The sequence below is a fragment of the Aeromonas sp. S16(2024) genome (assembly GCF_041403065.1).
Taxonomy (GTDB): domain Bacteria; phylum Pseudomonadota; class Gammaproteobacteria; order Enterobacterales; family Aeromonadaceae; genus Aeromonas.
Genome location: NZ_JBGLQX010000010.1, coordinates 1 through 57,054 on the forward strand (window position 1 = coordinate 1; position 57,054 = coordinate 57,054).

50 protein-coding genes and 1 pseudogene are annotated in these 57,054 nt (G+C 62.8%); 13 read left to right on the forward strand and 38 right to left on the reverse strand.

Going from position 1 to position 57,054, the window contains the following annotated elements; genetic code table 11:
- The 3 genes from ACB030_RS09290 to ACB030_RS09300 all read right to left on the reverse strand — a co-directional run.
- Positions 1-294: transposase domain-containing protein (locus tag ACB030_RS09290; protein WP_371159273.1), on the reverse strand; the 294-nt coding region annotated here is incomplete at its 3' end.
- A 125-nt stretch (positions 295-419) separates the two neighbouring features.
- A complete protein-coding gene (locus ACB030_RS09295) occupies positions 420-977 on the reverse strand; it encodes an NUDIX domain-containing protein (RefSeq protein WP_371159275.1) in 558 nt (185 codons plus the stop codon).
- Positions 974-1,777, reverse strand: a complete 804-nt coding sequence (locus tag ACB030_RS09300; RefSeq protein WP_371159276.1) for a DUF2989 domain-containing protein — start codon at positions 1,775-1,777, stop codon at positions 974-976. The genes ACB030_RS09295 and ACB030_RS09300 overlap by 4 nt, the downstream gene beginning before the upstream one ends.
- Before the next feature lie 210 nt (positions 1,778-1,987).
- Between ACB030_RS09300 and ACB030_RS09305 the strand changes: the two genes are divergently transcribed.
- Complete coding sequence (locus tag ACB030_RS09305; protein WP_371159278.1) at positions 1,988-3,421, forward strand: glyceraldehyde-3-phosphate dehydrogenase; 1,434 nt, start codon at positions 1,988-1,990, stop codon at positions 3,419-3,421.
- 79 nt (positions 3,422-3,500) lie between these two features.
- The gene (locus ACB030_RS09310) at positions 3,501-3,779 is read left to right on the forward strand and encodes a YeaC family protein (RefSeq protein WP_139437274.1); all 279 of its coding nucleotides are present in this window, start codon (positions 3,501-3,503) and stop codon (positions 3,777-3,779) included.
- A 424-nt stretch (positions 3,780-4,203) separates the two neighbouring features.
- Here the strand turns inward: ACB030_RS09310 and ansA are convergent, their stop codons facing one another.
- The gene (ansA, locus tag ACB030_RS09315; RefSeq protein WP_042648756.1) at positions 4,204-5,211 is read right to left on the reverse strand and encodes an asparaginase; all 1,008 of its coding nucleotides are present in this window, start codon (positions 5,209-5,211) and stop codon (positions 4,204-4,206) included.
- Positions 5,212-5,643: 432 nt separating this feature from the next.
- Here ansA and gltS point away from each other — a divergent pair, with 432 nt between their 5' ends.
- Positions 5,644-6,843, forward strand: coding sequence for a sodium/glutamate symporter (gene gltS / locus ACB030_RS09320; RefSeq protein WP_371159281.1), 1,200 nt, complete (start codon positions 5,644-5,646; stop codon positions 6,841-6,843).
- A gap of 216 nt (positions 6,844-7,059) precedes the next feature.
- On the opposite strand, the gene ACB030_RS09325 is transcribed toward gltS, so the two are convergent.
- Positions 7,060-8,931, reverse strand: a complete 1,872-nt coding sequence (locus ACB030_RS09325) for a methyl-accepting chemotaxis protein (protein ID WP_371159283.1) — start codon at positions 8,929-8,931, stop codon at positions 7,060-7,062.
- A 255-nt stretch (positions 8,932-9,186) separates the two neighbouring features.
- On the opposite strand from ACB030_RS09325, the gene prfB reads away from it, so the two are divergent.
- Together prfB and lysS are read left to right on the forward strand one after the other, a co-directional pair.
- A protein-coding gene (gene prfB, locus ACB030_RS09330; protein ID WP_371159285.1) for a peptide chain release factor 2 occupies positions 9,187-10,285 on the forward strand; the annotation gives its coding sequence in 2 pieces (ribosomal slippage) (positions 9,187-9,261 and positions 9,263-10,285; 1,098 coding nt in all).
- Positions 10,286-10,305: 20 nt separating this feature from the next.
- On the forward strand, positions 10,306-11,844 hold the full coding sequence (gene lysS / locus ACB030_RS09335) for a lysine--tRNA ligase (RefSeq protein ID WP_371159287.1): 1,539 nt from the start codon (positions 10,306-10,308) through the stop codon (positions 11,842-11,844).
- Between the two features lie 112 nt (positions 11,845-11,956).
- On the opposite strand, the gene ACB030_RS09340 is transcribed toward lysS, so the two are convergent.
- Complete coding sequence (locus ACB030_RS09340) at positions 11,957-12,757, reverse strand: PhzF family phenazine biosynthesis protein (protein WP_371159289.1); 801 nt, start codon at positions 12,755-12,757, stop codon at positions 11,957-11,959.
- Between the two features lie 185 nt (positions 12,758-12,942).
- On the opposite strand from ACB030_RS09340, the gene ACB030_RS09345 reads away from it, so the two are divergent.
- Genes ACB030_RS09345 through ACB030_RS09355 form a run of 3 tightly spaced genes read left to right on the forward strand, consistent with a single transcriptional unit; the run spans position 12,943 to position 17,253 of the window.
- The gene (locus ACB030_RS09345) at positions 12,943-14,733 is read left to right on the forward strand and encodes an assimilatory sulfite reductase (NADPH) flavoprotein subunit (protein ID WP_371159444.1); all 1,791 of its coding nucleotides are present in this window, start codon (positions 12,943-12,945) and stop codon (positions 14,731-14,733) included.
- Entirely contained in the window at positions 14,733-16,457 is a 1,725-nt protein-coding gene (gene cysI, locus ACB030_RS09350) for an assimilatory sulfite reductase (NADPH) hemoprotein subunit (RefSeq protein WP_371159291.1), read from the forward strand. The genes ACB030_RS09345 and cysI overlap by 1 nt, the downstream gene beginning before the upstream one ends.
- The gene (locus ACB030_RS09355) at positions 16,447-17,253 is read left to right on the forward strand and encodes a phosphoadenylyl-sulfate reductase (RefSeq protein ID WP_371159293.1); all 807 of its coding nucleotides are present in this window, start codon (positions 16,447-16,449) and stop codon (positions 17,251-17,253) included. The genes cysI and ACB030_RS09355 overlap by 11 nt, the downstream gene beginning before the upstream one ends.
- 95 nt (positions 17,254-17,348) lie before the next feature.
- Here the strand turns inward: ACB030_RS09355 and proX are convergent, their stop codons facing one another.
- From proX to ACB030_RS09390, 7 genes are all read right to left on the reverse strand, one after another.
- Positions 17,349-18,353 carry a glycine betaine/L-proline ABC transporter substrate-binding protein ProX gene (proX, locus tag ACB030_RS09360; protein ID WP_371159295.1) on the reverse strand — a complete coding sequence of 335 codons (1,005 nt, stop codon included), beginning with the start codon at positions 18,351-18,353 and terminating at the stop codon, positions 17,349-17,351.
- Positions 18,350-19,498, reverse strand: a complete 1,149-nt coding sequence (proW, locus tag ACB030_RS09365; RefSeq protein WP_371159297.1) for a glycine betaine/L-proline ABC transporter permease ProW — start codon at positions 19,496-19,498, stop codon at positions 18,350-18,352. The genes proX and proW overlap by 4 nt, the downstream gene beginning before the upstream one ends.
- Entirely contained in the window at positions 19,495-20,691 is a 1,197-nt protein-coding gene (gene proV, locus ACB030_RS09370) for a glycine betaine/L-proline ABC transporter ATP-binding protein ProV (RefSeq protein WP_371159299.1), read from the reverse strand. The genes proW and proV overlap by 4 nt, the downstream gene beginning before the upstream one ends.
- A 502-nt stretch (positions 20,692-21,193) precedes the next feature.
- Positions 21,194-21,688 carry a type 3 dihydrofolate reductase gene (gene folA / locus ACB030_RS09375; protein WP_371159300.1) on the reverse strand — a complete coding sequence of 165 codons (495 nt, stop codon included), beginning with the start codon at positions 21,686-21,688 and terminating at the stop codon, positions 21,194-21,196.
- Positions 21,689-21,706: 18 nt separating this feature from the next.
- Entirely contained in the window at positions 21,707-22,174 is a 468-nt protein-coding gene (locus tag ACB030_RS09380; protein ID WP_371159302.1) for a threonine/serine exporter family protein, read from the reverse strand.
- Positions 22,171-22,968, reverse strand: coding sequence for a threonine/serine exporter family protein (locus tag ACB030_RS09385; protein WP_371159304.1), 798 nt, complete (start codon positions 22,966-22,968; stop codon positions 22,171-22,173). Before ACB030_RS09385 ends, ACB030_RS09380 begins: the two co-directional genes overlap by 4 nt.
- Before the next feature lie 223 nt (positions 22,969-23,191).
- Entirely contained in the window at positions 23,192-23,530 is a 339-nt protein-coding gene (locus ACB030_RS09390) for a DUF3135 domain-containing protein (protein WP_371159306.1), read from the reverse strand.
- A gap of 403 nt (positions 23,531-23,933) precedes the next feature.
- On the opposite strand from ACB030_RS09390, the gene mog reads away from it, so the two are divergent.
- On the forward strand, positions 23,934-24,464 hold the full coding sequence (mog, locus tag ACB030_RS09395) for a molybdopterin adenylyltransferase (RefSeq protein ID WP_371159308.1): 531 nt from the start codon (positions 23,934-23,936) through the stop codon (positions 24,462-24,464).
- 36 nt (positions 24,465-24,500) lie between these two features.
- Here the strand turns inward: mog and ACB030_RS09400 are convergent, their stop codons facing one another.
- Positions 24,501-24,848, reverse strand: a complete 348-nt coding sequence (locus tag ACB030_RS09400) for a DUF2541 domain-containing protein (protein ID WP_371159446.1) — start codon at positions 24,846-24,848, stop codon at positions 24,501-24,503.
- Positions 24,849-25,457: 609 nt separating this feature from the next.
- Between ACB030_RS09400 and ACB030_RS09405 the strand changes: the two genes are divergently transcribed.
- On the forward strand, positions 25,458-26,183 hold the full coding sequence (locus tag ACB030_RS09405) for a carbonic anhydrase (protein ID WP_371159310.1): 726 nt from the start codon (positions 25,458-25,460) through the stop codon (positions 26,181-26,183).
- Between the two features lie 73 nt (positions 26,184-26,256).
- On the opposite strand, the pseudogene ACB030_RS09410 reads toward ACB030_RS09405, so the two are convergent.
- The 12 genes and pseudogenes from ACB030_RS09410 to ACB030_RS09465 form a co-directional block, all read right to left on the reverse strand.
- Positions 26,257-26,355 (reverse strand): annotated as a pseudogene (locus tag ACB030_RS09410) (pseudouridine-5-phosphate glycosidase); the annotation flags it as partial.
- Positions 26,356-26,364: 9 nt separating this feature from the next.
- Positions 26,365-26,460 (reverse strand): pseudouridine-5'-phosphate glycosidase, encoded by a 96-nt coding sequence (locus ACB030_RS09415; RefSeq protein WP_310508850.1) that lies wholly within the window; start codon positions 26,458-26,460, stop codon positions 26,365-26,367.
- Positions 26,461-26,472: 12 nt separating this feature from the next.
- Positions 26,473-27,381 carry a pseudouridine-5'-phosphate glycosidase gene (locus ACB030_RS09420; protein ID WP_371159312.1) on the reverse strand — a complete coding sequence of 303 codons (909 nt, stop codon included), beginning with the start codon at positions 27,379-27,381 and terminating at the stop codon, positions 26,473-26,475.
- Complete coding sequence (locus tag ACB030_RS09425; protein WP_371159314.1) at positions 27,375-28,466, reverse strand: PfkB family carbohydrate kinase; 1,092 nt, start codon at positions 28,464-28,466, stop codon at positions 27,375-27,377. The genes ACB030_RS09420 and ACB030_RS09425 overlap by 7 nt, the downstream gene beginning before the upstream one ends.
- 145 nt (positions 28,467-28,611) lie before the next feature.
- A complete protein-coding gene (gene nirD, locus ACB030_RS09430) occupies positions 28,612-28,971 on the reverse strand; it encodes a nitrite reductase small subunit NirD (protein WP_371159316.1) in 360 nt (119 codons plus the stop codon).
- 47 nt (positions 28,972-29,018) lie between these two features.
- On the reverse strand, positions 29,019-31,523 hold the full coding sequence (nirB, locus tag ACB030_RS09435) for a nitrite reductase large subunit NirB (protein WP_371159318.1): 2,505 nt from the start codon (positions 31,521-31,523) through the stop codon (positions 29,019-29,021).
- A 26-nt stretch (positions 31,524-31,549) separates the two neighbouring features.
- Complete coding sequence (locus ACB030_RS09440; RefSeq protein WP_234568694.1) at positions 31,550-32,371, reverse strand: ABC transporter ATP-binding protein; 822 nt, start codon at positions 32,369-32,371, stop codon at positions 31,550-31,552.
- Positions 32,372-32,404: 33 nt separating this feature from the next.
- Positions 32,405-33,364: an ABC transporter permease gene (locus ACB030_RS09445; protein WP_371159320.1), complete on the reverse strand. Its 960-nt coding sequence runs from the start codon at positions 33,362-33,364 to the stop codon at positions 32,405-32,407.
- A 14-nt stretch (positions 33,365-33,378) separates the two neighbouring features.
- Positions 33,379-34,737 carry a CmpA/NrtA family ABC transporter substrate-binding protein gene (locus ACB030_RS09450; protein WP_371159322.1) on the reverse strand — a complete coding sequence of 453 codons (1,359 nt, stop codon included), beginning with the start codon at positions 34,735-34,737 and terminating at the stop codon, positions 33,379-33,381.
- 356 nt (positions 34,738-35,093) lie between these two features.
- Positions 35,094-35,675, reverse strand: a complete 582-nt coding sequence (locus ACB030_RS09455; RefSeq protein WP_205642334.1) for an ANTAR domain-containing response regulator — start codon at positions 35,673-35,675, stop codon at positions 35,094-35,096.
- A 125-nt stretch (positions 35,676-35,800) separates the two neighbouring features.
- Positions 35,801-36,559 (reverse strand): uroporphyrinogen-III C-methyltransferase, encoded by a 759-nt coding sequence (cobA, locus tag ACB030_RS09460; protein ID WP_081934461.1) that lies wholly within the window; start codon positions 36,557-36,559, stop codon positions 35,801-35,803.
- A 29-nt stretch (positions 36,560-36,588) separates the two neighbouring features.
- Complete coding sequence (locus tag ACB030_RS09465) at positions 36,589-39,210, reverse strand: molybdopterin-dependent oxidoreductase (RefSeq protein WP_371159324.1); 2,622 nt, start codon at positions 39,208-39,210, stop codon at positions 36,589-36,591.
- Between the two features lie 314 nt (positions 39,211-39,524).
- Here ACB030_RS09465 and ACB030_RS09470 point away from each other — a divergent pair, with 314 nt between their 5' ends.
- Complete coding sequence (locus ACB030_RS09470) at positions 39,525-40,016, forward strand: RNA methyltransferase (protein ID WP_371159326.1); 492 nt, start codon at positions 39,525-39,527, stop codon at positions 40,014-40,016.
- Positions 40,017-40,064: 48 nt separating this feature from the next.
- On the opposite strand, the gene ACB030_RS09475 is transcribed toward ACB030_RS09470, so the two are convergent.
- Positions 40,065-40,817, reverse strand: coding sequence for a hypothetical protein (locus ACB030_RS09475; RefSeq protein WP_371159328.1), 753 nt, complete (start codon positions 40,815-40,817; stop codon positions 40,065-40,067).
- 201 nt (positions 40,818-41,018) lie between these two features.
- On the opposite strand from ACB030_RS09475, the gene ACB030_RS09480 reads away from it, so the two are divergent.
- On the forward strand, positions 41,019-41,450 hold the full coding sequence (locus ACB030_RS09480; RefSeq protein WP_205642337.1) for a universal stress protein: 432 nt from the start codon (positions 41,019-41,021) through the stop codon (positions 41,448-41,450).
- A 57-nt stretch (positions 41,451-41,507) separates the two neighbouring features.
- On the opposite strand, the gene ACB030_RS09485 is transcribed toward ACB030_RS09480, so the two are convergent.
- From ACB030_RS09485 to gpt, 6 genes are all read right to left on the reverse strand, one after another.
- Positions 41,508-42,143 carry a murein L,D-transpeptidase catalytic domain family protein gene (locus ACB030_RS09485; RefSeq protein WP_025325965.1) on the reverse strand — a complete coding sequence of 212 codons (636 nt, stop codon included), beginning with the start codon at positions 42,141-42,143 and terminating at the stop codon, positions 41,508-41,510.
- Between the two features lie 150 nt (positions 42,144-42,293).
- Positions 42,294-43,547, reverse strand: coding sequence for a glutamate-5-semialdehyde dehydrogenase (locus ACB030_RS09490; protein ID WP_371159331.1), 1,254 nt, complete (start codon positions 43,545-43,547; stop codon positions 42,294-42,296).
- Between the two features lie 36 nt (positions 43,548-43,583).
- A complete protein-coding gene (proB, locus tag ACB030_RS09495; RefSeq protein WP_371159333.1) occupies positions 43,584-44,687 on the reverse strand; it encodes a glutamate 5-kinase in 1,104 nt (367 codons plus the stop codon).
- A 134-nt stretch (positions 44,688-44,821) separates the two neighbouring features.
- On the reverse strand, positions 44,822-45,214 hold the full coding sequence (crl, locus tag ACB030_RS09500; protein ID WP_371159335.1) for a sigma factor-binding protein Crl: 393 nt from the start codon (positions 45,212-45,214) through the stop codon (positions 44,822-44,824).
- 62 nt (positions 45,215-45,276) lie between these two features.
- Positions 45,277-46,545 carry an esterase FrsA gene (frsA, locus tag ACB030_RS09505; RefSeq protein WP_371159337.1) on the reverse strand — a complete coding sequence of 423 codons (1,269 nt, stop codon included), beginning with the start codon at positions 46,543-46,545 and terminating at the stop codon, positions 45,277-45,279.
- A gap of 172 nt (positions 46,546-46,717) precedes the next feature.
- Positions 46,718-47,185 carry a xanthine phosphoribosyltransferase gene (gene gpt, locus ACB030_RS09510; RefSeq protein WP_025325960.1) on the reverse strand — a complete coding sequence of 156 codons (468 nt, stop codon included), beginning with the start codon at positions 47,183-47,185 and terminating at the stop codon, positions 46,718-46,720.
- Between the two features lie 939 nt (positions 47,186-48,124).
- Between gpt and ACB030_RS09515 the strand changes: the two genes are divergently transcribed.
- Positions 48,125-49,576, forward strand: coding sequence for an aminoacyl-histidine dipeptidase (locus ACB030_RS09515; RefSeq protein WP_371159339.1), 1,452 nt, complete (start codon positions 48,125-48,127; stop codon positions 49,574-49,576).
- Positions 49,577-50,188: 612 nt separating this feature from the next.
- Here the strand turns inward: ACB030_RS09515 and ACB030_RS09520 are convergent.
- The 5 genes from ACB030_RS09520 to ACB030_RS09540 form a co-directional block, all read right to left on the reverse strand.
- Positions 50,189-51,190: an ABC transporter ATP-binding protein gene (locus ACB030_RS09520; protein WP_371159341.1), complete on the reverse strand. Its 1,002-nt coding sequence runs from the start codon at positions 51,188-51,190 to the stop codon at positions 50,189-50,191.
- 91 nt (positions 51,191-51,281) lie between these two features.
- On the reverse strand, positions 51,282-52,340 hold the full coding sequence (locus tag ACB030_RS09525) for an ABC transporter ATP-binding protein (protein ID WP_371159343.1): 1,059 nt from the start codon (positions 52,338-52,340) through the stop codon (positions 51,282-51,284).
- Positions 52,341-52,353: 13 nt separating this feature from the next.
- The gene (locus ACB030_RS09530; RefSeq protein WP_371159345.1) at positions 52,354-54,171 is read right to left on the reverse strand and encodes an extracellular solute-binding protein; all 1,818 of its coding nucleotides are present in this window, start codon (positions 54,169-54,171) and stop codon (positions 52,354-52,356) included.
- Between the two features lie 82 nt (positions 54,172-54,253).
- Entirely contained in the window at positions 54,254-55,297 is a 1,044-nt protein-coding gene (locus ACB030_RS09535; protein ID WP_371159347.1) for an ABC transporter permease, read from the reverse strand.
- 2 nt (positions 55,298-55,299) lie between these two features.
- The gene (locus ACB030_RS09540) at positions 55,300-56,325 is read right to left on the reverse strand and encodes an ABC transporter permease subunit (RefSeq protein WP_371159349.1); all 1,026 of its coding nucleotides are present in this window, start codon (positions 56,323-56,325) and stop codon (positions 55,300-55,302) included.
- Between the last annotated feature and the right edge of the window lie 729 nt (positions 56,326-57,054).

A 57,054-nucleotide genomic window follows, 5' to 3' on the forward strand; every position in this document is an offset into this window, starting at 1 on the left:
CCCCAGTTTTTGGCGGGCTTGCAGGAAGGCGCTGGGGGCGACAAAGGGGCGGTCACCGGGCAACAGGATATCGAGCTGATTGACCAGCTGGGTCATGGGGACATGGCGGAACATGGCCATGCCGATGATAGCCCAGACCAGGCGCTCCATGGGCATGCGGCGACGGCGCAGGGTCACGACATCCTCTTCGGCGAGCAGAGTCGTGATGAGTTCGGGGGAAATGAGGTCGGAGAGTGACTCAAACTGAGCGGTATTGCTGGCATGGAGGAAGTCGAGAGCCTGTACGATACGCATAAAAAATCCGAAACCAATCAACAGGTTTCGGATTTTTACACATCAGGAGGATCGGTCAATGGATCCTTAACTGATCGGCATTACCGCCGAATGGCGGTTTTTTTATTCTCAGCACTCCATGGCGGTCAGCCCAGCAGGCCCGCATCCACCCAGTGCTGCAGCTCGGCCAGCACCCGGGTCTCCCGCACAGTCCACTGGGGACAAGGGCCGGCCAGCTGGGTCTTGTTGGTCTGCAGGGCCTCTTCCAGTGCAAACCAGCCCGGGGTGAAGCCAAGCCGTATCTCGTAGGGCTGGGGGTGCGGCTCGCTCCAGGCTTCCCCCACCTGGCAGAGGTAATAGAAGGAGCGGATGCAGTAGGCGTCGTAGTCGGCCTCGCGGGCGGCGCGAAACTCCCGGGTCTGCCCGAGCAGCAGACCCACGGCCACCAGCTCGGCGCCGCACTCCTCCCGCAGCTCCCGGGCCAGGGCGGTCTGGTGACACTCCCCCGCCTCTATGCCGCCCCCGGGGAACATGAGATCCCCGTTGACGCTAGAACGCACCAGCAGCAGTTCATCCCCGCGCATCACCACGGCCCTGACCGTGGTCCGCTCGAGCACCCGCCCCTCGCAGGGGACCTGACCATGGACGAGGCGGATGTCGAAGGCATGGTCCCACTCGGGGGCGCCGGATGGCAGCGGTATCATGGGGCCTGGTAGCTCCCGGCTCTGAGCGCGTCGACTATGGCGGCGGCCTGCTCGTCCAGCCTCTCCTGCTGCGCCTTGCCGATGGCGTGGTAGATCCCGAGACGGGTGGACGAGACCTCGGAGGTCTCCTGAAACGACTCGCTCACCTTGCCCCACTGATAGGCCAGATCAAACGCCTTCTGCCCCATGTAGAGGGTGCTGAGGGCGGTGAGGATCCGGCTGTTGACCTTGTCCCCTTCCCCATAGAGGGAGAGAGCATGATGCATCAGGGCGATGGCCTTCTGGGGCTCGCTCTTGGCATAGATGCCCCCCAGGGCCAGTTGCAACTCAGGCTCCTCGAGGGCGGGGGTGCCCTCCAGCGCCAGGAAGCTGGCACGGGCCGCTGGATTGGTGTTGTTGGTCCAGTGCCAGAGCAGCAGATAGGGATCCAGGGAGCCACGGGTCTGCGCATCCAGCTGCTCCAGCTGAGTGCCGGCGGCCAGCATGCCCTCCACCCTGGGGCTCTTCTGCTCGCGGGCCCGCTTGTATTCGATGTTGGTGGAGTGTTCGGCGCACTGGAGGTAGCGCTCCAGGCCACGCATCAACTCGTACCTCTGCCTGTCCGCCCCCTCCTCCTGGAGGTAGTAGCGGGCGCGGATGACATCGCTGCGCTCATGGCGACACCAGCCGTCGTCCACCAGATCCGCACACAGAGCGGGATATTGGGAGCAAATGTTGTGGATCCTGTCGTCGTCGCAGGCCATCAGCGTCAGACAACAGGCGAAGGAAAGCAGTAACGGACGCTGTGAGAATAGGGTCATGGTTCACATCTGGTTGGTAACAATCGCAACCCGCCCTGGCCACCGCCAACTAGCAAACAGGCTACATATCCATTACAATGCGCGCGCCGTATAAGGCCGCGACTGCAGAATAATATAACGAAACCGTCAGCCCTACACTGATCTGCATTCGACGAATTTCAATTTGCCCAGGCAACTTGCTTCAACAACGTGAAATAAAGGATCTGGTTAATGACCCACGAGCACTACTTGCAGGCGTGGCAGGAGAGCCAGGAGCTCGCCGAAGCCATGCAGCCCTTGATTGGTCGCCTCTACCGCCAGCAAGGGATAGAAATCACCCTCTACGGGCGCCCCCTGCAGAACGCCTCCACCATCGACATCCTCAAGGCCCACAGGGTCGTTCGCCGCCACCAGGGCACTCCCCTCCCCATCCAGCAAAGCTTCCCCCTGCTCCAGGCCATGGTCGCCCTGAACCCGACCGCCGCCGAAGTGGACCTCGGCAAGCTGGCGGTGGGTTACTGGCAGGATCATCAGGATGAAGCCGGCATAGACGACTACCTGCGCGCCAAACTGGCACCGGCCCTGAACCGGGGCAGCGTGCCGGCACCGACCGACGTGGTGCTCTACGGCTTTGGCCGCATCGGCCGCCTGCTGGCCCGGCTGCTGATCGAACGCACCGGCGCCGCCAACTCCCTGCGCCTGCGCGCCATCGTCGTGCGCGGCGGTCGCGAGGGCGATCTGGAGAAGCGGGCCAGCCTGCTGCGCCGCGACTCGGTGCACGGCCCCTTCAACGGCTCCATCGAGGTGGATAATGAGCGCAGCGCCATCATCGCCAACGGCACCTTCATCCAGGTGATCTACGCAAACAGCCCGGCCGACATCGACTACACCGCCCATGGCATCGACAATGCGCTGATCGTCGACAACACCGGGGTCTGGCGCGACGAGGCGGGTCTGTCCGAACACCTCAAGGCGCGCGGCGCCGCCCGGGTGCTGCTGACCGCCCCCGGCAAGGGGGAGATGAAGAACGTGGTGTTCGGGGTCAACCACGAAGTGATAGGCCCGGATGACAAGATAGTCTCCGCCGCCTCCTGCACCACCAACGCCATCACCCCCGTGCTCAAGGTGATGCAGGACAAGTACGGCATCCGCCACGGCCACGTGGAGACGGTGCACTCCTACACCAACGATCAGAACCTGATCGACAACTATCACAAGGGGGAGCGGCGCGGTCGCAGCGCGGCCCTCAACATGGTGATGACCAGCACCGGCGCCGCCAAGGCGGTGGCAAAGGCGCTGCCGGAGCTCAAGGGCAAGCTGACCGGCAACGCCATCCGGGTGCCGACCCCCAATGTGTCGCTAGCCATCATCAACCTGTCGCTGAAGCAGGGCACGGATCGGGAGAGCCTCAACGCCTATCTGCAGCAGATGGCACTGAGCTCGGCCCTGCATCGCCAGATCGACTTCAGCGCCAGCACAGAGCTGGTCTCCTCCGACATGGTGGGTTCCCGCTTCGCGGGCATAGTGGACTCCCAGGCCACCATAGCCGAGGGGGATCACTGCGTGCTCTACGTATGGTATGACAACGAGTTCGGGTACAGTTGTCAGGTAGTGCGGGTGATGGAGCAGATGGCCGGCGTAGTCCGCCAGGATCTACCGGCATAGTCCGTCAGGATTTATCGGCATAGTCCGCCAGGATCTGCCCGCCTGATCCCTTCATGGCTCAATTTGCAAGGAGAGGCCGATGTCGTTTCAACAAGTGATAGGGCAGATGCCCAAGGAAGTGTACGAGCGGCTCAAGACCGCGGTCGAGCTGGGCAAATGGCCGGACGGCCAGCCCCTCACCGAGGAGCAGAAGGCCACCTCGCTGCAGGCCGTGATGGCCTGGCAGGCGATGCACCTTGCCGATCCCGAGCACATGAACATAGGCCGCGACGGCGAAATCGTGATGAAGAGCAAGAGCGAGCTCAAGCGCCAGTATCGCGATGAGGAAGAGATAGTCCGCATCGAGATCAACCACTGAGAGCGAGCTCAAGCATCAAAGCACCGCGATGAGATCGCGACGAGGAAGAGATAGTGCGGATCGACCTCAGTCACTAAGCCTTGCCGCGAGCCTTGGTTCGCACGCCATAGCAAAGAGGGGAGCCATCATGGCTCCCCTCTCTTTTTCTTCTCTCTTCTGGGTGACATATCCCCTCATCCCCAGCCCTTCTCCCGCCAGGAGAGAAGGGTGCAGGCCCGCAGTTGGCGGATAGCGAGTGGGCAACCTGCCGGCCATCTCCATGGCAAGCCTCGCTGCCAACAACAGCTCGATCTATCCCCTCTCCCCCTGGGAGAGGGCCAGGGTGAGGGCGGCAATGCTCAGGGGGTCAGCTCCCCGCGCACAGGCAGGTATTGCTGCATCAGCTCGCGGATACACTCGTTGGCATGGCAACAACCCACTGCTCTCAGGGCGTCAGCTCCCCGCGCAGGGACTGCTGCATCAGCTCGCGGATGCGCGGGGCGGGCAGATCCTGGCTCAGCAGGAAGTGCAGCTTGGTGAGCGCCGCCTCGGCTGTCATGTCGAAGCCCGAAATGACCCCGGCCCGGGAGAGGGCGTTGCCGGTGGCATAGCCCCCCATGTTGACCTTGCCGTGCAGGCACTGGCTTAAGTTGACGATGATGACACCACGAGCAGAGGCTTCGGACAAGAGCGCCAGCATGGCCGGGTTCTGGGGCGCATTGCCCACCCCGAAGGAGAGCAGGATCAGCGCCCGCACCGGCTGCTGCAAGATGTTGGCGATCACCTCGGCCGAGATGCCCGGATAGAGGGTCACCACGCCGATGGGCTGGGGGGTGATGTCGTGCAGCACCAGCGGCCGCTCGGACGGCACGCCAAGCTCCCCCGCTTCCAGGGAGATGGCGATGCCGGCATTGAGCAGCGGCGGATAGTTCGGCGAATCGAAGGCGTGGAAGCCGTCCGCGTGCACCTTCTTGCTACGGTTGCCGCGATAGAGCTGATTGTTGAAAAACAGCGTGACCTCGTGGATCGGGTAGTTGGCCGCGATATAGAGGGCATTGAGCAGGTTTTGCTGACCGTCGGAGCGCAGCTCGGCGAGCGGGATCTGGGAGCCGGTGATGATCACCGGCTTGTGCAGATCTTCGAGCATGAAGGAGAGGGCCGAGGCGGTGAACGACATGGTGTCGGTGCCGTGCAGGATCACGAAGCCGTCGTACTGCTCGTAGTTGTCACGAATGTCCTCGGCGATGCGCTGCCAGTCCGCCGGTGTCATGTCGGAGGAGTCGATGAGGGGGGCGTACTCGTGGATATGATAATCCGGCATCTCGGGCCGGTGGAACTCGGGCATCCGGGCCAGACAATCTTCCATGAAACCCGCCATCGGCACATAGCCGTGGTCGGAACGCTGCATCCCTATGGTGCCGCCCGTGTAGGCGATATAGATAGACTTCTTCACACCCTCTCCTCTCTCTGGACTGACAACCGGCAAATAATTAAAGATTCAACCGATTCCTTCGCTTCCTGTTCCGGTTCCGCCCATGGGCGGGAAACTGGCGAATTATAGAGACTGCCGCTGCAAATGACAGCCATCATTGTTGCGGTCCGGAGCACGCCCAGGACATAGTGTTAAATGCTAGGTTAATGCACTGTTTTGAGCATTAATATGATGAACATGGATATAAACGGTGCTTTTTGCTAATATCCGGCAGGTTTTTCATAAATCTCATCTGGATGCCTGATGAAATCGGGCTCGCATCGATCCCATTTTTTCCTGGGACTGGGCCTGTGGCCCCCTCTTGAACTGGCGCCTGCGCCACACTGTTTCATCCCGGCTGACTCTGTGAGTCTTTCTCGCCAAAGACACAGCCGATCAACATGGGAGTACCGCATGATACAACTTGATTCCTACGCCACCCTGGTCGCCGCCACCCTGGTGCTGCTGCTCGGCCGCCTGCTGGTCAACCGGATCACCCCCCTGCGTACCTTCAACATTCCCAAACCGGTAGCCGGTGGCCTGGTGGTCGCCCTGGTGCTGCTGCTGCTGCGCTCCACCATGCAGTTTGAACTGCAATTTGACACCAGCCTGCAAACCTCGCTGATGCTGGTGTTCTTCGCCTCCATCGGCCTCTCCGCCGATCTCGGCAGCCTCAAGCGCGGCGGCAAGGCTGTCGCCACCTTCCTGCTGGTGGTCACCGGCCTGCTGCTGGTGCAAAACAGCCTGGGGGTGGGTCTGGCCACCCTGCTGGGTCTGGACCCCCACATGGGGCTGCTGGCCGGCTCCATCACCCTCTCCGGCGGCCACGGCACCGGCGCGGCCTGGGGTTCCATCTTCTCCGAGAAGTACGGCGTGCAATCCGCCGCCGAGCTCGCCATCGCCTGTGCCACCTTCGGCCTGGTGCTGGGGGGCCTGATCGGGGGACCTGTGGCCCGTCATCTGGTGAAGAAGGTGCAGGTACCCGGTGAAGAACATAACCGGGACAGCGCCCCCCAAGGCTTCGAGATGCCTGACATGGAGCGGCCGCTGACCACCTTCAGCCTGATCGAGACCCTGGCCCTCATCGCCATCAGCCTCAAGGGGGGCGAGATGCTCTCCCTCTACCTCAAGGGCAGCGTCCTGGAGCTCCCCGTCTTCGTCTGCGTGCTGTTCGTCGGCGTACTGCTGCGCAACCTGCTGACCCTGCTCAACTGGCACGAGGTGAGCGATCGGGAAGTCTCCCTGCTCGGCAACGTCAGCCTGTCTCTGTTCCTCGCCATGGCGCTGATGAGCCTCAAGCTGTGGGATCTCGCCAGCCTGGCCCTGCCCATCTTCGTCCTGCTGGCCGCCCAGACGGTGGCGATGGCGCTCTACGCCGTCTTTGTCACCTTCAGGGTCATGGGCAGCAACTATGACGCTGCCGTGCTGGCGGCGGGCCACTGCGGCTTCGGCCTGGGAGCCACTCCCACGGCCATCGCCAACATGCAGGCCATCACCCAGCGCTTCGGCCCCTCCCACCTGGCGTTCCTGGTGGTGCCCATGGTGGGCGCCTTCTTCATCGACATCATCAACGCCGTGGTGATCAAGCTGTTCCTGGCCCTGCCCTTCCTGTAAGCCCTGCGCCAGACTCCATATGAAAGAGCCCACCTTTTGGTGGGCTCTTTGCTTGCTGGCTCGCCATGGAGATCAGGGGCAGCCCACGCCTGCGAAGGCCCGCCAGGGCAGATCCCATCACGCACTGACCGAATGGCAGACAACAAAAAGCCCCGCACTCTCGTGCGGGGCTTTGACATCATAGGGCGCCGGGATGGCGCCGCGTCCAACCCTGCCTTACAGGATGAAGGTCGACACCTGCTGGTTCAGATTGGTGGCACGCCCCTTGAGGTTGTGCGCCTGATCGAGGTCACGCATGGCGGAGGCGGTGATCTCGTCGCTCACATCCTTGATGGCGGTGGTGTTCTGGGTGATCTCGCCGGTCACCTGGGTCTGCTCCTCGGCGGCGGTGGCGATCTGACCCGCCATGTCGGAGATAAGCGAGACGGCCTGAGTGATCTCTTCGAGCGCGGCGGCGGCGGCATCGGCGTCCTTGACGCTGTTGTCGGCCAAGCCCTGACTGGTCTGCATCAGGCTGACCGCGCGGGCCGTGGTCTGCTGCAGCGTCTCTATGGTGGACTGGATCTCCTGGGTGGAGTCCTGGGTACGGCGTGACAGCACCCGCACCTCGTCCGCCACCACGGCGAAACCACGACCCTGTTCACCGGCACGGGCCGCTTCGATGGCCGCGTTCAGCGCCAGCAGGTTGGTCTGCTCGGCGATGCCCTGAATGGTGGAGAGGATGCCGGAGATGGCCTGGGCGTGACGGCTCAGCTCGCCGATGACGCCAGTGGCCTGACCCACCTCCTCGGCCAGGTTGTTGATGGACTGGCGGGTCTGGTTCACCAGCATCTTGCCCTGCTCACTGCTCTGGGCAGATTGCTGGGCGGCGGCGGCGGTGTTCTCGGCGTTGCCGGCGATCTCCATGGTGGCGCTCGCCATCTCGGTGACCGCGGTGGCGACCATGGTCACCTCCTGCTGTTGGCGCTGCAGCTCTTCCACCGCGGCCTGGTTGGTCACCAGGCTGCGCTCCGCATCGGCGTTCAGCTCGTTGGCCAGCTGGCGGATGTTGCCGATCAGCTGATGCTGGCTGCCGACGAAGCGGTTGAAGCTGTTGGCCAGCTGACCCACCTCGTCATTGGCATCGATCTTGATGCGCTGGGTCAGATCGCCATTACCGTCGGCGATGCGGGCCAGGGCCTGGGAGACCTTGCCAAGCGGGCCCAGCAGCAGGCTGACCAGCCAGGAGATGGCGAGGATGCTGCCCACCAGCACCAGCAGGGCCAGGCCGAGCTGGGTCATCAGCAGGGAGGAGAGCGGCGCCTCCAGGGTGGCCTTGTCCAGCACCAGCACCAGCTCCCAGTCGGTGTTCGGGATGTCCGTCGCCCACAGCAGCTTGTCGCGGCCTTCGTTGTCAAAATAGACGGGGACCAGGCTGTTGCTGCTCTTGCTCTGATCGATCAGGGCATTGGAAAGATCGTTGTCGATCTCGCTGCCAGGTTTCATCGCCTTGGCTGCATCCTTGTAGGCGATGACGGTGCCATCCTTGTGCATCAGGATGGCGACACCGTCCGCCGGCAGGGCCATCTTGGTGACATCCTCCACCAGGGAGGCGATGGAGAGGTCGCCGCCGACCACGCCGCCCTGGGCCGGCTGGGCCAGGGTCACCACCATGACGTTGTAGGCCACATCCAGGTAAGGCTTGGTCACTATCATGCCGCCCTTGGCCATGGCTTCCTGATACCAGCCACGAGAGCGAGGATCATAGCCGTCACGGTTGATGGAGGGGTCCGAGTCGTTCATCTTGCCGCTGCCCTCACCGAAATAGGTGAGCTGGAAACGGCCGGACACCTGGGCCTGTTGCAGGGCGTTGAGGGGCTCGGGGCCGGCCTTGTTGCCAAGGGCCTGGATGACATCGCGACGGGCGGCGAGCCAGTCACTGACGCTGGCGGCCTGCTGGCTGCCGAGGCGCTGCACCTGTTCCTGACTGCCTTGCAGCAACAGGGACTTCTGGCTGCTGTAGCTCTGCCAGGAGAGCAGCAGGATCACCAGGGAGAGGGCGATCACTACAGACAACAGTATCTTCTGCTTGAGTGATAGGTTTTTCATCGTGCGTTCTTCTTGTGGGGTCAGGAACAGGATTACTCGAAAAGTGCGCGGCACTCCATGCAATTGTTAGCGGCCAAAGCGCACAGAACTGAAGCGCAGAATGACGCGGCCGGCGATATTTTCCGCAAGAAAGCACAAAATGGCCTCCGAAATCGGCGACAGAAGGCGGCCAGGGCCAGCCAACCCTGTTTATTCCTTCCGCAATTGGCTAGAATATCCCGTTTTTAAATCACATCGACCCCGAGAGTTTTCACGATGTTTGAAGTCAATCCTGTATTAAACAAGCTTAAGGAGCTGTCTGAGAGGACCGAGCTGCTTAGGGGGTACCTTTGACTATGACGCCAAGAAAGAGCGTCTAGAAGAGGTCAATGCCGAGCTGGAACAGCCGGATGTCTGGAACGAGCCGGAGCGCGCACAGGCGCTGGGCAAGGAGCGCGTGTCGCTGGACAACGTGGTCAACACCATAGACGTCTTGACACAAGGTGCTGAGGACGTCGAGATGCTGGTCAGCCTGGCGGTCGAGGGCGAAGACGAGGAGACCTTCAACGAGGCCGTCGCCGAAGCCGATCAGCTGGAAGCCAAGCTGGTGGATCTCGAATTCCGTCGCATGTTCTCCGGTCAGCACGACGGCTCCGACTGCTACATCGACATCCAGTCCGGTTCCGGCGGCACCGAGGCCCAGGACTGGGCCAACATGGTGCTGCGCATGTACCTGCGCTGGGGCGATGCCCATGGCTACAAGCCCGAGCTCATCGAATGCTCGGAGGGCGATGTGGCCGGCATCAAGTCCGCCACCATCAAGTTCACCGGCGAGTATGCCTTCGGCTGGCTGCGCACCGAGACCGGCGTACACCGTCTGGTTCGCAAGTCGCCGTTCGATTCCGGTGGCCGTCGCCACACCTCGTTCTGCTCCGTCTTCGTCTATCCCGAGATCGATGACGACATCGAGATCGAGATCAACCCGGCGGATCTGCGCATCGACGTCTACCGCGCCTCCGGTGCCGGTGGTCAGCACGTCAACCGGACCGAGTCCGCGGTGCGTATCACCCACGTCCCCACTGGTGTGGTGGTGCAGTGCCAGAACGACCGTTCCCAGCACAAGAATAAAGATCAGTGTATGAAGCAGCTGAAGGCCAAGCTCTACGAGCTGGAAATTCAGAAGCAGAACGCTGAGAAGCAAGCCCTCGAAGAGACCAAGTCCGACATCGGCTGGGGCAGCCAGATCCGCTCCTACGTACTGGATGACTCCCGTATCAAGGATCTGCGCACCGGCGTCGAGACCCGCAATACCCAATCGGTACTCGACGGCGACTTGGACAAGTTTATCGAAGCCAGCCTGAAATCAGGCCTGTAAACAGAGCAGCAGGAATCACCATGTCTGAACAAACCACTACTCCGGAAGTCGACCAGACTCTCGAACTGAACAACGAGATGACTGAGCGTCGCTCCAAGCTGGCCGCCTTGCGCGCCCAGGGCAACCCTTTCCCCAACGACTTCCGTCGTGACAGCCTGTCCGGCGATCTGCACGCCGAGTTTGGCGACAAGAGCGCCGACGAGCTGGTGGCCTTGAATAAACGGGTGAAGATTGCCGGTCGTATCATGACCCGCCGGATCATGGGCAAGGCTTCCTTCGCTACCCTGCAGGACATGGCTGGCAAGATCCAGATCTACGTGACCCGTGACGACCTGCCGGAAGGCTTCTACAACGAGCAGTTCAAGAAGTGGGATCTGGGGGACATCGTCGGTGTCGAAGGGACGCTGTTCCGCACCAACACCGGCGAGCTCTCCGTCCATGTGGGCGAAATCCGCCTGCTGACCAAGGCACTGCGTCCGCTGCCCGAGAAGCACAAGGGGCTGACCGACCAGGAAGCCCGCTGCCGCCAGCGTTACCTGGATCTGATCGCCAACGAAGAGTCCCGCAAGACCTTCATGATCCGCACCCAGGTGGTCTCCGGCATCCGCAAGTTCTTCAACGAGAAGCGCTTCATGGAAGTGGAAACCCCCATGATGCAGGTCATCCCGGGTGGTGCCTCCGCGCGTCCGTTCGTTACCCACCACAATGCGCTGGACATCGACATGTACCTGCGTATCGCCCCCGAGCTCTACCTGAAGCGTCTGGTGGTCGGTGGTTTCGAGCGTGTCTACGAGATCAACCGCAACTTCCGTAACGAAGGGATCTCGGTGCGTCACAACCCCGAGTTCACCATGATCGAGTTCTACATGGCCTATGCCGATTACATCGATCTGATGGACCTCACCGAGGAGCTGCTGCGCACCCTGGCCCAGGACATCCTGGGTGACACCAAGATCCGTTACGCCAAAGAGGGCGAAGAGGGTCTGACCATCGACTTCGGTCAGCCGTTCCAGCGCCTCACCATGGTGGACTCCATCCTGAAGTACGCCCCTGGCGTCACCCTGGAAGATCTTGCCACCCTGGAGAGCGCCACCGCCGTCGCCAAGCGCCTGCACATCGAGCTGATGAAGGGTTGGGAGCTGGGCCACGTGATCACCGCCATCTTCGAAGAGACCGTTGAGCACATGCTGCTGCAACCGACCTTCATCACCGAGTACCCGGCTGCCGTCTCCCCGCTGGCCCGCCGCAACGACGTGAACCCGGATGTGACCGATCGCTTCGAATTCTTCATCGGTGGCCGCGAGCTGGCCAACGGCTTCTCCGAGCTGAACGATGCGGAAGATCAGGCCAAGCGCTTCCAGGATCAGGTGAACCAGAAAGAAGCGGGCGACGACGAAGCCATGTTCTACGACGCCGACTTCGTCACCGCGCTGGAACACGGCCTGCCGCCGACTGCCGGTCAGGGCATTGGCATCGATCGTCTGGTGATGCTGTTCACCAACAGCCACACCATCCGCGACGTCATCCTGTTCCCGGCCCTGCGTCCGCAACAGAAATAAGCCTGCCGCTCGGCCAGCCCGAGCGCGCTAGCAATAAAACGCCCCGCAACTGCGGGGCGTTTTTTATGGCAAAGACTTTAAAGCTGCGAGCAGGGTGCGCCCGGCTGGCGACTTATGGGGTGGGCGGCAGCAGCCACTCCCCCTGCCACAGAGTCAACGCCTGACCCGACATCCACACCCTGTCTCCCTGCAACTCGAGCACCAGCTCCCCACCCCGCGCGGAGATCTGGCGCGCCCGCAACTGCGTCTTGCCGAGGCGCTTGGCCCAGAAGGGCACCAGGGCGCAGTGGTTGGAACCAGTCACCGGATCCTCCTCCACCCCGACCCAGGGGGCGAAATAGCGAGAAACAAAGTCATGGTCCGGATCCCTCGACGGCGCCGTCACCATGATCCCCCGACCGGGCAGGGCCCGCAGGGCGTGGAAGTCCGGCTTGAGTGCCTGCACCTCTTCTTCGCTCCCCAGCACCAGCAGGAACTTGGCACCGGCGGCCAGGGTCTGCAGCGGCGTGCAACCGAGGGCCTCGGCATAGGCGGGATCCAGTGTCAGCGGGGCAAGGGGGATGCGCGGAAAGTCGAGCCGGATCCACTCCCCCTCGGCGCAGGCCTCCAGCAGGCCGCTGCGGGTCTCGAAGCGCAGCGCCCGGGAGCGGGCCACGGCCCCGGTCTGCCACAGCACATGGGCCGCCGCCAGGGTGCCGTGACCGCAGAGATCCACCTCGACCGTCGGGGTAAACCAGCGCAGCCGATAGTGCGCCTCCCCCAGGGGGCTGAGGAAGGCGGTCTCCGACAGGTTGAACTCCGCCGCCATGGCCTGCAGCTCGGCATCGCTGCGCTCCGGCCCCAATACGACGATGGCGGGATTGCCCCCGAAGGGGTGCTGGCTGAAGGCATTGACATGGAACAGTCTGGACATCGGCAGATCCTGAGAGGCAGAAAGGGACTCAATATTGCGATTTTTATACCACAGCCGGGGAGCCGCTGAGGCGGATTTCGGCTTTATAAATTCATAAATCGCATAAAGAAGATATTTTTATTCTTTGTTGTTATTCATTGCACCCCTTAACCTGACCAAAAATCAGACCATGGAAGACGTGTGTGATGCAATTGACAGCCCCAATACCCAACATAAGCCCGCTCTCTGACGAGCAGCAGCGCCAGCTGAATCAGGTCTTGTCGACCCTCAACACCCAGCAACTCGCCTGGGTGAGCGGTTATCTCTACGGCCTCTCCCAGTCAGGCGTCCAGGGCGTCGCCACCAGCGCCGCCGTGGCCGCCCCCGGTGGCAGCCTGACCATTCTCTACGGCTCCCAGACCGGCAACGCCAAGGGCGTCGCCAGCGCCATCCAGGCGCAGGCGAAGGCCCAAGGTCTGCCGGTGACCCTGACCTCCATGGCGGACTACAAACCCAAGCAGCTCAAGAAAGAGAGCCATCTGCTGGTGGTAGTGAGCACTTACGGGGAGGGCGAGCCGCCGGAGAGCGCGGTGGATCTGTTCGAGCAGCTTAAAAAAGGCAAGATAGGCAAACTCGAGGGCCTCAAGTTCGCCGTGCTGGGACTGGGTGACAGCTCCTATGAATTCTTCTGCCAGACCGGCAAGGACTTCGACGACTTCCTGTCAAAAGCCGGGGCCGAGCGCATTCATGAGCTCGCGAGCCTGGACGTGGATTATCAGGAAGCCGCCAAGGCCTGGGGCGAACAGGCAGTCAATGCCGTCGCCGCCACCCTCTCTGCTGGCGCCGCGACTGCCAGCGTGGCGGGCTCGGTGCAGCAAGCCGTCGGCCACAGCCAGTATCACAAGGAGAACCCCTTCCCGGCCAAGCTCTCGGTCAATCAGAAGATCACCGGTCGCGACTCCACCAAGGACATCCGCCATATCGAGATCAACCTGGAAGAGTCCGGCATCACTTATCAGCCGGGGGATGCCCTGGGCATCTGGTTCGACAACGACGCCGATCTCGTGGGGGAAGTGCTGGCCCTGACCGGCCTCAATGGCGATGAAACCACTCCCCAGGGCCCGCTGCGCGCGGCCCTGACCCGCCACTTCGAGCTGACCCGCTTGCACGGCGGTTTCATCACAGGACTCGCTGACATATCGGGCAACGCGGCACTGAAAGACCTGGCCGGCGACAAGGCCCAGGTCAACGCCCTGGTGGCCAGCGCGCAGGTGGTGGATGTGTTGAAACGCTTCCCCGCCACACTCACTGCAGAGCAGCTTGTCAAACTGCTGCGCCCGCTGACCCCGCGCCTCTACTCCATCGCCTCCGCCCAGAGCGAGGTAGAGGAAGAGGTGCACCTGACCGTGGGCGTGGTGCGCTACCCCCAGGAAGATGGCACAGTGCGATCTGGCGGCGCCTCCTCTTACCTGGCCGACCGCCTGGCCGAGGACGCCGAGGTCCGGGTGTTCGTGGAGCACAACGACAACTTCCGCCTGCCGGCCAATCCCGATACCCCCGTCATCATGGTGGGTCCGGGCACCGGCATAGCCCCGTTCCGCGCCTTTATGCAGGAGCGGGAAGCTCAGGGTGCCGAGGGCAAGAACTGGCTCTTCTTCGGCAACCCCCACTTCACCCAGGACTTCCTCTATCAGGTGGAGTGGCAGCGTTATGTGAAATCGGGTCTGCTGTCGAAGATCTCCCTGGCCTTCAGCCGGGATCAGGCCAACAAGATTTATGTGCAGGACCGCCTGCGCGAGGCCGGGCTTGAGCTCTACCAGTGGCTGGAAGCAGGCGCTCACTTCTATGTGTGTGGCGACGCCAACCACATGGCGAAGGATGTGCAGGAAGCCCTGCTGGATGTGATTAGCGATCATGGCCACAAGAGCCGTGAAGAAGCAGAAGAGTATTTGAGCGAATTGCGTCGTGCCAAACGTTATCAAAGGGATGTCTACTGATGAGCAAGCAACCAATCTCGAAACAAGCAGCAGGACCGGTTGAAGGGCCACTGTCCGACAACGAACGCCTCAAGCGCGAGAGCAACTTCCTGCGCGGCACCATAGCCGAGGATCTGCAGGACCCGCTCACCGGCGGCTTCAACGGCGACAACTTCCAGCTGATCCGCTTCCACGGCATGTATCAGCAGGATGACAGAGACATCCGCCCGGAGCGCACCGCCCAGAAGCTGGAGCCCCTGCACAACGTCATGCTGCGTGCCCGTCTGCCGGGCGGCATCATCACCCCGGCCCAGTGGCAGGTGATCGACAAGTTCGCCGAGGAGCACAGCCTCTACGGCAGCATCCGCCTGACCACCCGCCAGACCTTCCAGTTCCACGGGGTGCTCAAGCGCGACATCAAGCTGATGCACCAGACCCTCAACAGCACCGGCATCGACAGCATAGCCACCGCAGGCGACGTGAACCGCAACGTGCTCTGCACCAGCAACCCGGTGGAGTCCGAGCTGCACCAGGAGGCCTACGAGTGGGCCAAGAAGATCTCCGAGCACCTGCTGCCCAAGACCCGCGCCTACGTTGAGATCTGGCTGGACGGCGAGAAGCTGGGGGGTGACGAGGAGCCGATCCTGGGTTACAACTACCTGCCGCGCAAGTTCAAGACCACTGTGGTGATCCCGCCCCACAACGATGTGGACATCCATGCCAACGATCTCAACTTCGTGGCCATTAGTGATCACGGCAAGCTGGTGGGCTTCAACGTGCTGGTGGGCGGGGGTCTGGCCATGACCCACGGCGACACCAGCACCTACCCGCGCAAGGCGAGTGACTTTGGCTTTATTCCCCTCTCCCACGTATTGGAGGTGGCGGCCGCCGTGGTCAGCACCCAGCGTGACTGGGGCAACCGGGTCAACCGCAAGAACGCCAAGACCAAGTACACCCTCGAGCGCGTCGGCGTCGAGGCCTTCAAGGCCGAGGTGGAGAGCCGGGCCGGCATCCAGTTTGGCGAGGTTCGCCCCTATGAGTTCACCAGCCGCGGCGATCGTTTCGGCTGGGTGGAAGGGATAGACGGCAAGCACCACCTGACCCTCTTCATCGAGAACGGCCGCCTGCTGGACTTCCCGGGCAAGCCCCTCAAGACCGGCATGCTGGAGATCGCCAAGATCCACCAGGGGGACTTCCGTCTCACCGCCAACCAGAACCTCATCATCGCGGGCGTCCCCGCCGGCGAAAAGGCCCGCATCGAAGCCCTGGCGCGCCAATATGGTCTGCTGGACGACGGCGTGAGCGAGCAACGCAAGCAGTCCATGGCCTGCGTGGCCCTGCCCACCTGCCCGCTGGCGATGGCCGAGGCCGAGCGCATGCTGCCAGCGTTTGTCACCGACATCGAAGCCTTGCTGGCAAAACACGGTCTGGCGGATGATGCCATCATCTTCCGGGTCACCGGCTGCCCCAACGGCTGCGGCCGCGCCATGCTGGCGGAAGTGGGTCTGGTGGGCAAGGCGCCGGGCCGCTACAACCTGCACCTGGGGGGCAACCTGGAGGGGACCCGCATCCCGCGCCTCTATCAGGAGAACATCACTGAGCCGCAGATCCTGGCGGAGCTGGATGCCCTGATCGGCCGCTGGGCCACCGAGCGAGACGGGAACGAGTGCTTCGGCGACTTCGTGATCCGGGTTGGGGTGGTTGCGCCCGTCATCGACTCCGCGAGGGACTTCTATGCAGCCTGAACTGACTGAAAGCGGGCGGCTGACACTGACCGCCGATGGCAGGCTCGACCTCGATGCCCTGCTGGCCCTCGGCCGGGAGGAGCAGACCGAGGCGCTGGCCCCCCTCAACCGGGAGCTGGACGCCATGAGCGCCCCCGAGCGGGTGCGCTGGGCCCTGGCGAACCTGCCGGGGGAGCACGTGCTGTCGTCGAGCTTCGGCATCCAGGCGGCGCTGATGCTGCACCTGGTGAGCCGCGAGCGGGCCGATGTGCCCGTGGTGCTGACCGATACCGGCTATCTCTTCCCCGAGACCTACCGCTTTATCGATGAGTTGACCGAGCGGCTCAGCCTCAACCTGAAGATCTACCGGGCCGAACTCAGCCCGGCCTGGCAGGAGGCCCGCTTCGGCCTCTTGTGGGAGCAAGGGGTGGAGGGGATCACCCGCTACAACCAGCTCAACAAGGTGGAGCCCATGGACCGCGCCCTGAGCGAGCTCGGCGCCCGCACCTGGTTCTCCGGCCTGCGCCGGGAGCAGGCGGGCAGCCGCGGCAAGCTGCCGGTGCTGGCCATACAGCGCGGCCGCTTCAAGTTCCTGCCGGTGATCGACTGGAGCAACAAGGACGTCTTCTACTACTTCAAGGAGCACGATCTGCCCTACCACCCCCTGTGGGAACAGGGCTACCTCTCGGTAGGCGACGTGCACACCACCACCAAGTGGGAGCCGGGCATGAGCGAGGAGCAGACCCGCTTCTTCGGCCTCAAGCGTGAATGCGGCCTGCATGAGGAGAGTGGCGAGCACGACGGATCCGGCATCTGATCCCGGGTGCAAGCGGCTGACCATAAAAAACGCCCGGCAATGGCCGGGCGTTTTGCTTGCTGACATCCATGGACTGGGCCGCGCCGAGGTGGGCCTTAGCCCGCAGAGTTGTCTTGTGCCGCTGCGGCGCGCGCCTGGGTCAGCCAGTCATCGACCAGAGCCTCATGTCCCTTGAGCCAGGCATCGGCATGACGCTCCACATCCGCCGGCTTGTTCTGTCCCTTGTTCATCAGGCCGTTCTGGATGTTGATGTCATTGAGGGGCAGCTTGACGATGGAGAAGAGCTTGGCGGCCGCCGGGTTGGCCTCGGCAAACTGCTTGTTGGCGACTATATGCATGGTGTTCACCGCAAAGCCGTAGTTCTTGCCGTTCGGCAGCCGGGTCTTGTCCCCATCAGGGGCGTCGGCGGGTACCTCCAGCCACACCACATCCTTGCCCGGCACCAGCTCGCTGCTGAGCCAGTAAGGGGTCCAGGTGTAGTAGAGAACCGGCTTGCCGGCCTGGTAACGGGCCAGGGTATCGGCGATCAGGGCAGCGTAGTTGCCCTGCTTGTGGGTCACCGTGGGGGTCAGGCCGAACTCGTCCAGATGATGGTTGATGGCCCCTTCGCAGCCCCAACCCGGGTTGCAGCCCACCAGATCGGCCTTGCCGTCGCCGTCGCCGTCAAACAGCGCCGCCAGCTTGGGATCCTTGAGCTGGCCCAGGTTGGTGATGCCGTATTGGGCCGCTGTCTTCTTGTCGATGAGGTACCCCTGGGCGGCACCGGCCACATAGGTGCCCTGACGGAAGAACACCTTGTCGCCCCCCGCCTGCTCGTACTTGTTGTCCTGCAGCGGTATCCAGTTGAAGGCGAGGAAGGTGCCGTCCCCCTGCGCCACCGAGGCGTAGGCCACGTTGTAATCCACCTCCTGGGCGGGCTGCACCTCGTAGCCGAGGCGGCCCATCAGCTTGCTGACCAGCAGGCTCTGGAAGGCCTCCTCCGGCAGGGAGCTCTGCAAGGGTTGAACGCGGATCCCCTCCCCCGGCAGCTCGGTGCTGGCCATGGCGAGGGAACTCAGCAGCAATGTGCCCAGGGTCAATCCTTTGGTGATCTGTTTCATGCGTTTACTCCTTGGTAATCGAGGGATTTGCCGCGGCCGCACAGGCGCAGCAGCAGGGCGGCGGGGCCACGTTGATACCAGCGGCCGGCACGGGTGCGATCCGGCTGCCCCATCGCCTGGGTCAGTCGGTCGAGGACGATGGCCAGCAGCACTATGCCGAGGCCGCCGATGGAGGCGAGCCCCATGTCGAGGCGGCCTATGCCGCGCAGCACCATCTGCCCCAGACCGCCGACCGCTATCATGGAGGCGATCACCACCATGGAGAGCGCCAGCATCAGGGTCTGGTTGACCCCGGCCATGATGGTGGGCATGGCGAGCGGCAGCTGCACCTTGAACAGCAGCTGGGAGGGGCTGGCACCAAACGAGTGGGCCGCCTCCACCAGATCCTCAGGCACTTGCCTGATCCCCAGCATGGTCAGCCGGATCATGGGTGGCAGGGCGAAGATGACGGTCACCACCACACCGGGCACGTTGCCGATACCGAACAACATGACGATGGGAATGAGGTAGACGAAAGCCGGTGTGGTCTGCATGGCATCCAGCAGCGGCCGGGTCCAGGTGGAGAGCCGCTCGCTGCGGGCCAGCAATATGCCGACCGGCAAGCCGATCAGCACGCAGAAGAAGAGCGAGGTCAGCACCAGGGAGAGGGTCACCATGGCATCGGACCAGGCGCCGATAAGGCCGATCCCAACAAGAGAGGCGAGCGTGCCGAGCGCCATGCGCCCGCCCACCAGTTGCCAGGCGATCAGGGTCAAGAGCCCCATCATCAGGGTGGAGGGCACCGTCTGCAGCAGCTGGGTCATGGCCCCCAGGGCCAGCTCCACGGGGGCGCGGATCAGCTGGAACACAGGCCGCAGGTTCTCCACCAGCCAGCCTATGCCCCCCTCGACCCAGGTATCCAGCGGCACCAGGGCCTGCTGGAAGGGATCCAGCCAGTCGACGGCGGCACTGTTATCGACGACTGCGATCTGGCTCTGCCAGTCTGCCGCCTCGGTGGCCGTACTGCCCCAGGGATCGGCGGCTGGCGTGGTGGTGGCCGCAGCCCCCCAGGGATCGGCCTGCGCCTCGTCGGCCCAGGCGGGAGCGCTCGTCAATAGCAACAGCGCCAGCAAGCCGGTCAGCAGACGGTGAGGGATCAAATTCATAGCGGGGTACTCCTGTCCAGGGTGTTGAGCAGATTGGCCTTGGAGATGAGTCCCAGATAGGTGCCATCCTCCTCGACCACGGGCACCTGACAGGGTGCGGCGGCCACCTGGCTGATGAGTTCGTTGAGGGCGGTGTCGGCCAGAATGGGCTGGATGTCCGCCAGCAGCGCCTGCTCCAGGCTCCCCTTGCCACGGACCGCCCGGCCGAGCGACTCGACCGAGACGACCCCGAGGAAGCGGCGGCTGCGATCCACCACATAGCCGTACTCCCGCTCCAGCTCCTTGAGCTGGCGCAGGGCGTTGCCCGGCCCGTCAGTGGTGTGTTTCTTGATAAGCGGCATCTGCTTGCGGCTGGCCACATCCCGGGCGCTGAAGACGTTGGCGAGATCCACCCCGCGAAAGAAGGCGCGCACATAGTCGTTGGCGGGCTGGTTCAGGATCTCGTCGGGGGTACCCACCTGCACCAGCTGGCCATCCTGCATGATGGCGATGCGATCGCCGATGCGCATCGCCTCGTCCAGATCGTGGGAGATGAAGATGATGGTGCGCTGCTGGCTGGCCTGCAGCTTGAGCAGCTCGTCCTGCATCTCGGTACGGATCAGGGGATCCAGCGCGGAGAAGGCCTCATCCATCAGCAGTATGTCGGGATCATTGGCCAGCGCCCGGGCCAGGCCGACCCGCTGCTTCATGCCGCCGGAGAGGGCGTCGGGGAAGGCGTCGATCCACTGACCCAGTCCCACCTGATGAAGTGCCTGACGGGCACTCTGCTGGCGCTCCGCCAGCGGCACACCGGCCAGCTCCAGCCCGAAGGCGGTGTTTTCCAGCACGCTCAGGTGCGGCATCAGGGCGAAGGACTGGAACACCATGCTGATCTTCTTGCGCCGTACCTGGCGCAGTTCGCGCTCCGAGATGGCGGCGATATCCTCGCCGTCGATCAGCACCTGACCGCGAGTCGGCTCGATAAGGCGGTTGAAGAGCCGCACCAGGGTGGATTTGCCCGAGCCGGAGAGGCCCATCACCACGAAGATCTCCCCTTCGTTGATGGCCAGGTTGACATCCTGGACCCCCAGGGTCTGCCCGGTCTTTTGCAGAATGCTGGCGCGGTCGTGCCCTTTCGCCAGCAATTTGAACGCTTTTTCCGGATGTTCTCCGAAGATTTTATAGAGTGATTTGACCTCGAGTTTGACTGTCATATTGTCCTTTTTTTATGGTCGGCATATCGCTGTTCCTGCTGCCGGACGCGAACCAATTACTTTCAACACTAAGCAATTTTCAACATAAACAAAAGAACCATAAGAGTCTCAACGAAAGAGTTAAATCATAAGTCTTTGATTTTAAATGGCTATTTTTTACCATAAAAATCCATCAAAAAGTGGCCCAAGACCATAATTCAGACAATGAAATGCAAACAAATTCAATCATATCGCCGGATTGATTGAGGAAAAAGTCTAGATAAAGGGGCAATAGGGGGCACTATATGAGGAAACAACTGCGCTTGTCTTCGAAGGGTTATTTTAGTTAGATTACTAATTATTTTAATGCCCATGTTAGGGAGGTAGACAAGGAGATCGCAGGCCACCCCATGCCGCATACAACGCCTCCATTCACCACTCAGACGCGGCAGGAGCAGGTAACAAAAAGGCCCCTTGCGCAGCGCATGGGGCCTTTTATCTGCCGAAGCGGTAACGTCGCCCGTCAGCGCCGCTGCCAGGTCTCGAAGCAGTAGGGATGGGGGTTCTTCTCGTCAGGCTCATGGGGCTCGCGCTCAACGCAATGCCACTCCCCCTCATCGAAGGCGGGGAAACGGGTGTCCCCTGCGACCGCCAGATCGATGCGAGTCAGATAGAGGCTGTCGGCCCGAGGCAGCAGCTGGCCATAGAGATGGCCGCCGCCGATCACCATCAGCTCATCCACTTTCTCGCCCCTTGCCAGCAAGGCGAGCGCAGCCTCGACCGAATCGACCACCTCCACCCCCTCTGCGCGATAGTCGGGGTTGCGGCTGATCACCAGGTTGCGGCGCCCTGGCAAGGGCCGACCAATGGACTCGAAGGTCTTGCGCCCCATCAGTACCGGCTTGCCCAAGGTGACCCGCTTGAAGTGGGCAAGATCCGCAGGCAGATGCCAGGGCATCTGGTTGTCCTTGCCGATCACCCGATCCTGGGCCATGGCGGCAATCATGGAGATCTTCATTGGGGCTCTCACCGTCTGTCAGATTATGGGGCGGTTACGGTACACGACCAGGGAGGGTATCGCCAGCCCGAAGCTCAATGCGCCGACGATAAAGAGCGCCTTGAGGCCGTTCTCCACCGCGCTCTGAATAAGCTCCATGGTTACCCCCGAGATATTGAGCTCCACCACGGCGATCATCGCCTTGAACGCATAGCTGCCGGGGATCATCGGAATGATGGAGGCGACACTGAACACCGGGCGTGGCGCCAGCAGGCGCCGGGACCAGTAGACGCAGACAAAGCCGACCGTGGTCGCCGCCGCCAGCGTCGCCCACTCGATGGGCATGCCGTAATGAATGAGCAGGGTTCGCAAACTGTGAGCCAGGGCACCGCCCATGGCGCAGTACTTCAACATGCGTGGCGGCACGTTGAACAGCATGGCAAACCCCACCGCTGGAATGGCCGACCAGAACGCATCCTTGGCCAGCAGCCAGACAAGATCCATCATACTTTCCACCCCCAGATACCAGTGACCGACATGGCGAGAATAATCCCTATCGCCGCGCTGATGGTCAGCAGAGTCGCCGTGCCCCAGCGCGCCAGCCCCATGTTGAAGTAGCCCTTCACCATGTCGGAGACAGCGTTGATCAGCGGAAAGCCCGGTACCAGCAAGAGCACGCTGGCCGCCATGGCGAGATAGGGTTGAGCCCCCCAGCCAAAGAAGGTGGCGCTGGAGGCGAGCAGGGTGGCGATAAAGCCGGTGGCGGCAAAGTTGATGAGCGGGCTGTGGTGATGGCGGGCGATCAGCTGGCGAACTCGCATGGCGACCGAGGCCGAGAGACAGGTCACCAGGAAGATGGGCCAGTCACCGCCGAACAGCAGGCTGAAGGCACCGCAGGAGAGCCCCACCATGGGTACCACCAGCCAGGGGTGGTAATGAAACGGCACTATGCCGTCGAGCCGCTGGCGCACCTCACGCGCGCCGATCAGCGCCTTCTCCGCCATGATGCAGATGCGCTGGATCTCGCACACCACCTGCATGTTGATGCCGTGCTCCCGCACCCGCCGGGTGGTGGTGACGCAACTGCCCTGATAGAGGCTGGTGAGCACTATGGCGCTGGAGGAGATGGCCATCTCGACGCTCTCCAGCCCCAGCGCCAACCCGAGCCGGACCGTGGTCTGCTCTATGATGCGGCTCTCGGCCCCAAACTGGGCCAACATCTGGCCCGCCTTGACGATGATCCGGGTGATCTCCGTCTGCTGCTCCCGCGACAGCTCCCTTCCTGGTGTGATGCTGCTCATAATCCCTTAGAGTCGTAGCAAGATGAAATGTGCCCAGATATTACCCCAACCGTTATATTCCTTCATCCATATCTGCGGATTTAGCGGGCCGCCATGTTATTAAATGAGTACGCGACAAGAGTTTGCAGCAAATAAAAAACAAACCACCCAGATTATTAACATTGGGTGGTTGGCGCTGAAGGAAATATCGAAGAATAACGGGATAGGGTGGCAGCCAATAAAATTATTTACTCCTGAAATGATCCGCCAACAGGATCACATTGTCTGGCGGCACCCTCTCTTCGGCTTGCGTCAGAGACTCCTCCTGCAGGTGAACGATGTGGCGGCGCATGTCATACAGGGAGTCGTGCATCATGTTGGCAATCCGGATGCAGCTGTCCAGATTGTTCCTGGCCAGACGGCGCTGGCAATCGATGCGAAACTGCAGGCCCCGCAATCGCCGCTGCTGATCCGGTCCCACTTGGGCGATCAGGGCCTCTATCTGCTGGTGCAGCAAGGCATCGAGCCGCTCCGGCTCGGCCAGAGCCCAGTGTTTGAGCGTATCAAAATCTGGCAGCTCCATATCCCCTCCTGGCCAGACCCCTCGCACATCTCGGTGCGATCACGTCCGGCACATCATTTCGCTGTCCATAGGAAGGTTATATAAGATGGTGGGGATTTTGGGTCAGTCGACGCCGAGCCACAGGAGTCCGCTTTTTCATTCAGCTGGCGGATCCTGGGCGAAGGTAAATATTTATTCTTTAGGATTCATGAAATTATCGTTATTCCACATGCGTCACTTTTTTTATAAATTTTAAAGGCTTTTATGGTTCTTCTTATTCCCTATTCATCGATCGCGAATTAATCTGCTTTTCGTTCGAATCTCAATTTAAGCCTTTCCATGTCGTACCCGAGCCGGTGGTTTAACATATCTCACTGATTATGTTATTTTATTTACCACTTTTTCCAATGACCAAGGGCAGAGCATGAGCAAGGCAAGAATCGGTATAGTCACTGTCAGCGATCGCGCCAGCGCGGGCATCTATGAAGATCTCTCCGGCAAGGCCATCATCGACACCCTGAACGCCTATCTGACCTCGGAGTGGGAGCCCGTCTATCAGGTGATCCCGGATGAGCAGGATCAGATTGAGGCGACCCTGGTTCGGCTGGCGGATGAGGAGTCATGCTGCCTCATCGTCACCACGGGCGGCACAGGCCCGGCCAAGCGGGATGTGACGCCGGAAGCCACCGAAGCCGTGTGCGATCGCATGATGCCGGGCTTTGGCGAGCTGATGCGAGCCGAATCCCTCAAGTTCGTGCCAACCGCCATTTTGTCACGCCAGACCGCCGGCCTGCGCGGCAGCGCCCTCATCGTCAACCTGCCGGGCAAGCCCAAGTCCATCCGCGAGTGCCTGGATGCGGTCTTCCCCGCCATCCCCTACTGCATCGACCTGATGGAAGGGCCCTATCTCGAGTGCGACGAAGCCGTCATCAAGCCGTTCCGCCCCAAGAAATAGGAAACAGGACGGGGGATGTGAACCCCCGTCCCTCTCTTATTTGCGGCCGTATACCTTGACCCCCGCCTTGCTCCCTTCCGAATTGCCATAGACCTCGATCCGTTTGATACAGACCCGGCTGCCGAGGGACTTCCAGCCGGACTCCTGATCCTCTTTCAGCGCCTTGTCAAAGTGCAGTGTCTTGCTGCGGTCATTGCCGTAGATCACCTTGACCCTGTCCAGGGTCAGCTCCCGCCCCGCCTTGACCATGATGGACCTGGCCGGTCGGCAGGCGAGCATGGGAATGATGGCGGGGTGATCACCGACCCCGAGCAATATGGTATTGCCCAGCCGAAATTCATCGTCGGCCATGGCCGGGGGCACAACCCCGCCGAGCAGCGCCATCGGCAAGCAGATGCGCAAGGCGCGGGTAAAGGGGGATGAGAGATGAAGAGAAAACAGACCTGACATGATGCCTCCTGAAAAAAGGGGCATGATAAGGACCCGACGCCAAACCCAAGCTGTACTGGCGCTGTACCAGGGGGCAAGGCCAGCGCCAGAGGACAATATTGATTCTCTCCCTTGAGTCTGCAAACAATCTCGGCCTCAGCCTGCCCGCGAGCAACCATCCATCATTTAATCAAGACCAAAAGGTGAATAAAAACATCAATAAAAACAGCCAACTGAGATATTCACAGCGAACTGAAAGCGAGGATTCTCGAGGTAAAAAACGAGCCTGATTTCGATAGTAAAATCATGGAAAAATTCATCCTGGATAACAGCTAATTAATTAGAGTGCTTTCATTTGATAAAACAACCACTCAATATTCAGGGGTGGCCGAGCGTTATTTAGATTCATATTAAATGCATCATAAATATCGCCGGTGATGATCCTCAATAATAAATTTCCGGTCTGACATTCTGTATCCCGCATTCCAGAGAATGCCATCTGCTGTTCCCTCACCGAGTGGGGAAACGGATCGCCGCGCTTTTCAATCAAGATAAGGATGCATGATGAAAAAGTCCCTGCTGGTCGGCGCCCTGCTGCTCTGCCCTGCCGCCTTCGCCGCCGCCCCGCACTGGGAGTACAGCGGTGAGGCCGGCCCGGCGAAATGGGCCAGCCTGACCCCGGAATTTGGCCAGTGCGCCGGCAGTAACCAGTCGCCGGTCAACCTCTCGGGTCTGGTGGAGGCCGAGCTGGCACCACTGCAGTTCCACTACCTGCCGGGTGGCAAGACGCTAGTCAACAACGGCCACACGGTGCAGGTCAACTATACCCCCGGCAGCAGCCTTGAGCTCGACGGCATGCGCTTCGAGCTCAAGCAGTTCCACTTCCACGCCCCCAGCGAAAACCTCATCGAGGGCAGGTCCTACCCCCTGGAAGGGCACCTGGTCCATGCCAATGACAAGGGGGAGCTGGCGGTGGTGGCAGTGATGTTCGAAGCGGGCAAGGCCAATGGGGCGCTGAGCCGGGCCTGGGAGCAGTTGCCAGCGAAAACGGGCGAGATCCACGCCTTCAAGGAACCTATCTCTGCGGAGCAACTGCTGCCCACCCAGCGCGACTACTACCGCTTCAGCGGCTCGCTGACCACGCCGCCCTGCTCGGAAGGGGTGCGCTGGCTGGTGATGAAGCAGCCGGTGCAGGTGAGCCAGGCCCAGATCGACGCCTTCAAGGCGGTGATGCACCACCCCAACAACAGGCCAGTCCAGCCTCTCAACGGGCGACTGGTGCTGGAATAAGGGATTTATCTCACTGATTTATGCAATAAAAAGAGGGCCTTTTGGCCCTCTTTTGCATCTATCGCAAAGACGTTTACAGGCTGGCGGCAATCTTTGCCCCCAGCGCAGCGTTGTTCAGCACCCGCTGGACATTAACTGCCAGGGAGTTGCCACCGGTCAGCTCGCACACCCGGACGACCGATCACAGGCTGGCAGCGATGCGTGCCCCCAGCGCGGCGTTGTTCAGCACCAGCTGGATATTAACTGCCAGGGAGTCACCGCCGGTCAGTTCGCTCACAGGGGGCAACAGTTACAGGCTGGCGGCAATCTTTGCCCCCAGGGCGGCGTTGTTCAGCACCAGCTGGATATTGGCCGCCAGGGAGTTGCCGCCGGTCAGCTCGCACACCCGGGCCAGCAGGAAGGGGGTGGACTCCTTGCCCTTCACTCCCTGCTCGTCCGCCTCACGCAGTGCCTGGGCAATGGCAGCGTCGATGTCGGCCCTGGGCATGGCGAACTGGGTCGGGATGGGGTTGGTGACCACGGCACCACCGGCCAGTCCCAGCTCCCACTTCAGGCGCAGCGCCTCGGCGATCGCCGCCGGGGTGTCGAGGCGGTAGTCCACCTTGAAGCCGCTTTCGCGGGTGTAGAAGGCGGGCAGCTCCTCGGTCTGGTAGCCGATGACCGGCACCCCCTGAGTCTCCAGATACTCCAGAGTCAGACCGATGTCGAGGATCGACTTGGCGCCGGCACACACCACGGCCACCGGGGTCTGGGCAAATTCCTGCAGGTCGGCCGAGATGTCGAAGGTCTCCTGGGCACCGCGATGCACACCGCCGATACCGCCGGTGGCAAACACCCGGATCCCCGCCATGGCGGCGATGATCATGGTAGAAGCCACAGTCGTCGCCCCCAGACCCTTGTTGGCCAGCACGAAGGGAATGTCGCGTCGGCTGCACTTGGTGGCGGCGTGGCCGGCCTTGCCCAGCGCCTCCAGCGCCCCCTCATCCAGACCCACCTTGAGGCGGCCATCGATGATGGCGATGGTGGCTGGCACGGCGCCGTTGTCGCGCACCACCTGTTCGACCTGGCGCGCCGTCTCCACGTTCTGCGGATAGGGCATGCCGTGGGAGATGATGGTGGACTCCAGGGCAACGACCGGCTTGCCGGCGGCAAGAGCGTCGGCGACGACCGGTTGGATATCGAGGTAAGCGTTCAACATGGGTACTCCTCCAGCATGCGTTCAACGGCGGCCTTGGATAGGCCGGAAAAGACGGTATCGGAACAATTGACGGTAAGGGCGGCGCAGCCGAGGGCGAATCGGGTCGCCTCCATGATGCCCTGCTCCAGCAACCAGGCGTGAGCCAACCCTGCCATGAAGGCATCGCCGCCGCCGGTCACGTTGACGACAGGGCTGCCGAGCACGGGCAGATGGCCCTGGCACTCCCCGTCGCTGTAGAAAATCCCCTGATCGCCGAGGCTCAGGAACAGCCGCTGCACCCCGGCGCGGTGGAACCAGGCCGCCGCCATGGGCCAGGTGTCGGGCCCGGCAATGGTGAAGCCGCACAGCTGCTCGGCCTCGCTGCGGTTCGGCTTGAGGGTGTGGATCCGGTGCAGCCAGGGGCGGATCTTCTCCACCTTGGCCACAGAGACGGTGTCGACGAAGATGATGTGCTCCCCCTGGCGCTCGAACAGCCAGTCGAGGGTGTGGGTGGCGAGGTTGGTGTCGAGCACCCAGAGGCTGGCCGCCCCGAGGAAACCGCTGAGCGGGGTCAGCCGGGCCGGGGTGAGTTCGTCGATGATGCCCATGTCGTTGACGGCGCAGCTCATCTCGCCGCTGCCGTCGTGCAGGCTGAGGTAGCAGGAGGTTGCCTGGCCGTCCAGCACCAGCACCTGACGCACGTCGACCCCGGCGCGCTGGCTCACCTCCAGCAGGTGATGGCCGTATTGATCGTTGCCCACAGCGGTCAGCAACCGGGTATCGGTGCCGAGCCGCGCCAGGTTCTCGGCTATGTTGCGCCCCACACCGCCGGCGGAGGTGCGCACCCGACCCGGGTTGGAGTCGCCGATGCGCAGGTTGTCGTGGCTGCAGCCGCAGATATCCATATTGGCGCCGCCGATCACCACGGCGTAGGGGCCTTCGCGCAGCACATAGCCTCGCCCCTGCACATAGCCCTGGCGCATCAGGCTGGAGATATGGCTCGCCAGCGCCGAGCGGCTGATTCCCAGCCTGTCTGCCAGCTCCTGCTGGGCAATCATGGGATCCTGGCGCAGCAGGGCGAGGATCTCTTGCTCACGTTCCGTCATAGACAAACATCCAGTTACAAACGTTTGTCTATTATTTATGAAAAACGTTTTCCCACCATCCTCTCGTGCAAGAAATGTCGGGTCAGCCACAAAAAATCACCGGGCAGAGCCCGGTGACAGGAAAACGGTTTTCAGATGGTGCCACTCAACCCAGCTGCACCCAGACCTCGCCGCCGTCCAGTCGCACCGGCCAGCAGGCGACGCTCAGGGCCGGATCGTCCAGACAGCGGCCATCCATCAGGGCGTAGCGCTGCTTGTAGAGGGGGGAGGCGACCACGGGCTCGCCCCCGGCGTCCCCCACCAGGCCACGCCCCAGCACGGCGACGCCGGCCAGAGGATCCACCCCGTCCAGGGCATAGACATGCTCCCCGAGGCGAAACAGCGCCAGCACCCGCCCATTCAGCCAGGCGCTGCGCCCGGCCTGCTCCGGCAGCGCCGCCAGCTCGCACACCCTATGCCAGACCCCGGGCGCTGACGACAAGCCCTCTTCCTTCCCTTCGTTCATACCACCTCCTTGATGCTGATGGCGGGGGTGCAACCCGCTGGCCCCGCTCATACCAATTCCCTGATCGCGATATCCGGCACCCACTGACCCCGCTCCTCACGGCGGGGCGGTGTCTCGTCCTCGGGCCGGTTGACGAAGGCCTCGAACAGCTTGAGCTTGTCCGGATCCGCCAAGGTGCTCTTCCACTCGCACTGCCAGGTGCCGACTATCTCCCCCATCATGGCTTCCAGCTCGGCGCCGATGCCGAGTCTGTCTTCGATGATCACCGACCTGAGGTAGTCGAGCCCCCCTTCCATGTTCTCCATCCAGACAGAGGTGCGCTGCAGCCTGTCCCCGGTGCGCACATAGAACATCAGCAGCCGGTCGATGTAGCGGATCAGGGTCTGCTCGTCGAGATCGGTGGCGAACAGGTCGGCGTGGCGCGGCCGCATGCCGCCGTTGCCGCACACATAGAGGTTCCAGCCCCGCTCGGTGGCGATGACGCCTATGTCCTTGCTCTGGGCCTCGGCGCACTCCCGGGTGCAGCCGGAGACAGCAAACTTCAACTTGTGGGGGGCTCGCAGCCCCTTGTAGCGGTTCTCCAGGGTCAGGGTCAGGGTCATGGAGTCCTGCACCCCGTAGCGACACCAGGTGGAGCCGACGCAGGACTTCACGGTGCGCACCGACTTGCCGTAGGCCTGGCCGGTCTCGAACCCCGCCGCCACCAGCTCGCCCCAGATGGCGGGCAGCTGGTCGACCCGGGCGCCGAACAAGTCGATGCGCTGGCCGCCGGTGATCTTGGTGTAGAGGCCGTACTTGCGCGCCACCTCGCCTATGGTGATGAGCCCCTCCGGGGTGATCTCCCCACCCGGAATGCGCGGCACCACAGAGTAGGTGCCATCCTTTTGCAGGTTCGCGAGGAAGGCGTCATTGGTGTCCTGCAACCCGCGGTGGGGCTTCTCCAGCACGTGCTCGTTCCACAGCGACGCCAGGATGGAGGCCACCGTCGGCTTGCAGATGTCGCACCCCAGCCCCTGGCCGTGCTTGTCCCGCAGCGCCTCGAAGCTCTTCAGCTCGCCGACCCGGGCCAGGTGATAGAGCTCCTGGCGGCCGTGGGCGAAGTGCTCGCACAACCCCTTGTCCGCCTCCACACCGAGGTCCGCCAGGGTCTGATCCACCACCTGCTTGAGCAGGTTGCTGCAACCGCCGCAGCCGGTGCCCGCTTTGGTGCAGATCTTCACCGCCGACAGCTCGTGATTGCCCGCCCGAACGGCGGCCACCACCTCCCCCTTGCTGACGTTGTGACAGGAGCAGAGGATGGCGCTGTCCGGCAGCACCAGGGGCGCGGGGGCCGTGCCCGCCTCCCCCACCAGCAGGGAGAGCGGCGGCTGGGGCAGCGCCACCCCGTTCTGGTAGTACTGCAGCAGCCGATCAAAGTCGCCGCCGTCTCCCACCAGGATGGCACCGAGCAGGCGGCTCCCCTCGCCGTCGGTCACCAGCTTCTTGTAGATGCCCTTGACCCTGTCCAGCAGCAGCAGCTCCTGGGCACCGGCGGTGCTGGCGTGGGCGTCACCGATGGAGCCCACGTCCACCCCCATCAGCTTGAGCTTGGTGGACATGTCGGCCCCCGCGAAGCGGCTCTCGCCACCGCACAGGCTGGCCACGGCGGCCCGGGCCATCTGGTAGCCGGGGGCCACCAGCCCGAAGATGCGCCCCTGCCAGAGCGCACACTCGCCGATGGCGAGGATGGCGGGATCCGAGCTGTGGCAGCCGTCGTCGATGCAGATGCCGCCGCGCTCCCCAACCTCCAGCCCGGATTGCCGGGCCAGGGCGTCGGCGGGGCGGATGCCCGCCGAGAAGAGCAGGACGTCGGTCTCAAGGTGGGAGCCGTCCTTGAAACGCAGCCGGTGGCGAGCCTGCTCCCCCTGCTCTATGCACTCGGTGGCCTTCTCCACCAGCACCTCGACCCCGAGGGCCTGGATCTTGTCCCTCAGCACGGCGCCGCCGCTCTCGTCGAGCTGCACCGGCATCAGCCTGGGGGCGAATTCAACCACTTGCGTCTTGAGCCCGAGCAGGCGCAGGGCGTTGGCCGCCTCCAGTCCCAGCAGGCCGCCGCCTATGACCACGCCGCTGCGGGCCTGGGCGCAGGCATCGCGGATGGCGGCGAGATCCCCCAGGGTGCGGTAGACGAAGCACCCCTCCCGCTGATGGCCGGGGATGGGGGGCACGAAGGGCACGGAGCCGGTCGCCAGCACCAGACGGTCGTAAGGGAACTGCTCACCGTTGGCCAGCGTCAGGGTGTGGGCGGCCCTGTCGAGCACCTCCACCTCGGACCCCAGCCGCAGCGCGATGCCGCTCTCTTCATACCAGGCGGGATCCGCCATGCGCAGCGCCTCCGGGGCCTTGCCGCCGAATACCTCGGACAGGTGCACCCTGTCGTAGGCGGAGTCCGGCTCGGCCCCGAACACCGTCACCTCGAACCGGTCGAGGCCGCCCGCCGCCACCAGTTGCTCGACAAAGTGATGACCCACCATGCCGTTGCCCACCACCAGCAATCTTTGTTTATTGTCCATGTTTCTCTTCCTTGAATCCGGTGGGCTCAGGCGCGCAGCTTGCTGCGCACTTTCTCGGCCGCCTTGAGGGGGGTCACCTTGCGCTGCTTCTCGTAGAGGAAGCGCAGCACCTGCTGGCGCAGCTTGTGATAGTGGGGATCGTCCGCCAGGGCGACCCTGTCCCTCGGCCTTGGCAGGTCCACTGTCAGGATCTCGCCGACGGTGGCACTGGGGCCGTTGGTCATCATGCAGATGCGATCGGAGAGCAACACAGCCTCATCCACATCGTGGGTGATCATGATGACGGTGTTGCCAAGCTCCGCCTGGATCGCCATCAGCGCATCCTGCAGATGGGCCCGGGTCAGGGCATCGAGGGCGCCGAACGGCTCATCCATCAGCAGCACCTTGGGGGAGAGCGACAGCGCCCGGGCTATGCCGACCCGTTGTTTCATACCCCCCGACAGCTCGTGAGGCATCTTCCGGCTGGCGTGATCCATCTGCACCAGGGAGAGGTAGTAATCGACCCGCTCCGCCACCGCCCGCCGGTTCGGCTCAACCTGCCCCACCGCCAGCGCCACGTTCTGCTGGACGCTGAGCCAGGGCAGCAGGGCGTGGTTCTGGAACACCATGGCCCGCTCGGGCCCGGGGCCCGCCACCTCGCGGCCATCGAGGATGATGCCGCCGAGGGTCGGCTCCAGCAGCCCGGCCACCAGGTTCAGCACTGTGCTCTTGCCGCAGCCCGAGTGGCCGATGAGAGAGACGAACTCCCCCTTCTCGATGCGCAGGTTGACCCGGCTGAGGGCCTCGAAGCTGCCCTGCTCCGTCTCGAACGAGATGCCGACGTCGCTTATCTCCAGATAACTCTTCATTGGCTCTTCTCCGCCTGAATATGGAATTTGTTGTTAACGCAACACCTGGCGCTTGTCCCAGGAGAGCCACTGCTGCAGGGCCAGCATGCCCCTGTCCAGGGCGCAGCCGATGAGGCCTATGGTGATCACCGCCACCATGATGCGGGCCAGGGACGAGGAACCGCCGCTCTGGAACTCGTCCCACACGAACTTGCCGAGCCCCGGGTTCTGGGCCAGCATCTCCGCCGCGATCAGCACCATCCAGGCCACCCCCAGGGAGAGCCGCAACCCGGTGAAGATCATGGGCAGGGCCCCGGGCAGCACGATGCGCCGCACATGGGTCACAAAGGAGAGGCGCAGCACCCGGCTGACGTTGTGCAGATCTCCATCCAGCCCAGCCACCCCCACCGCCGTGTTGATCAGGGTCGGCCAGAGGGAGCAGAGGGTCACCGTCAGCGCCGAGGTGAGGAAGGATTTGGCGAGCCAGGGGCTGGGGTTTGCGTAGAGGGCGCTCACCACTAGCGTGATGAGGGGCAGCCAGGCCAGGGGGGAGACTGGCTTGAGCAGCTGGATCACCGGGTTGGCGGCGCGATAGAGCCCCTGGTTCATGCCGAGCAGCACCCCGCACGGGATGGCGATCAGGGTCGCCAGAGTGAAGCCGCACAGCACGGTGAGCAGGCTGGTGGCTATCTGATCGAAGAAGGTGGGGCGCCCTGTGTAGGGGCGCAGCTTCACCTCGGCCGCCGGATCTTCTGCCAGCCGCGCCGCATTGCGCGCCTGCTGGCGCTCGAGGAAGGCGCTCGCCTTCTCCCGCTCCGCCAGGTGATCCTGGCCGAGAGACCAGAACTGGCTGGCGGTGGCGAGCGGCCCGGGCAGGGTGCCCAGACTGGTCTGCACCTGGCTCGCCCCCCACTGCCAGAGGCCGAGGAAGAGCAGCACGCCGAGCAGGGGCTGCACCATGATTTTCCAGTTGATGGCTTTCCAATGGATAAGGGGCCATGTGTGTCGTTTCATCGAGATCTCCTTGCTCATTGCACCCGCTCATCGCCCTTGAGGCCGATGGCGAACTGCTGCAGATAGGCGTTGGGGTGGCGACCGTCGTAGATGAGGCCATCGATGAAGCCATCCTGGGGGCCGCGATAGCCCTGCTCGCTGGCAAAGTCCGGGAAGTCGGTGGCCTTGAGCTTGCCCTCGGCGATCAGCGCCTCGGCGGCCTGGCGATAGACCTCGGGTTGATACACCGCCTTGGCCACCTGCTCGAACCAGGCGTCCGGCTTGGCCTCGGGGATCTGGCCCCAGCGCCGCATCTGGGTCAGATACCAGATGGCGTCGGAGTAGTAGGGGTAGGTGGCGTGGTGGCGAAAGAAAACGTTGAAGTCAGGCAGCTGGCGCTTGTCCCCCTTGGCGTACTCGAAGGTGCCGGTCATGGAGCTGGCGATCACCGCCTCGTCGGCCCCCACGTACTCGGGCTTGGCCAGCAGCTTGGCCGCCTCGCGCCGGTTGCCGTTCTGTTCTGCATCCAGCCACCAGGCCGCCCGCAGCAGCGCCTTCACCAGCCGCACATGGGTGTTGGGGTGGCGCTCCGCCCACTGCCGGGTGACGCCGAACACCTTCTCCGGGTTGTTGCGCCAGATCTCAAGGTCTGTGATGACGGGCACCCCTATGCCTCTGGCGACCGCCTGCTGGTTCCAGGGCTCACCCACGCTGTAGCCGGCTATGGTACCCGCCTCCAGGGTGGCGGGCATCTGGGGCGGCGGCGTCACCGACAGCAGCACGTCAGCCTGACGCTGGCCCGAGTTGTCGCCAAGCTTGGGCGCGTAGAAGCCGGGGTGTAGGCCGCCCGCCGCCAGCCAGTACCTCAGCTCGTAGTTGTGGGGGGAGACGGGGAACACCATCCCCATGTTGAACGGCTTGCCTCCCTGGCGGTACTCCGCCACCACGGGCTTGAGGGCGGCGGCGCTCACCGGGGGCGGCACCTGGCCCGCCTTCGCCTTGGGCAGCTGGGGCGCCATGGCGGCCCAGACGCTGTTGGCCACCGTGATGGCGTTGCCGTTGAGATCCATGGCAAAGGCCGTCACCAGCTCGGCCTGGGTGCCGATGCCGATGTGGGCGGCCAGGGGCTGGCCCGCCAGCATCTGGGCGCCGTCCAGCTCGCCGTCTATCACCCGATCCAGCAGGATCTTCCAGTTCGCCTGGGCTTCCAGGGTCACGTAGAGCCCCTCATCCTCGAAATAGCCCCGCTCGTAGGCCACCGCCAGCGGCGCCATGTCGGTCAGCTTGATGAAGCCGAGTCTCAGCTCCTCCTGCTCGGGGGCACCCACAGCAGCCAGCGCCGGCAGCGACAGCGCCGCCAGCAGCAGCCCCGCACATCCTTGTCGTCCCTTCATTGCATCTCCTCGCTCGGTTCAGGGTCTGGGCATTCGCGCCAGGCTGTCGGGGGAATCGCTGTGCTGCCTCGTTGCAGCGCTGCGACCCGGACAGCGTGTTGCGACCAAAAAAAAGCCCCACCGATCCGGGATCGGTGGGGCCTCTTTGCCCTGTTGCAGCGAGGTGGCCGATCTGGCCCCTCACTGCGTCTCTTCACTTCATTGCACTCGTCTTCTTGTTATTTTGTTATTCACTTTCCGTGCCAGCTCGTCCAAGCCCCACCGGACGGCCCTTTCCGGCCTTTGTCTCCCTGCTTTTCCCCCAAATTTGCCTCAATTAGGCGCAATTGCACCAAAACGGTTTGCCAGCGGGGCGCTCAGGCGGGCAATGCCTGCAGCAGTTGCCGCGCCAGCTCCCCCAGGCTCAGGTGGCGGCTCATGGCGGTGCTGCGCATCAGGCGATAGGCCTGCTCCTCATCCAGCCCCTGATGGCGCATCAGGCGCCCCTTGGCCTGCTCGATGAGCCGCCGCTCCTCCAGCTTCTGGCGCAGCTCGCTCTCGGTCTGCATCAGGGCCTGCACCATGGCGAGCTGGCTGCGGGCGAGCCGCAGCCACTGCTCCACCGGCTCCCGCTCGCCGCACGGGTGGGGCACCAGCAGCACCCCCTGCTGCAACAGGGCGAGCTGGGTGTCGCCCCCCAGCCGCTCGCAGAACAAGAGGCGCGGCAAGCCGGGCCAGAGGGAGAGGCCGAGGCGCACCTCGGCGCCGAACTGGCGGCAACTGACCAGCAGGGCGTCCCCCTGCTCCATCGGGGTCAGCAGCTGGCGGGTGTCGAGTATCCTGGGCTGATGGCCATAGTGGCTGACCAGCAGGGCCAGGCGATTGGCCTGGCCCGGATCATCGGCGTGGATCAGCAGGCGGGAGGGGGGGCCATCCTGGCCCCGGGGAAGAGTAGTCATGGCGCTCCTTGCCAACGGCTATCGCAACGTGTCTGCCGAAAATGCCGCAACATGAAGGCCAACTATTTGAATCTACCTCCTTTTTATCTATCCAGAGGTAGTGGGGGTAGAGGGGGAAAACCGGCTCAGGCCACCCGCTCCATGGTCTGGTTCAGCAGGGCCTGCAGCTCGGCGCCCAGGTTCACCACCTCCCCCATGATCATCAGCACGGGGCTTTGGCCGAGCAGGGCACGGGCGGCCTGCTCCAGTCCCTCGAGCCTGGCGTGATGGACCTGCTGGCGCGCACTGCACCCGGCCACCACCAGGGCCACCGGCAGATCCCCGGATGCCCCCGCCGCCAGCAACCCCTGCCGGATCTGGGCCGCCCGCTCCAGCCCCATGTAGAACACCAGGGTGTGACCGGCCCGGGTCAGCCCCTGCCAGCCTCTATAGTCCCCCTCGTCCATCAGATGGCCCGTCACCAGGGTCAGGGAGCGGGCCAGCCCCCTGTGGGTCAGGGGGATCAGGGTGCTGGCGGCGCAGCCCAGGGCCGCCGTGATGCCGGGCACCAGCTCGGCCTCTATGCCATGGCGGGCCAGGTGCAGCGCCTCCTCCCCACCCCGGCCGAACACCAGGGGATCCCCCCCCTTGAGGCGCACCACCCGCTTGCCGGTGCGGGCCAGGGCCAGCAGCAGGGCGTTGATCTCCTCCTGGGTGGGGCTCGGCTCGCCGCAGCGCTTGCCCACGTCGAAGCGGGCCGCTCCCTGAGGAATGCGGGCCAGGATCTCGCTCCCCACCAGACGGTCATAGACCACCACCTCAGCCGCCTCGATGCGGTGCAGGGCGCGCAGGGTCAACAATTCGAGGGGCCCGGGGCCCGCACCTACCAGACTGATTTGGCTCATCGCACACTCCTTGTGTTGCTGCCCAGGCCTCAGGCCTGGGCGATATAGACATGCTTGATCAACAGCTTGTCGATCTCTGGCAGGCAGGTACCGCAGTTGCTGCCGCAGCCGAGCAGGGCCTGCAGCCCCGCCAGCTCGCTCACCCCCTGCCGGGTGATGGCATCGACGATGCGCTGCTCCGACACCCGCAGGCAGGAGCAGACCAGCCGGCTCTCCCCGGCAAGCGCCTGGCTCAGGGTCTGGCTCAGGGCCCCCGCCTGCAGCGGCGTGCCGAGCAGGCTGGCCAGCAGATCCACCTTGATGTCAGGACGCCGCTCCCCCACCAGCAGGATGCCCTCGATGCGATCCCCGATCAGGGCCAGGGCGAGCCAGCCCTCCTTCAGGGGCAGCCGCAGCCAGTGTCCCTCGGCCCCCAACCGTTGCCACAGGCTCTCTGTGCTGTCTGACCAGGAGGCCAGCAGGGTGCAGTTGCCCTCGGGCAGGGGGCGCCTGGCCCACCAGTCCACCGGCTCGCGCCAGTCATGGCGGCCGCACCAGAGTCCCTGCCAGCGGGTGGCCTGCGCCCTCGCCTGCACTCGCCCCTGCTTGAACATGGGCTGCCCGGATAGGGGATCCACCACGGCGGCGATGAGGCGGTTGACCGCCCCCTGGCTGCACTGGCTGTCGGTCCAGTGCATGGGCAGGAAGGCCTCCCCCTCCCTGAGCCCCTCGTCCAGCCCCACCAGCAGCAGCGCCTCCCCGATCTCGTTGTGAAGGCGCACCAGATCCCCCTCCCTGGCGCCGAGCGCCAGCAGGCTGGCGGCCCCCACCCGCACCCTGGGCCAGGGCTCAGCCTCCTGCAACCTGGGCACGTGGCCGGTGCGGGTCATGGTGTGCCACTGATCCCGCAGCCGGCCGCTGTTGAGGAGCAGGGGGAGATCCTCCCCTGGCCCGGCCTCGGGCTGCGGGGGGAAGTGCTGGGCCAGAGGCAGCAGGCGGGCACGGCCATCCGGAGTGGCGAAGCGCCCGTCCTCGAACAAGCGGGCTCGCCCCTTTGGCCAGTCGGCGTTGACGGGCCAGCTCAAGGGTTCCAGCGCCTCGAACTCGGCGCGGCTAAGATCCGCCAGCCCCGAGATGTCGAACTGGCGGGCCCCTTCGTTCTCGAAGCCGGACAGGGCGGCGTGTTCACAGAAGATTTCGTGCTCGTGCTCATAGGCGAAGCCCTCGCCAAAGCCGAGCCGGCGGGCGAGCCGGGTCAGCGCCCACCAGTCGGGCCTGGCCTCCCCCGGCAGGGGCAGGAAGGCGCGCTGGCGGCTGATGGTGCGCTCGGAGTTGGTGACGGTGCCGCTCTTCTCCCCCCAGGCGGCGGCGGGCAGCAGCAGGTGGGCGAGGCGCGCCGTGTCGGTATTGGCCGTCACCTCCGAGACCACCAGCAGCTCGCAGCGGCTCAGGGCTTCGCGCACCCGGTTGCCATCCGGCAGGGAGACCGCCGGGTTGGTGCCAAGCACCCAGAGGGCGCGGATCTCCCCCCTGTACACCGCCTCGAACAACTCGACTGCCTTGTGCCCCGGCCCGCGCACCATGGTCGGGCTTCCCCAGAAGCGCTGCACCCTATCGCACTCGGCCTCGCCAAAGCCCATGTGGGCGGCGAGCTGGGTCGCCAGCCCCCCCACCTCGCGCCCCCCCATGGCGTTGGGCTGCCCCGTCATGGAGAAGGGGGCCGCCCCCGGCTTGCCGATGCGGCCGCACATCAGATGGGCGTTGATGATGGCGTTGGCCTTGTCCACCCCCTGGTTGGACTGGTTGATCCCCTGGCAGAACAGGGTGACAGTCCTGGGGGTGCGGGCAAACAGCTGGTAGAAGCCGAGCAGATCGCTGCGGGAGAGGCCGCAGCTGCGGGCCACCTGGTCCAGCTGCCAGGCGGGGTCGTCCAGCGCCGCCGCCAGCGCCTCGAAGCCGCTCACGTGCTGCGCCACATAGGCCTGGTCCCAGCCGTCGCTGTCGAGCAGATAACGGCACAGGCCGTTCCAGAGCGCCACGTCGCTGCCGGGCTTGAGGGCCAGATGCAGATCCCCCTGCTCCGCCGTCATGGTGCGGCGGGGATCCAGCACCACCAGCCTGAGCTCGGGGCGGCGCGCCCGCGCCTGCTGCAGGCGACGAAACAGCACAGGGTGGGTCCAGGCGGTGTTGGCACCGGTGAGCACCACCAGATCCGCAAGCTCCAGATCCTCGTAACAGGCGGGCACCAGATCCTCGCCGAAGGCGCGCTGGTGGGCCACCACCGCCGACGACATGCAGAGCCGGGAGTTGGTATCCACGTTGGCACTGCCCAGATACCCCTTCATCAGCTTGTTGGCGACGTAGTAATCCTCGGTGGTGAGCTGGCCAGACAGATAGATGCCGATGGCTTGCGGCCCGGATTCAGCCAGGATGGCGGCGAAACGCTCCGCCAGGGTATCGAGCGCCTCATCCCAGCCGATTCGCTGCCCCAGCCAGCGCGGATATAGCAGGCGATCGGGGAAGGCCAGGCTCTCCAGCAGGCTGGCCCCCTTGACGCAGAGGGCGCCGCCGTTGGCCGGATGCTCTTCATCCCCCTGCAGTTGCCAGCGCTCCCCCTCCCGGCTGAGCCGGATGCCACACCCCACTCCACAATAGGCACAGGTGGTCTTCATTCCCTCGCTCCTTGTCGCCGGCGGCCCCCGGGGCCGCCCCTTGTCCCGTCTGATGGCAGGCCCATAAAAAAAGCGTCCGCCCCCCTGCGGGGACGGACGCCGTTGTCCGGATGAGCCTCAGTCATCTTGTATGGGCAAGTGACTGCAAAGCCCGCGCCAGGATGCCAGGTGCGCAGCCATTGGGCGCCAGGGTGCAGGGCTGCGCCAGCGCGGTGCAACTGCTCCCTTGTTGGGCCCGCCAGACGGGAGTCGGCACCACAGGCTGGGCAAGGGGCGCGCCGGGAGTATAATGCGCCGCCACAGAGGAGAACGAGATGAAAGAGTCAGGTTACGGCGCCGCACAGCGGGTCGATGCGGCCCCCGAGTATTGCGCCATCGGGCTGGTCAATCCCAAGTCACCGGAGAACGTGGGGGCCGTGATGCGGGCCGCCGGCTGCTACGGAGCAGAAGAGGTCTACTACACGGGTCAACGCTTCGAGCTGGCGCGGCGCTTTGCCACCGACACCAAGCAGATGGTGGAGAAGATCCCCCTGCTCGGGGTCGAGGATCTGCTGGCCTTCGTCCCCGAGGGCTGCACCCCTGTGCTGGTGGATCTCATCGAGGGAGCCACCTCGCTGCCGGACTACGAGCACCCCGAGCGGGCCTTCTACATCTTCGGCCCTGAGGATGGCACCCTGGAGCCCGCCCGCTTCGCGGCGGTGAGGGAGGTTGTCTATGTACCGACTCAGGGTTGCATGAACCTGGCCGCCTCGGTCAACGTGATCCTCTACGACCGGCTGGCCAAGAAGCTGAGGGCTGAAGGCTGAAGGCTGAATGCCAAGCAAGAAGATGATCCAGGTGGCCAGCAGGCCGCCTCAATCCTGTGATGGCGCCTCCCTGCGCACCTTGGCCTCCTGCTCACTGATAAAGTCCAGGTAGTCGTCGTAGAGCCGGTTTTCCCGATAGATCCGTGCCAGCGTCCCCTCCCTTATCAAGGTGCGCATGCCGGGATCCCAGAGCCCGTGCAACTGCCTGCCCTTCTCGGTATCGGCGAAGATGGGGTAGGTCGGGATCCAGCGCAGGAACACCTGTGCCAGCTCGGGTGGGAGGCCGTCCTTGGGGTAGAGGGCACCGTCGGTCAGGTAGTAGCGGTAGCGCCCCTTGAGCAGCAATTGCAGCGCCATCTCATGACTGTCTATCTCGTACCACCGCATGGTCACCGGGATGAACTTGTCGAAGGCCCAGCCCCGCAGCCAGAGCACCTCCTGCTCCTTCAGGCTGTGTTCCCCGTTCCAGTGCTGCAACCAGCGATCCTGCATCACCACACTCACGTAATCGGCCGAGTCGGGGTAATCGGGCTGATGAGCGCCTTTCACCTCTCCCCGATAGACCCCCATCGCCATGTCGCCCCCCTTCTGGGACACCACAGCCAGCGCCCGCTTGTAGGGCACCAGGTGAGGTTGGATCACATGCCCTTGGGGCTCATAGATGGCGCGCACTATGTCCAGATAGACGCCCTTGCCATCCCGGTGGCAGAAGCCGGGCCAGTCATCGCAATAGACGTGTATGGTATCGGCCCGGACAGACAAGACGAGCAGCAGGCAGCACAACAGGAGCGGACGAACCATGTACCAGTATTTCCTCTAAGATGTTGCCGTCAGCAGGCGCTCACCGCCAGACGGCCCGTTCAGGCATACAGATAGCATAGAAAGCCGTCCTGCCCGTTCACATTTTTCCTGATTTTGCGAGCGGGTCGAGGGTTATTGCTCCGTCGATCGGTATCATGAACCATAAGATTCATTAGTGACCTAACTGAGGGGAGCCTTCTCATGCCGACCATTAAATCCCTGCTCTGTCCCGTCGATTTTTCCGAGATGTCCAAGGCCGTGCTCGACTACGCCGTCTTCATGGCCCAGAGCCATCAGGCCGAGCTCAAGCTGGTCCACGTGGTGGATCAGCTGCACGGCTTCGACAGCTACAAGATCCTGCACATGACCGCCATCGAGATCACCCACGAGATGGAGCGTCAGGCCAAGAGCCAGCTCAAGGATCTGGTCGCCAGCCTGCCCATCCCGGCCAAGTTCGAGGTGCGCTTCGGCCGCGCCGCCGACGAGATAGTGATCCAGGCGAAGGAAGACAAGGTGGATCTGCTGGTCATGGGCAGCCACGGTCGCTCCGGCATCAGCCACCTGCTGGTGGGCAGCGTGGCGGAGTCGGTGGTGCGTCACGCCCCCTGCCCGGTGCTGGTGGTCCGCAAGTAATCCCCGCCTGATACGCGAAGGCCAGCACGAGCTGGCCTTTTTGCTCTCTATGCCCCCTCAACCGTGGGCATAGATGACGCTGCCCCCCTTGATGGTGTCTATGATGGCCCTGGACTGCTCCCTTGGCAGCGCCGGGCAACCCCAGCTGCGGCCCAGCTTGTCATATTTTTGCAAATGCCTCGGGCTCGCATAGTCAGCCCCGTGCACCACTATGGCGCGCTTGCGGGCATTGCTGTTCTTGCCGGGGCTCAGGCCGTCCAGGCGCAGGGAGTAGCCGTGCTTGCCCTGGTAGGTCTCCGCGGTGCGATAGACCCCGAGGGAGCTCTGGCGGGAGTTGAGCTGGTTGGAGAACTGGCGCGCGGCCAGCTCCCCCGAATTGCGACCGTGGCTGACCCAGGTGTGGTAGAGCAGCTTGTGGCGCTTCACGTCGATGACGAAGAGGCGGCGCATGGTCGAGGGTTTGCTGTAGTCGATGATGGTGAGTATGGGTTTGCGCTTGTGGCGCACATCTTGATAGCCCTGCAGGGCCTTGCGGAACACCTGCTTGTCCAGCTTGCCCGCCAGACCCAGCTGGCGATAGAGATCCTGATCCCAGCTGGCGTGGCCCTGGCTGCTGAAGCAGAGCGCCCCCAGCAGCAGCGGCAGCCCCAGCCAGAGGCTGGCCAGCCGCGACATCCAATACTGTCGCTTCATCCTTGAAGTCGCTCCCCTTCCTGAACTGGCGCTCTGAATGACGCCATGTCTCGCTGGATAGTTATATGCAAGCCACTGATAGTGCGCAATAAAAAACCACAAAAATGCCGACCTGAGTCGGCATTGACGGCAATATGCTGACGACCTTGCTCAGGCACGGATCAGGTAGTCCGCCTGGCCGACCCACTTGTAGCTGGTCAGCTCGGTCAGCCCCATGGGGCCACGGGCGTGCAGCATCTGGGTCGAGACCGCGACTTCCGCCCCCAGGCCAAACTGGCCGCCGTCGGTGAAGCGGGTGGAGGCGTTGACGTAGACAGCCGCAGAGCCGGCGCCGTTGACGAAGCGCTCCGCATTGGCCAGATCGTTGGTCAGGATGGCGTCGGAGTGGCCGGCGTTGTGCTCGCGCATGTGGGCCAGCGCCTCGTTGACGTCCGCCACCAGCTTGACCCCCAGGGTCAGCCCCAGCCACTCGGTGTCGAAATCTTCCGCCCCCGCCTCGCACAGGTTGTCGGCCCCTGCCAGCAGTGGCATGGCGTTGGCGGCCCCCACCAGGGTCACCTTGCGCTCGTTCATCAGGGAGACCAGCTGCGGCAGGAAGCGGGCGGCGATCCGCTCGTGGACCAGCAGGGTATCGAGGGCGTTGCAGGCGGAGGGGCGCTGCACCTTGGCGTTGTCGATGACCGCCAGGGAGCGCTCCAGATCGGCGCTCTCGTCCACGAAGATGTGGCTGATGCCAAAGCCGCCGATGATGACGGGGATGGAGCTGTTCTCCTTGCACATCTTGTGCAGCCCGGCGCCGCCGCGGGGGATGATCATGTCCACATAGCGATCGAGGCGCAGCAGCTCGCCCACCAGGGCCCGGTCAGGGTTGTCGATGTACTGCACCGCATCCCCAGGCAAGCCCGAGGCCGCCAGCGCGCGCTGGATCACCCGTACCAGCTCCAGATTGGAGTGGAAGGTCTCGCGGCCACCGCGCAAGATGCTGGCGTTGCCGGTCTTGAGGCAGAGGCTGGCGATGTCGATGGTGACGTTGGGGCGCGCCTCGTAGATGACGCCGATGACACCTATGGGCACCCGGCGGCGAGAGAGGCGCAGGCCGTTCTCCAGCACCCGGCTGTCGATTTCGGCACCGACCGGATCGTCAAGGGAGATCACCTTGCGCACGTCCGCCACTATGCCGGCGAGGCGGGCGGGGTTGAGCAGCAGGCGATCCAGCATGGCTTCCGACAGGCCGGCGTCGCGGCCTGCCGCTATATCCTTCTCGTTGGCAGCCAGGATCTGCGCACTGTGCGCCTCCAGTTCATCGGCGATGGCGGCCAGCGCGCGGTTTTTCTGCGCCGTGCTGATGGTCGCCAGCTGATAGGCGGCCTCGCGGGCCGCCTGCCCCATTTTCTCCAGACTCATAGCTTTATCCTTTGTCTCTCAACATCGGGTGCTGCCTTACAGCAGCACCATATCGTCTCTGTGGATGGCGACGGCACCATAGCCGTAACCCAGCACGGCCTCTATCTGATCCGAGTGTACGCCCCGCAGCTTCTCAAGCTCCAGATGATCGTAACGGCAGATGCCGCGGGCAAGCTCGCAGCCCTTGGGATCCAGGATCCGCACCACGTCGCCACGGACGAAGTCGCCCTTGACCGCGACTATGCCCTTGGGCAGCAGGCTGGAGCCCTTCTCCTGCATGGCGGCCACGGCCCCCTGATCCACCTGGACTTCCCCATGGGGGGGCGGGCCTGCCAGGATCCAGCTCTTGCGCCCTTCCAGCGGCGAGGCCAGCGCCGGGAACAGGGTGCCCACCCGCTCGCCGGCGGCGAGACGGCCGATCACTTCCGGGATCTGGCCGGTGGCGATCACCACGTTGACCCCGGCGCGGCGCGCCACGTCGGCGGCCTGCAGCTTGGTGGCCATGCCGCCGGTCCCGAGGCCGCTGACGCTGTCACCGGCGAGGGATCGCAGGGTGTCGTCTATGGTCTGCACCTCTTCGATGAGCTGGGCATCCGGGTTGGTGCGGGGATCCGCGGTGAAGAGCCCCTTCTGGTCGGTGAGCAGGATCAGCAGATCCGCATCGGCCAGGATGGCGGCGCGGGCGGAGAGGTTGTCGTTGTCCCCCACCTTGATCTCGGCGGTGGCCACGGCGTCGTTCTCGTTGATGACGGGGATGATGCGATGATCGAGCAGGGTGCGCAGGGTGTCGCGGGCATTGAGGTAACGCTCCCTGTCCTCCAGATCGGCGCGGGTCAGCAACATCTGGCCGATGTGCAGGCCGTAGAGATTGAACAGGTCCTGCCATACCCGGATGAGCTGGGTCTGGCCCACCGCCGCCAGCATCTGCTTGTTGGGCAGGGTCGGCGCCAGCGGAGGGTGTCCCAGGTGCTCACGTCCGGCGGCGATGGCGCCGGAGGTCACCAGAACGACACGGTGTCCGTGTCGATGCAGGGCGGCGCACTGCCTGACCAGCTCCACCATGTGAGCACGATTGAGATGGGCAGATCCCCCGGTGAGCACGCTGGTGCCCAATTTGACGACTATGGTTCTGTTTTCCATGGGAACAAAGGGTTAGAAAGGTAAGGAATCCCTTTATACCCACGGCCCTGTTACCCTGCAAGGCAATTAAGCCTCACAGCTGTCATGGCAAAGAAGGAGGCCCCGCGGATCCATGACCGCAGGGCCCGGGCGGATCAGGCCGCCGTCACGTTCAGCTCGGCGGTGACCTGCTTGGCGGGAGACAAGGTGCACTCCAGCAGGGTCAGCTTGGCGCTGATGAGTTTGTAGAAGTGGTTGAGGGTACGCTCGACCTCGGCCTGGTGCTTCTTGGGCAGCGGCTTGTTGATCCACTCCCCTTCCGCATTGTAGAAGCCGACCTGATAGTGATAGCTGAAGCTGTGGTCCTCCTGCTCCAGCACCAGCCACCAGCCCCAGAACTCCCGCTTGTCCGGCGCCGGTTTGGCGCTGACGCAGACGGACAGGCAGTCGAAGCGGTAGCGCCCCTCCTCGCACAGATCCTCGCGCAGATAGGGGCCAATGGCCGCGAATTGCCGCAGCAATCGCTTGTAGGTCACTCTTTCTGACATGCTAACCTCCCTGTTGAACAAGCCATACCATCACATGATGATGTTACATTTTTAGTTCTATATCATGTACATAAGTGTTTCTTTAGCCAATCTACCGTCTCTTTGAGCGCCTCGTCATACACCTCCAGCAGAGGCTGTTTGTCAAACACCACCGCCTTGCCATTGCGACTGGCGGAGGCCAGGGCCCGGACATCCTGCTCGGGACAAATGAAGTCACGCTTGTGGCCGATACTCAGGATGGGCACAGAGGTGCGGCTCCCCAGCAACCCCTGGGTCTTGAGGGAGAAGACCTGGCACTTGGTGCGCAGCAGATCCCACTGGGCGGCATCGGACCCCAGGCGGTTCGCCAGCCCGTCCCGCATCATGCGCGGACAGCGGGCAAACATCTCCTGATTGGTAAACACCTGATTGATGCCGGCCCCGATGCAGACCACTGTCCTGAGCTTGAAGGGCTCGATGAAGGCGAGGCGCGCCGCCACATTGCCGGCGAGGCGGAATCCCACCATGGCGATGCGCTGATGATCGACCCAAGCCACCTCGGAGAGATGGTTGAGTACCGCCTGGTGCAGGCGACTGGTGTCCTGCACCAGCGGCCAGTGCTCCGCATAGCCGGTTCCCGGCATGTCCAGCGACAGCATGCCGATGCCCTGGGGCTCGAGGCACTTGAAGTAGAAGTTGAGGAAGTCGACTTGGAGGGCGTCTATGCCACCGCTGACGATGACCAGAGGCACCGGCTTGTCGGTGGTGGGCAGGTGCAGGTAGCCCTGAATGGTCTTGCCCCGGAACGGGACCTGCAGCTCCTTGAGGGGCACCTTGAACAGCCTGCCTGCCTCGCGGTAGGCCATGTTGCAGAGCAACTGGGCCTGATCCGCCAGCTCGTCATTCTTGAGGTGGGGGTAGCTCGCGATGGAGTAGTAGCGCACCGCCTTGAGCAGATTCTTCAACGCTCCGGCGCTATCGCCCTGGCTGACCAGCTCGCGCCCGGCATTGAAATAGCGGCCAGCCAGCTGGCTCCACTCATAGATCCAGTTGCCGGGCACATAGCCCTTGATGGTATCCAGATAGCGCTCGTGGCTGCGTTCCCCCTGCCCCATGGCGATGCGGGCCAGGGTCTGCTCCACCTCCACCGGGTCCGCCCCCTGCCAGGCCCAGGTCGGCCGGCGCAGCAGGCGGTACCAATGGGGCGACAGGGCGCCATCGATGAAGCTCTCGGCCAGGGAGCTGTCTTGCTCTTCGACCGGGCTGGAGTTGGATATTTCCGAGGTTTCCAATACCTTTTTGATCCGGGTGAACAGCTTTTCCGTCAGGTTGGTATCGTCGTTTGGTTCCAAGATGGTGACTCTTCTGTCTCAAACAATGGTCCATCTTAACCACTTTTCCCCGCAGGCAGCCACATCATAAACGCATAAGGCCCCAAACAGGGGCCCTATGAAACCATCTTGCCATCGGCGCGAGCAAACCGCCCCACCACAGTCAGGGGCGGTGCGCCAAGGCAGGGGGCGATTACTCTTCGTCGCAGATCGGGTTGGCAAACTCCAGCGCCATGTCCCAGGGCTGCTCAATCCAGGTGTCCTGCGGGATGGCGACCTCGAAGTCATCCAGCAATTGTTCACCCATGGGCTTGGCGAAGATGGCGATGAACTTGGCCTTGGGGTAGAGCTCGCGGATCGCCTTGGCGGTCGTTCCTGTGTCCACCAGATCTTCCACTACCAGCCAGCCTTCACCGTCACCGGCCGTGGTGGCAGCCTTGACGACCACCAGCTCACGCTGGCTGTTGTGGTCATAGCTGGAGATGCAGAGGGTTTCTACGTTGCGAATGCCAAGTTCGCGGGCCATCAGGGCCGCAGGCACCAGGCCACCACGGCTGACCGCGATGATCCCTTTCCACTGGCTGACGGGCAGTTGACGACGGGCCAGACGGCGCGCTTCACGTTGCAGGTTATCCCACGACACATAGAATTTCTTAGGCATGCTATCGATCTCAACGAGTTATAAAGGCAATCACTTAAGACGTAAGAGTCCCGGCAGACACACGGGATCCGGTAAATTCAGGCCCCCGTTTCCTGAATTTTGCTTGCACTTTTGCGGCCTCAGGGGTGAACCCTCGGCAGCAAAAAGCAGATGCATTGAAAGCAGGACGGGCATGGCTGGCGGCCATATCGATCTAGACCCAGACCTCAGGCCAGCTGTTGGGCCGGTATGATAGCACCCTTTGCAGATAAAATGACTGGCAAACGTATGCGAAAAACAGGAAAAGTCGGCCATCTCCTGCCCGTTTGGCCTCCCCTCGGGGCCCAGTCCTCATCAACAGGGTGCTCATTCGAAGAGCAAACCTCGAATTTCGGGTAAAAAAATAGCAGGGGGAGGATGAAACCCTCACACACCTGCTGCTTCTCTGCTTTTTCTGTCAGCCTGGCTGACTGCCCGTCTTAACGACGACCGGCGTAGGGGTTCGGATAGTTGAAACCCTGGGTATAGAGAGACTGGGCGAACCAATAGGTTGAATTGCTGCCTGACATATTAAAACTCCTGATTGCTTAACAAGTTACGTACCTTTAATGCGGGTTCAGATCCTTGAACAGACACTCGGTTCCGTGGAGGCGCACTTGCTTTGCTTCGGTTCCCTGGAGGCATTCATTGTCGTCCTGACAAGTGGTTGACCCACGGCGGCTAATTTACCACCCGGCGGCGAAAAGACAATATTTTTGTGATGCGTGTCACAAACTTCATCTTCTGCTGGTACACATGGGTAAAGCAGTCATGTTCGCCATTCAGGCTCCCTTTATCAGCACAAGCAGACCGCAATTTGCGCTGATCGCTCACATTTTTGTGTGATTGACTGTATTATCGTTACCCTCTTCTGCGGCCCACCGGGCCCTGTCCATTTCCGTGCTGGTAAGGAGTCCCGACGTGGCACAGCTTAGTTCCCTGTCTCCCAAATTGATTTGGCAATTCTTCGAGCAGATCTGCTCCATTCCCCACCCCTCCAAGCACGAGGCCAAGTTGAGCGCCTGGATAGTGCAGTGGGCCCAGGGGGAAGGCCTGGCGGTCAAGCAGGACGCCGTGGGCAACATCATCATCAAGAAGCCGGCCACCCCGGGCATGGAAAACCGCAAGGCCGTGGTGCTGCAGGCCCACATCGACATGGTGCCCCAGGCCAATGCCGACACCCGGCACAACTTCACCCAGGATCCTATCGATGCCTACATCGACGGTGAATGGGTCACCGCCCGTGGCACCACCCTGGGCGCCGACAACGGCATGGGCATGGCAGGCTGCCTGGCCGTGCTGGCCGACAAGACCATCAAGCACGGCCCGCTGGAAGTGCTGCTGACCACCGACGAAGAGACCGGCATGACAGGCGCCTTCGGTCTGGAGGCGGGCTGGCTGGAGGGCGAGATCCTGCTCAACACCGACTCCGAAGAGGATGGCGAGGTCTACATGGGCTGCGCCGGCGGCGTGGATGCCAATATCCGCTTCCCGCTGGAGCTGGTTGCCGCCACTGAAGGGGAAGGTTTCGAGCTGCAGGTGAAGGGGCTGCGTGGCGGTCACTCCGGGGTCGACATTCACCGCGGCCGCGGCAACGCCAACAAGCTGCTGGTGCGTCTGCTCAAGGCCGCCGAGCCGCTGGGGGTGCGTCTGGCCGAGATAAGCGGCGGTACCCTGCGCAACGCCATCCCCCGCGAAGCCCGCGCCACCCTGCTGGTGCCCACCGCCAGCGTCAGCGAGTTCAAGGCCCTGGTTGACCGCTACGCCGGCATCTATCAGAGCGAGCTGGCCGCCACCGAGGCGAACCTGACCGTGCTGCTGAGCGGCCGGGACATGCCCGCCAAGCTGATGAGCGAATCACTCCAGACCCGCCTGCTGGATGCCCTGATGGCCTGCCCCAACGGGGTGATGCGCATGAGCGATACCATCCCGGGTGTCACCGAGACCTCCACCAACCTCGGCGTCATCAAGACCCTGGAGGGCGAAGTCTATGTGCAGTGCCTGATCCGCTCCCTCATCGACTCCGGTCGCGAGAGCGTCGAGCAGATGACTCGCTCCCTGTTCAGCCTGGCGGGTGCCAGCTGTGAATTCACCGGCGCCTACCCGGGCTGGGCACCGAACGTGGACTCCCCCGTCATGGCCCTGGTGCGAAACAGCTACCAGACCCTGTTCGGCGAGATGCCGAACGTCATGGTGATCCACGCAGGTCTCGAGTGCGGTCTGTTCAAGAGCGCCTACCCGGATTGGGACATGGTCTCCTTCGGCCCGACCATACGCGGTGCCCACTCACCGGACGAGCGGGTTCATATCCCGGCGGTCGAGCGCTTCTGGCAACTGCTGGTCCACGTGCTGGAACAGATCCCGGCCAAGTAAGCCCGGCCTCCCGAGCCACTCCATGCCCCGCCCAGTGCGGGGCATGTCATTGGGGCTGTGCCCCTCTTTTCCCTGCGTTGCCCCCTTCACTGCCCCTGCTGCTCCCCCTTGAAATCGTATCCATAAGCAACCCTGGATTTGAAAACCTTTTCCATGATTTATGTAAATTTACAACACAATAAGTTGATCGAGATCACAAAAGCCTCTAGCATCAAATTGTGACCAATGTCACAGGAAACAATAATCAACAGAGCGAAGAGGTAAGACTATGTTTGAGAACCTGGCAGTGCTGTTCCACCTGAAGGGTGCATCCAGCAAGAAAGGCACACAAGAGAAAGACACTTATGCGCCTTCGACCCGTAACTACTACTTCCGCTATGGCGCCTGATGTCGCCGGCTCGGATGTTGAAGCAACAAAAGTAGTAAAATTACAACATAACGCAATCCACACCACAGCCACCCCCTCGGGGCGCTGTCCTGCCCGGGCCAGATGTTCCACGGCCAAACCTGAACTCCAACCATGAAGATGGGGCCCACAGGCCCCATTTTTTTATTGCTCGTCCCCGACGCCAGCTTGCTGCGATACCGGCCCTGGCGAAGCGGACGCCGGCATCAAACCGCCTTTCCCAGCGCCGCCGCCTCCACCGCGGGCAAGGGGAAGTGGCAGGCTACCTGATGGGCCTCTGTGCCACAGGGCTCCAGACTCGGCGAGGTGCTGCGACACAGATCCGTGGCATAGGGGCAGCGCTGATGAACGTGGCAGCCGCTTGGCGGCGAGATGGGTGAGGGGACGTCCCCGGTCAGCAGGATGCGCTGGTTGCGCCTGCGGGGATCCGGCACCGGGATGGCCGAGATGAGCGCCTGGGTATAGGGGTGGCGCGGGCTCAGGTAAAGCTGCTGGGCCTCGGCCAGCTCGACGATCCGGCCCAGGTACATGACCGCTATCCGGTCCGAGATGTGTTTGACCACAGAGAGATCGTGGGCGATGAAGATGATGGCCAGGTTCATCTCCCGCTGCAGGGTGAGCAGCAGGTTCACTATCTGGGACTGCACCGAGACATCCAGCGCCGACACCGCCTCGTCACACACCAGCAGTTTGGGTTTGAGGGCGATGGCGCGGGCAATGCCGATGCGCTGGCGCTGACCGCCGGAAAACTCGTGAGGATAGCGATCCACCGCACTCTTGGGCAGGCCCACCTTGTCCAGCAGCTCCAGCACCCAGCCGCGTCGTTGCGCCGTGTTGCCTTTGCCGTGGATGATGAAGGGCTCTTCCAGGATCTGCCCCACCGTGTGGCGACCGTTGAGGGATTCTGCAGGATCCTGGAACACTATCTGCATCTCCTGGCGCAGGGATCGCATCTCCCCGGGTGACAACCGGGTGATGTCGCGCCCCTCGAAGCTTATCTGCCCCGCCGTGGGCTCAAACAGCTTGAGCAGGGAGCGCCCCAGGGTGGACTTGCCACAGCCGGACTCCCCCACCAGCCCCAGGGTCTCTCCCTGCTTGAGATCGAAGCTGATGCCATCCACCGCATAGACGGTGTAGGGCTTGCGCAAAAAGCCGCCACCCATCTTGAAGTGCTGCTTCAAGTCTCTTACCGACAACAAGATGCTCATCGCCGCCCCCGTCCATTCAGGTGAAGAGGCGACCTGCCGCCCTCCCTGTTGCTGAAATGCTGCTTCAAGTCTCTGACCGACAACAAGATGCTCATATGCTCAACTCCTTCCAGTGGTGGCAGGCCACCGCGTGGCGATCGCTCAGCTGCTCTGTCGCCGGGTTGGTGCCCACGCAGATCTCGGTGGCGTGGGGGCAACGGTTGGAGAAGCGGCAGCCCGCCGGCATCTCGTGCAGGGCGGGCACCTGACCCTTGATGGTCTTGAGCAAGCTCTTTGGCACGTCTTCGAGGCGCGGGATCGAGGCCATCAGACCATGAGTATAGGGATGGCGCGGGTGGTCAAACAGCTCGAGGATGTCGGCCCGCTCCACGGCGCGGCCCGCATACATCACCACCACCTCGTCGCACAGCTCGGCCACCACACCAAGGTCGTGGGTGATGAAGATGATGGCCATGCCGGTCTGGGCCTGCAGCGCCTTCATCAGATCCAGGATCTGGGCCTGGATGGTGACATCCAGCGCAGTGGTCGGCTCGTCGCAGATGAGCAAATCCGGCTCGCAGGCCAGCGCCATGGCGATCATCACCCGCTGGCGCATGCCGCCGGAGAGGTTGTGGGGATAGACCGCAAAGCGCTGGGCCGGCTCCGGGATCCCCACCTTCTGCAGCATGGCGATGGCGGCCTCCCGGCGCTCGGCCTTGCTGAAATCGGGCCTGTGCAGGCTGAACACCTCCATCAGCTGATCCCCGACCGTCTGCACCGGGTTGAGCGCCGTCATCGGCTCCTGGAAGATCATGGAGATGCGGTTGCCGCGCACCCTGTACATCTGATCCGGCGCCAGGGCGAGCAGCTCCTCCCCCTGAAAGCGGATGGAGCCGGCCACCACCTGACCGTGGGGCCTCGGCAACAGCCCCATGATGGCGAGCGAGGTGACGCTCTTGCCGCAGCCGGACTCACCGACGATCCCTAGGGTCTGGCCCGGGGCGACCTGGAAGCTGACCCCGTCGAGCACCTTGATCTTGCCGTCGTCGACGCTGAACTCCACCTCAAGATCGCGCACCTCCAGGATGGGAGCCCTGCCCTGACCGTTATCGGCGGTGAACTTCCCCCCATTGTCTCGAATATCGAGGATGGGGGCATCTGTCTCTGCCATCGTCTCCCCCTTCTCAATGATGCGCATAGGTCTTGTCGATCAGGGTGATGGGAGCGAGCGACTCACCCGCTTCCTTGGCCTTCCGGGTCTCTTCCTGCACCTTGGGATCGAGCCAGAGCAGGCCGCCGCTGCTGTGTGGGTAGCCATCCATCGGCCAGTAGAGCAGATCCGGGGTGTTACGGGTGGCGGGCACCTCCGGCAGCATCAGGTGGCGCCAGCTGCTGGCCCGCACATAGTTGAGCTGCACCCCGGGAACGAAGATGGCCAAGTCATAGATGCGCTGCTGGATCTGGCGGGAGATCCCGGCCCGCTTGGTCATGTCGAACTCGACGTTGTAGGCGTCGATCAGGGCGTCCAGCTCCTTGTCGGCCACGTTGAACAGGTTGTTGGTCTGGGGCTTGTTGGCGTTGTCGGAGTGGAACGACTCCCAGTATTGCGGGTAGAGACCGCCGCCGCCCCAGCCTAGCCAGGCCGCCTCGTGCTTCTTCTCCAGCATCACCTTGAAGCCGGTGGCGCCATCCACCAGGTTGAGCTCCAGATCCAGGCCCGCCTTCTTGGCCTCTTCCTTGAGCACGGTCAGCCGCTTGGAGTGCTCCTGGCTGGTATAGGTCAGCGCCAGGGTCAGCCGCTCCCCCTTGTCGTTTTGCAAGATGCCGTCCGGCCCCGGCTTGCTGTAGCCACCCTTGGCGAAGTACTCCCGCGCCTTGGTGATGTCATAGGCCCGCTCCGGCAGCTTGATGTCGGTGAATTCGCCAAAGCCCGAGCCGAAGGTAGTGGCCCTGTCGTAGTCGCCGTGCAGCACGGTCGCTATCATCTTGTCCAGGTTCATGGCGTGCTGGATGCCGAGGCGCACATTCACGTCCGCCAGCTTGGGGTTGCTGACGTTGAGGTGCACCCCCTGCCCCCCCTGCTTGGTGTCGGTCATCGCCATCACCTTCTGCACATACCCCTTCTTGTATTCCGGGGTGACCGCTTTTTCATGCCACCAGTTGGGCAGTATCATCTCGAAGGTGTCCAGCTCCCCCTTGAGGAAGTGGCGGAACGCGATGTTGTGATCCCGGATCACCTGCACCTTGATGCGGTCGAGGTTGAATCTGTGCTGGTTGTAGCGATCCTGCTGGGCCCACCAATCCTTCTGCTTGCTGAAGGTGATGGACTTGCCCTTCTTCACCTCGCTCATCACATAGGGGCCCGTGGTCGGCACCACAGCCCAGTTGTACTGCTTCACCCAGTTCGGCCCCATCTTGTAGTAGTGCTTCGGCTGGGGCCACAGCTCAGTGGTGTTGAGGAGATCCAGCCTGGCCTTGCGGCTGCCCGCCTTCACCAGGATGGTGTGCTCGTCGACCTTCTCCACCGCCACCACCTCTGTGGTGTAGTAGTTGTTGAACCAGGGCCCCTTGATGTCCTTGGAGCGCATCATCTCGTAGCCGAAGGTGTAGTCGTCGGCGGTGACGGGCTTGCCGTCAGACCATTTGGCGCGGGGATCCAGCTTGAAATAGACGGTCTGGCTGTCTGGCGCTATGGCCCAGTGGGTTGCCAGCGAGGGGATGGGGTTGCCGGTATTGGGGTGGAAGCTGATGAGCCTCAGCTGGTTGTCCTGGATGAAGGAGCGGAACGAGCCGTTGGAGTCGGGCCCCACGGTGCGAAACGTCAGCGGAAAGCTGTCGATGAAGAGGTTGAGGGTGCCGCCGGGCAGCGCCTTGGGGGAGGCGAAGGTGGGATCGCTGTCGTTGGTCTCCCACTTGAGATCCGCGGGCAGGCTGGCAGCCCACACCCAGGATCCGTTCACCAGCAGAAAGAGAGCACCTATCCATTTGATTTTATTGTTCATGTTTGACTTCCAGGTCATGCCCCTGCACCGGGGGCGTCTCAATTAAGGGTTGGATACCCGGGGCCCTGAGGCGGGCCCCGGATCACTGATAACGGGTAAACTTGCGCGGATCGAACGCCTCGCGGATCGCCTCGCCGATAAAGGAGACCATGATCAGCACCAGACTCACCGCCGCCACCACGGAGCTCACTATCCAGATGGCATCCAGGTTGTTGATCCCTTGCGAGAGCAGCTCCCCCCAGCTCGGGGTCGGCGGCGCCAGGCCAAAACCCAGGTAGTCCAGCGCCGTCAGGGTGGAGATGTTCCCCACCACGGCGAACGGCGCCAGGGTGACGATCATCATCAGGGTGTTGGGCAAGATGTGGTGGAAGATGATGCGCCCCGTGGTCGCCCCCTGCGCCCGCGCCGCCATCACATAGTCCCGCGCCCGCTCCTTGTAGGTGAGGGTGCGCATGTACCAGGTGATCCCCATCCAGCCGAACAGCACGTTGATCCCCACGAAGAGGCCAAAGTTCGGCTTGGCCAGGGATACCAGGATCATGATGACGTAGAGGAAGGGGACCTGGGACCAGATCTCGATGAAGCGCTGCAAGATGAGATCAAAACGCCCGCCGAGAAAGCCCATCATGCAGCCTATGGTCACCCCTATGGCATAGCTGGCCGCCAGGGCGATAAAGGCAAAGCCGATGGCGATGCGAAAGCCGTAGACCAGCCGTGCCAGCACGTCGCGACCGCTGGTGTCGGTGCCGAGGAAGTGACGTTCCGCCAGGCTGGGGGCATAGGGCGGATAGGCATCCTCCTTGAAATCCTGCTCATAGGGATTCCAGGGCACCAGAGGCAGCAGCACCCAGTTCCCCTTCCCTTCCTGCGCAAATTTGCCCTTGAGCTGGCGGTAGTTGGTCTCGTACTCGTAGTCGAGCCCGAAGTGCTGGCCCGGGATCACGTCGCCATAGGTGGGAAAGTAGAGCTCTCCCTGATAGCTCACCGCCAGCGCCCGGCTGTTGACCAGCAGCTCCGCCAGCAGGGAGATGACCACCAGGGCCGAGAAGATGACAAAGGAGTAGTAGCCGCGCTTGATGGATTTGAAGCGCTTGAGTTTTTTCAGCGTAACCGGGTTCAGGTTCATGCTCACTCTCCAAACCGTACGCGAGGGTCAACGAGGGCAACGCAGATATCGGAGACGATATTGCCGATGAGCATCAACATGGAGGTGATGGCCAGTATGCCCATGACGGTGGGGTAATCCCGCTCGACGATGGCCTCGTAGCCGAGCAGACCTATGCCGTCGATGTTGAAGATGGTCTCGATGAGGAAGGAGCCGCCGAAGAAGACGGTGAGCACCGATCCTAAGTGGCTGGCGATGGGGATCAGGCTGTTGCGCATGGCGTGATCGGTGACCGCCTTGCGAAACGGCAGCCCCTTGGCCACGGCGGTGCGCACGTAATCCGCCGACAGGTTCTCCATCAGGCTGTTCTTCATGGTCATGGTGAGGATGGCGAAATCCCCGATGGCGTAGGCGATGAGCGGCAGCAGGGCGTGGGCGAAGAGGGTGCGGACCTGATCCCAGCTGCTCTCCATGGAGTCGAAATCGTCCCCCGGGAAGCCCCCCATGGGCAGCCACTCCAGATGGAAGGCGAAGACGGTGATGAGGAAGATCCCCACCACGTAGGCGGGCAGCGCATAGGCCATGTAGATGAGCATGGAGCTGAGCGAATCGAAGCGGCTGTTGTGCCTGAGAGCCTTGGCCACCCCGAGCGGGATGGAGACGGCGTAGCTCAGCAGAAAGGTGGCCAACCCGAAGAAGGCGGTGACGGGAAGCTTGTCCTTTATCAGCTCCCACACCGGCTCGTAGTAGCGGGTCGACTCCCCGAGATCCAGCACCGCCAGCTTCTGCAGCCACTCCCAGTAGGCGACCAGCATGGGCTTGTCGAGGCCGTAAAACGCCTTGAGCTCCTCGATCTGCTCATCGGAGAGCGCTTGCGCCCCCTTGCTGCCGCTGGAGCGACCCGTCTCGTTCTGCGAGACCTGCGCCTGCAGCAACATGCGCTCGACCGGGCCGCCCGGCACGAAGCGGGTGATGGTGAAGACAAGCAGGGTGATACCGAGAAACGTCGGGATGATCAGAAGCATCCGACGCAGAAAATACGACAGCATGGTGGAACCTCGTCCTTGTTGTTCTTTTATGGTCAGTCACATCCGGTGACCGACCTATGCTTCCTGGCATTACTCACTGAATTGACTGGTATTGGCAGACAATCCCGCTCGGCCACTGTAAAAGCTCTGCAACAAAAATCAAGTAGAACTAAGCCCATCAATCGTCAGCGATGTTCGCAGCAGAACTCACCGATGTTTTTTTCCAAAAAATCCAACTTCAATATAAAAAACTGCTACGCCTTCTCATTTAACTTGTTTTTAATTATTAAAAAATTAATTACAAAGCCGTTTTAAACCCATAAAATCACAATAAAAACAAACAGATAAAATCAAACCACGCCTCATCTCATTTTACCTATTAAAGAAGAGTAAATATCCTAAGACCTTAACCTGTTCAGAAATCACCCAACCACCAAAGATAGATTTAAATACTGCAAAAATGTCATTCCACGATACAGAGCTCATGGAGACAGGCGACTTATCGATAAGTTCAAAAATAATCAATAAAATGGCAAAAGACAGATTTAACAACATATTTACATAATCGCATGCATTATTTACGGAATGAAACGCCAAAAAAATCGGCTAAATCCTGCACAGTCTTCTAATTCCCCCTGTCGTCCCCATCCTGGCCGCGCCATTTGACGTCAATCATCAAACCTTGATAAGCCTTACGCACCGCTCCAACGAGGGCGGTAATGGAAGCAAACAAAAAACAATCAGGAAGGA

Bases quoted from the DNA above. Each gene is read 5' to 3' on its own strand.
- ACB030_RS09295 (WP_371159275.1), bottom strand. From the start codon at position 977: ATGATACCGCTGCCATCCGGCGCCCCCGAGTGGGACCATGCCTTCGAC.
- ACB030_RS09300 (WP_371159276.1), bottom strand. From the start codon at position 1,777: ATGACCCTATTCTCACAGCGTCCGTTACTGCTTTCCTTCGCCTGTTGT.
- ACB030_RS09305 (WP_371159278.1), top strand. From the start codon at position 1,988: ATGACCCACGAGCACTACTTGCAGGCGTGGCAGGAGAGCCAGGAGCTC.
- ACB030_RS09310 (WP_139437274.1), top strand. From the start codon at position 3,501: ATGTCGTTTCAACAAGTGATAGGGCAGATGCCCAAGGAAGTGTACGAG.
- gltS (WP_371159281.1), top strand. From the start codon at position 5,644: ATGATACAACTTGATTCCTACGCCACCCTGGTCGCCGCCACCCTGGTG.
- ACB030_RS09325 (WP_371159283.1), bottom strand. From the start codon at position 8,931: ATGAAAAACCTATCACTCAAGCAGAAGATACTGTTGTCTGTAGTGATC.
- lysS (WP_371159287.1), top strand. From the start codon at position 10,306: ATGTCTGAACAAACCACTACTCCGGAAGTCGACCAGACTCTCGAACTG.
- ACB030_RS09340 (WP_371159289.1), bottom strand. From the start codon at position 12,757: ATGTCCAGACTGTTCCATGTCAATGCCTTCAGCCAGCACCCCTTCGGG.
- ACB030_RS09345 (WP_371159444.1), top strand. From the start codon at position 12,943: ATGCAATTGACAGCCCCAATACCCAACATAAGCCCGCTCTCTGACGAG.
- cysI (WP_371159291.1), top strand. From the start codon at position 14,733: ATGAGCAAGCAACCAATCTCGAAACAAGCAGCAGGACCGGTTGAAGGG.
- ACB030_RS09355 (WP_371159293.1), top strand. From the start codon at position 16,447: ATGCAGCCTGAACTGACTGAAAGCGGGCGGCTGACACTGACCGCCGAT.
- proX (WP_371159295.1), bottom strand. From the start codon at position 18,353: ATGAAACAGATCACCAAAGGATTGACCCTGGGCACATTGCTGCTGAGT.
- proW (WP_371159297.1), bottom strand. From the start codon at position 19,498: ATGAATTTGATCCCTCACCGTCTGCTGACCGGCTTGCTGGCGCTGTTG.
- proV (WP_371159299.1), bottom strand. From the start codon at position 20,691: ATGACAGTCAAACTCGAGGTCAAATCACTCTATAAAATCTTCGGAGAA.
- folA (WP_371159300.1), bottom strand. From the start codon at position 21,688: ATGAAGATCTCCATGATTGCCGCCATGGCCCAGGATCGGGTGATCGGC.
- ACB030_RS09380 (WP_371159302.1), bottom strand. From the start codon at position 22,174: ATGATGGATCTTGTCTGGCTGCTGGCCAAGGATGCGTTCTGGTCGGCC.
- ACB030_RS09385 (WP_371159304.1), bottom strand. From the start codon at position 22,968: ATGAGCAGCATCACACCAGGAAGGGAGCTGTCGCGGGAGCAGCAGACG.
- ACB030_RS09390 (WP_371159306.1), bottom strand. From the start codon at position 23,530: ATGGAGCTGCCAGATTTTGATACGCTCAAACACTGGGCTCTGGCCGAG.
- mog (WP_371159308.1), top strand. From the start codon at position 23,934: ATGAGCAAGGCAAGAATCGGTATAGTCACTGTCAGCGATCGCGCCAGC.
- ACB030_RS09400 (WP_371159446.1), bottom strand. From the start codon at position 24,848: ATGGCGCTGCTCGGCGGGGTTGTGCCCCCGGCCATGGCCGACGATGAA.
- ACB030_RS09405 (WP_371159310.1), top strand. From the start codon at position 25,458: ATGAAAAAGTCCCTGCTGGTCGGCGCCCTGCTGCTCTGCCCTGCCGCC.
- ACB030_RS09420 (WP_371159312.1), bottom strand. From the start codon at position 27,381: ATGTTGAACGCTTACCTCGATATCCAACCGGTCGTCGCCGACGCTCTT.
- ACB030_RS09425 (WP_371159314.1), bottom strand. From the start codon at position 28,466: ATGACGGAACGTGAGCAAGAGATCCTCGCCCTGCTGCGCCAGGATCCC.
- nirD (WP_371159316.1), bottom strand. From the start codon at position 28,971: ATGAACGAAGGGAAGGAAGAGGGCTTGTCGTCAGCGCCCGGGGTCTGG.
- nirB (WP_371159318.1), bottom strand. From the start codon at position 31,523: ATGGACAATAAACAAAGATTGCTGGTGGTGGGCAACGGCATGGTGGGT.
- ACB030_RS09440 (WP_234568694.1), bottom strand. From the start codon at position 32,371: ATGAAGAGTTATCTGGAGATAAGCGACGTCGGCATCTCGTTCGAGACG.
- ACB030_RS09445 (WP_371159320.1), bottom strand. From the start codon at position 33,364: ATGAAACGACACACATGGCCCCTTATCCATTGGAAAGCCATCAACTGG.
- ACB030_RS09450 (WP_371159322.1), bottom strand. From the start codon at position 34,737: ATGAAGGGACGACAAGGATGTGCGGGGCTGCTGCTGGCGGCGCTGTCG.
- ACB030_RS09455 (WP_205642334.1), bottom strand. From the start codon at position 35,675: ATGACTACTCTTCCCCGGGGCCAGGATGGCCCCCCCTCCCGCCTGCTG.
- cobA (WP_081934461.1), bottom strand. From the start codon at position 36,559: ATGAGCCAAATCAGTCTGGTAGGTGCGGGCCCCGGGCCCCTCGAATTG.
- ACB030_RS09465 (WP_371159324.1), bottom strand. From the start codon at position 39,210: ATGAAGACCACCTGTGCCTATTGTGGAGTGGGGTGTGGCATCCGGCTC.
- ACB030_RS09470 (WP_371159326.1), top strand. From the start codon at position 39,525: ATGAAAGAGTCAGGTTACGGCGCCGCACAGCGGGTCGATGCGGCCCCC.
- ACB030_RS09475 (WP_371159328.1), bottom strand. From the start codon at position 40,817: ATGGTTCGTCCGCTCCTGTTGTGCTGCCTGCTGCTCGTCTTGTCTGTC.
- ACB030_RS09480 (WP_205642337.1), top strand. From the start codon at position 41,019: ATGCCGACCATTAAATCCCTGCTCTGTCCCGTCGATTTTTCCGAGATG.
- ACB030_RS09485 (WP_025325965.1), bottom strand. From the start codon at position 42,143: ATGAAGCGACAGTATTGGATGTCGCGGCTGGCCAGCCTCTGGCTGGGG.
- ACB030_RS09490 (WP_371159331.1), bottom strand. From the start codon at position 43,547: ATGAGTCTGGAGAAAATGGGGCAGGCGGCCCGCGAGGCCGCCTATCAG.
- proB (WP_371159333.1), bottom strand. From the start codon at position 44,687: ATGGAAAACAGAACCATAGTCGTCAAATTGGGCACCAGCGTGCTCACC.
- crl (WP_371159335.1), bottom strand. From the start codon at position 45,214: ATGTCAGAAAGAGTGACCTACAAGCGATTGCTGCGGCAATTCGCGGCC.
- gpt (WP_025325960.1), bottom strand. From the start codon at position 47,185: ATGCCTAAGAAATTCTATGTGTCGTGGGATAACCTGCAACGTGAAGCG.
- ACB030_RS09520 (WP_371159341.1), bottom strand. From the start codon at position 51,190: ATGAGCATCTTGTTGTCGGTAAGAGACTTGAAGCAGCACTTCAAGATG.
- ACB030_RS09525 (WP_371159343.1), bottom strand. From the start codon at position 52,340: ATGGCAGAGACAGATGCCCCCATCCTCGATATTCGAGACAATGGGGGG.
- ACB030_RS09530 (WP_371159345.1), bottom strand. From the start codon at position 54,171: ATGAACAATAAAATCAAATGGATAGGTGCTCTCTTTCTGCTGGTGAAC.
- ACB030_RS09535 (WP_371159347.1), bottom strand. From the start codon at position 55,297: ATGAACCTGAACCCGGTTACGCTGAAAAAACTCAAGCGCTTCAAATCC.
- ACB030_RS09540 (WP_371159349.1), bottom strand. From the start codon at position 56,325: ATGCTGTCGTATTTTCTGCGTCGGATGCTTCTGATCATCCCGACGTTT.